Here is a 56,116-nt window from a genome sequence, read left to right as displayed (position 1 = left end):
TCCTCCGGGGTGACCGGGACGATGCCGACGCGACGGCCACCGTTCCAGTACTCGAGCGCCTCCCCGGCGACGTCATCGGGTCCTCGCGGCACCAGGTGGCGCATGCAGCCGTCCTCGAGATCGCGCACGACGAGATCGAGGCCGAGTGCGCGTCTTACCGCGGAGTAGACCCCATCTGCGCCCACGACGAGGTCTGCCTTCAACGCCTCGCCCGTCTCGAGTAGTAGTTCCCCGTCGGGGGTGGCGCCCGCCACGGACGAGCCGGTCACGATATCGACGCCGGCGCGGCGAGCTGCTTGGGCAAGGGCCTGGTGCAACTCCGTCCGCTTGACGGTGACGAGCCGCGTGGACCCGTCCTTCATCCAGTCGTTCTGGATCGGGCGGCCGCGCTCGTCGAACAGACGCCAACTGTCGATTCGATCCCCGAGGCCGGCTGCTTCCTCGAAGGCGCCGATCTGCTCCAGCACACGAAGCGCGTTCTCCCAGAGAAAGATCCCGGCACCGATCTCGCGCAGCTGACTTCCACGTTCGTGCAGGCGCACCGACCAGCCTTGCTGGGCAAGAGACGTAGCAACGGTCAAGCCGGCCAGACCGCCCCCAGCGACCTCGGCATGGCGGATTGAAGACACAGGACCTCCTAGAGAAAACGAAGTGGTTCCGGATCCGAGATCACCGGCCCAAGATGACTTGAGAAGACTATTCAGGCGCAGATCACACCTGTCAAGGGTCTATTTCGTCGCGAGGTCGAGATCAATGGACAGATATCGTCATTGCGTCCTTGGTTTCCTGCGACTACCGTGACGTGCCATCACCCCCGAGATTCGAGGAGAACGTGCGTATGTCCAGTCAAGATGCGGCCGACCTGGTCCTTCTCTCCGACAAGGTCCTGTGGTTGAAGGAGGGCGCCCCGGGTGGACCAGGTTTCGTCGCCGTCCGGGACGGACTGATCTGCGGGGCGGGAACCCGCGAGGAGGCCGCGCGGTTCATCGGAGGCGCCACCATGGTTCGGGATCTGGGGCCCCGTCCGCTGGCCCCCGGCTTCGTAGACGTGCACGCGCACATGGAGGTTGCCTCGCGGATGCGCTATCAGACCGTCGACTGCCGTGCGCCCCGGTGCGGCACGATCCAGCAGGTGCTGGCGGAGCTGCGGGCGCACCTGGATGACGCCGTCGGCGGCTGGCTGGTCGGGCAGGCCAACCTGTTCTTCGACCAGAAGTTGGCCGAGAAGCGCCTGCCTACGCGCCAGGAGCTGGACAGCGTGAGCACCGAGGTTGCGATCGTCCTGCGAGCGGGCGGCCACATCAGTGTGCTCAACAGCCGCGCGCTCGAGCTCTCCGGGATCGACTCCAACTACCAAGCCGTCGATCACAGCATCACGGGTCTGCCCGCGGTCATCAGGGACGACAACGGCGAGCCGACCGGCGTGATCAAGGAGATGGACAACCTTCTGCCCTTGCCTCAGCTGGCTCGGGAGGACCTGCAGTCGGCGATCCGCGACGGCGTCCGTGACCAGTTCAGCCGGTTCGGGGTCACCACCATCGGTGAGATCTCCGAGAGTCTCGAGGGTCTCGCCGCGATGGACCGGCTTCACTTGCAGGGGGACCTGGCGACGCGGATCCGCCTCTACATGTGGGTGCCGGGCACCACGACCTTGGACTCGGCTTGCGCCATGGCTGCCGAGCCACCCTTGTCATCGCCGCTGGCGCTGCTCAAGATCCACGGCGTCAAGATGTTCGCCGACGGCGGCTACTCTGCCGCGAGCGCCGCGGTCAAGCGGCCCTACGTCCATGAGCACGGCTCATGCGGTGACGTAGCGCTGACCCCGGAGCAGATTGCCGAGGCGCTGCAGCGGACCGCCGCAGCAGGTCTACAGCTCGCCGTCCACGCCAATGGCGACCGGGCGCAGGAGGCGGTGTGCGAGGCGATCATTGCCGCCGGCGGGGTCCCCGACGGAGCCCCGACCCCCCGCATCGAGCATGCCGGCAACTTCCTACCGGAACCGGACGTGACCACGAAGTTGTGGGCAGATGCCGGGATCCACCCGGTCCCGCAGCCGGTCTTCCTGTACACGTTCGGCGACTTCTTCCCCACCTATCTCGGGGACTACGGTGCGCACGGCCGGTTCCCCTTCCGGGACCTCCTGGACCAGGGTTGGCCGCTGACGGGGAGCTCCGACGTGTGGATCGGGTCGGAGCAACAGGCCACGAACCCGTTCTTCAGCATCTGGTGCACCTTGGCGCGCCGCACCTTCTTCGGCGAGCTGATCGACGCTGACCAAGCCATCACGCTGACCGAGGCCCTGCGGATGCATACCCTCAACGGGGCACAGATTCTTGGCGAGTCACACCTGTATGGTTCGCTCGAGGTGGGCAAGCATGCGGACATGATCATCCTCGATCGTGATCCGTACGCCGTTGCAGTCGACGAGCTGCTCGACATCTCCGTGGACGAGGTGTTCCTCGCCGGCAGGAGCGTGTACTCGCGTGCAGGCTCCGCCGCTCGCGACGAAAGTTGAGGGACCTGTGGGTAGAAACAGCGAGCCGCTGTTCGACGGCATGCGCGGTCCGCACGCCTTCACCTTCCCGCCGACGCTGCCTGCCTTGCACGCGGACCTCGGAGACTCCGGGATCCACCTGTCCGAGCTCGACCGTCGGCTGGTGCAGATCCTCCAGCAGGACGGCCGCAGATCGTTCGCGGCTATCGCCAGAGACCTCGACATTCCCGAGAAGACCGCGCGCAGGCGTGTTCATGATCTGGTTGAGGACGGCGTCATCCACATCACCACGGTCTCCTATCCGAGCCTGCTCGGCTTCGGGATGATCGCCATGGTGGGGATCACCGTGGACCCGACCGCGCAAGTCAAGGACGTGGTGAGCTCTTTCGCCGAACTTCAGGCAGTCGACTACGCGGTGATCACGACCGGCCGCTATCACGCGCTCATCGAGGTCCTCTGCCGCGACCGCGACGAGTTGCTCCGTTTCGTCAACGAAGAGATCCCGCGCAGTGCCGGTGTCCGATCGGCCGAGGTCCTTCCGTACCTGGACCTGTACTACCAAGAGCCCGCCTGGGATGCCGCCCAGGCAAAACCCAAGAGCGCAGCAAGGTCGGAGCCGTGCCCAATGGACGCGGTCGATCACGAGATCATGCGCGCCCTTCACGGCAACGGTCGAGCGCCCTTCGCCCTGGTGGGTCAGCAAGTAGGTCTCTCAGAGTCCCAAGTCCGCAAGCGAGTCGCGCGACTGGTCGACGGGCAGGCGATGCGCATCACCGCGATCGTCAATCCACGCCGACTCAGCTTCGACACCGTGGTGTGGGTCGCCATCAAGGTCAAGAGCGAGCGTGCTCTCTCAGAGCTGGCCGACGAACTCACCCGCATCCCCTCGATCACCTACGTCGCCATCACCGCGGGGAGGTTCGACCTCATGGCCGAAGCGGTGTGCCGGACCACGGCGGACGTCATGCAGCTGCTGGACCAGGAGGTCAGGAACCTGGACGGCATCGCCGACACCGAGGTGATGTTCTGCCTCGACTTGTACTACCAGCCTGTCCATCTGCCCCAACCGCCGACGCCTGGCCCCGAAGCCCGCGACTGAATCCGAATCGATACCTTCTCGGCGGCGTGGCGTGGCTGATGACGAGCGTGGCGCTGTGCTCCCTCCAGCTCGCTTCCACGACTTCCGCCACGTTCACCCGGCCCTGGTCGACGAGAGCACCGACGAGCACGCGACGAAACCGAAGAAGGCCGCTGAAACCACGACCCTGCTAGCAGAAGAGTTAGCACGCGCCTTGGACTGGAGGCTCTATGTGGGCATGAAGAAGGCACCTCACCGGGCTTCTCGCCTGGCCAGGGACCTATCTCTCCCTCACACGTTCTGCGCGCCTGTAGGGATTCGAACCCCAAACCTTCTGATCCCGACGGGCCTTCGCGACCCAACACCCGAAGTTCGTGGAACCTCGGGATCTCTCGACGCAGTATTGGCTGCTGACCTGGCAGGACGCGCAATGATTGCGCTTGGGGCTTACCTCCGGATCATGGACACGCTGATCCATGGTGTCGGACCTGAAGAACCGGGGCGTGGCCGATGTGTGCATCGTGTGCTGTGACGGACTCAAGGGCCTGCCGGACTCGATCCGGGCGATCTGGCCCGACGCGACCGTGCAGACCTGCGTGGTCCACCTGGTCCGCAACAGCCTGCGGCTCTCTTCGCGTAAGGACTGACAGAAGGTGACCACCGGGCTGCGGCGGATCTACACCGCGCCCACCGTCACCGCCGCCGAGGCCGAGTTCGCCGACTTCACCGAACGCTGGGAAGAGCGCTATCCCGCGATGATCAACACGTGGCGCGACGCCTGGGACGAGTTCGCCCCGTTCCTGGAGTTCCCGCCCGAGGTCCGCAAGCTGATCTACACCACCAACGCGATCGAGTCCCTCAACGCAAGGTTCCGAGTCGCGACCAAATGACGTGGACACTTCCCCGACGAACAGTCCGCACTCAAGGTCCTCTACCTCGCGATCCGACACCGCGAGAAGAACAAGGGCAACAACCCCGCCGGCCGAGTCAATGGCTGGCAGCCCATCCTCAACGTACTATCGATGACCTACGGCGACCGTCTAGGTCTGAACTAGCCGATGACCGTTTACACAGAAAATCGGACAGCCCCGCGTCAGGACCTCACGATCCTGCGGGGCGCCGTGGGGACGCCGTTCTCGTTTGCACACCTGGCCAACCTTCCGCTCATCAGCCGCCGGCGCTACGCGTCGAACTGGCGAACGTCCAGCCCGACGCCTCGACACTCACACCCGCCCCCGAGAGGCCGCGCCGCCACCGCCAGATCGGCCGTCACGAGAGCGCCGTGCCGGTCGGGACCCGGAGAGCCCCGCGGCCCTAGATGTGTACAAATTTCCAACCTGGAGCCCCGCGACCCTTGACGTCCGGCCATATTGCATACAATCTGGTGTGAATCCCATCACACCAGGAGGAACCTGTGCGTAGACGAACCACTGCCAGCAGCGCGGTCATCGCAATCGCCGCAGCCACCGTCTTCGCCGGGTGCGGCGGCTCTGCCTCGCCAGGCTCCGGCGAAGGTGGCATCGAGATCTCGGTGACGCACCCCGAGGACCTCTATGGGGTCCCGTGGCTCGTTGGCCGCGAGCGCGGCTTCTTCGAGGACGCGGGCGTCACCATCTCCAAGATCGTCCCCGCCGAGGGCGGCGGCACGACGCTCCAGAACGTCGTCGCCGGCAGGCTGCCTTTCGGCGAGGTCGCCACCGGAGCCGTGGTCAACGGCTTCGAAGAGGGTGCGCCGATCCAGGTGATCGGCGGAGGTGTCCAGTCGGTCTCGGACGTCCTCTGGGTCGCCGAGACTTCCAGCAACCTCAAGGACGCCAAGGACACGGCCGGCACCACATGGGGCTACACCAACCCCGGCTCGGTGACCGAGGCGATGAGCCTGATGGTGCCGCAGGCCGCCGGGATCAAGGACGTCGAGACCAAGTCCACCGGCGGCATCGGCGCCGGCATCGCGCTCCTGGAGGCCGGCGACATCGACCTGGCCTACGCCCCGCCGCGCGTGGTCGCCGAACAGGGCGGCGCCCTGGGCGAAGTCGTGCGGAGCTCCGACTACGTCCCCGTCTACCAGCAGACCGTCATCGTGACCGGCCGCGACTACGCCGACGAGCACCCCGAGGAGGCCCGCGCACTTCTCGAGGGGTACGGCGATGCGGTCGACTGGATCACCGCGAACCCGGCCGAGGCAGCGCAGATGTGGGCCGCGGATAGGGAGATCGACCCGACCGTCGCCGAGCAGCTCGTCCAGGCCGCCGTGGAGGCGGATCACTGGAGCCCGGCCTTCAACGCCGACGCACTCCAGGCCGCCGAGGACGGCCTCGCCCTGACCGACGACATCGAGAGCGTGAACTGGTCGGAGATGGCCACGGACGAGTTCCTCTCCGAGGACAAGAGGGGGCAGCTCCCGTGAACGCCAGCACCAGCACGAAAGCTGGGGCTGAGGTCACCGTGCGGGGCGCCGGACGGCGCTTCGGCGACCTGGAGGCCCTGTCCCCGACGGACTTGACCGTCGAGGCCGGCTCCTTCACCGCACTGGTGGGTCCCTCCGGCTGCGGCAAGTCGACGCTGCTGGACATCATCGGTGGTCTGCAGACGCCCTCGACCGGTGAGCTCCGCATCGACGGTGTTCCCCAGCGTGGACCGCGCCGACAGTCCGGCATCATCTTCCAGGAGGCTGCGGTGCTGCCCTGGCGGACGGTGCTCGACAATGCCGCCTTCGCGCTCGAGACCCAGAGGGTGGCCAAGGCCGAGCGCCGCCGGATCGCCTTCGACACGCTGCGGCGGGTCGGCCTGTCCAATTTCGCCGGCCACTACCCCCACCAGCTCTCCGGCGGCATGCGTCAGCGGACGGCCATCGCCCGTGTGCTGTCGACCGAGCCTGACCTGATCCTGGCCGACGAGCCGTTCGGCGCGCTCGACGAGCAGACCCGCACCGTTCTCGGGTTGGAGCTCCTACGCGTGGTCCGGGAGGCCGGCACGACGGTGCTCTTCGTGACCCACTCGATCTCCGAGGCGGTGCTGCTGGCAGACCGGATCCTGGTCATGAGCGCGCGTCCAGGCACCCTGATCGACGACATGACCGTGGACCTGCCCGCAGAGCGGTCCCCGGACCTCCTCGGAGCCCCCGAGGCGGCGCAGCTGATCGAGCGGATCTGGCACCGGATCCGGGGCGAGGCCGAACGGGCGCTCGCAGAGCAGGGGGCGCGATGACCACCGCAGTCGTCGAGCGCCGCGCCGGCCTGTCTGTCCGGGGCTGGACCGTCGTACTCGGGGTCGCGGTCGCGGCCCTCCTGGAGCTTGCGCCGCGGGTCGGGATCGTCGACCCGTTCTCCGTCGTGCCGATCAGCGAGATGGCCATCGAGTTGACCGCGCTACTGCAGACGAGTGAGTTCTGGGCCTCCGCCCTGGCGCCCTCGCTGAGCGCTGTCGCGCTCTCGTTCGGGTTCGCCGTGGTGCTCGGCGTGGCGACCGGCATCGCCCTGTGGGAGATCCCCGCCGCGCGACGGGTGGTGGAGCCGTGGTTGACCGTCTACTACGCGATCCCGACCTTCGCCCTCTACCCGCTCGTGGTCGCCGTCATGGGCGTCGGCCTGGGGCCGATCGTGCTGCTGGGCACGATGTTCGCCATCGTCGCCGTGATCACATCCACTCTTGCGGGTCTCGATGCCGTCCCAGCCACCGTGATCCGGCTCGCCGACTCGCTCCAGCTGAGCACCTACCAGCGGGCCACCAAGGTGCTGGTGCCGGCCGCGCGGCCGTACATCATCACCGGGTCGCGGCTCGCCCTCTCCTATGCCCTCATCGGCGTGCTGGCCAGTGAGTTCGTGCTGTCCACCACCGGGTTGGGGCATTTCATCTCGCGCGCCTACAACGACTTCGCCTTCGCTGACATGTACGCCGGCGTGCTGCTGGTCCTGCTCCTGGCAGGCGCCGTCAACGCGTTGTTCGCCACGTTGGGCAGCGGAGAAGCCGGAGTGACACGATGACCGTCACCACCTCCCTCAACACGCACGCCCAGCGCGGCGCACCCAGCGGGAGGATCGGCCGGGTCCTGGGCGGTTTCGGCACACTCCTCGTGGTTCCCGCGATCATCCTCGTGCTGTGGGCCGTCGTCGCGGCCTCGCTGCAGAGCCTGGTGTTTCCCGGACCGGTCGAGTCCGCGCGCGGACTGTTGGCCGACCTGGAGCGCCCGGAGTTCCTGGCCGGCGTCGGAACGTCGGTCCGGCTGCTGGTGGTCGCCTGGCTCGGGGCGGCGGTGATGGGCGGCCTCCTCGGCTTCGTGCTCGGCCAGTCCCCGTTCTGGTCGCAGGTGTTCCAGACCCCCCTGTTCGCGTTCTACAGCATCCCGAAGGTGACCCTCTACCCCGTCTTCCTGCTCCTGATCGGACTCGGCGAGCCGAGCCGGATCGCCTTCGCGTTCTTCCACGGTGTCTTCCCGATGGCACTGCTGGTGATGGGGGCGACCGCTGGTCTCGACCGCCGGCTGGTACGGCTCGCCGACGCGCTGCAGCTCAGCCGGACGCAGCGCGTGCGCATGGTCATCCTGCCCGCGCTCCTGCCCACCGTGCTGATGGCGCTGCGCATCAGCTTCGGTCTGACCTTCCTCGGCCTCGTGCTCGCCGAGATGTTCAGCGCGAACGTCGGTCTGGGCCGGGAGCTGGTCAACAACGTCGCCCAGGTCCGGGTCGACCGCATCGCAGGGCAGATCGTCCTCATCGCGCTGATCGCGCTGGGACCGGTCCTGACGATGCTCGCCATCGAACGACGTATTCGTGCCCGGATGGGCATCCGATGAGCCCGGCCGAGGCCGCGCCCGATCTCGAGGAGAACTCCATGACCGACCGATCCACGTCCACCGGGCCCCTGGCCGGCCTGCGCGCGCTCGAGATGGGCCAGCTCATCGCCGGCCCGTTCTGCGGCCAGCTGCTCGGCGACCTCGGCGCTGACGTGATCAAGCTCGAGGACCCCACCAGCGGCGACCCGATGCGGCAGTGGGGCCGCGAGCGCCCACAGGGTCAGTCGCTGTGGTGGTCGGTGGTCGGCCGCAACAAGCGGTCGGTCACCTGCAATCTTCGCACCCGCGAAGGCCAGGACATCGCCCGGCGCCTTGCCGAGCGCGCTGACATCCTGATCGAGAACTTCCGGCCCGGAACACTCGAGCGCTGGGGCCTCGGCTACGACGACCTGGCGGCCGTCAACCCGCGACTCATCATGGTTCGCGTGTCCGGTTACGGGCAGACCGGTCCGTACTCCCAGCGTGCGGGGTACGGCTCCATCGGCGAGGCCATGGGCGGCCTGCGCTACGTCGTCGGCGACCCCTCGACCCCGCCGAGCCGCACCGGCATTTCGATCGGCGATTCGCTCGCCGCGACCTTCGGTGCGCTCGGCGCGCTGGCGGCACTCCAGGAGCGGCAGCGCACCGGCCGTGGACAGGTGGTCGACTCCGCGATCTACGAGGCGGTCCTCGCGCTGATGGAGTCGACCGTGCCGGAATACCAGCAGACCGGCTACGTGCGGGAGCGCACCGGCCCGATCCTGCCCAACGTCGCGCCCAGCAACGTCTACCCGACGGCCGACGGGGGCTGGATCCTGATCGCCGCCAACCAGGACACCGTCTTCCGACGCCTGGCCCGGGCCATGGGTTCACCGGAGCTCGGGGAAGACGAGCGGTTCGCCACGCACACCGCACGCGGCGAGCGGCAGGCCGAGCTCGACGACCTGGTGGCCCAGTGGACGGCGACCATCGACACGGCCGAGCTGGAGAAGATCCTCGAGGGCCACGCCGTGCCGGTCGGCAAGATCTTCCGGGCGCCGGACATGCTCGCCGATGAGCACTACCGCGAGCGCGACGCGATCGTGGAGGTGCCGCACGCCAAGCTCGGCACCGTGGCCATGCAAAACACCTTCCCGCGGTTCAGCCAGACTCCCGGCTCTGTGCGATGGCCCGGACCGGAACTCGGTCAGCACACGGTCGAGGTGCTCCGCCAGGAGCTCGGCCTCACGCTCGACGAGATCACTCGCCTGCAGCAGGAGGGTGCGGCATGAGCAGGCTGCCTCCGCCGCCTGCCAGCATCCGGGTCGTGGAGGTCGGCCTGCGTGACGGACTGCAGGCGGTCCTCGACCCCGTCCTGAGCACCACGGACAAGGTGGAGGTCGTCCGCCTCCTCATCGACGCCGGCGTCCGGGAGATCGAGGCGGTCTCCTTCGCCCACCCCAAGGTGCTGCCGCAGCTCGCCGACGCGGAGGCGCTGATGGCCGCGGTCCCCCGCGTGCCCGGCGTCCGCTACCGCGGACTCGTCCCCAACGAGATCGGAGCCCGCCGGGCCGTCGAGACCGGCCTCGACGAGATCGTCCTCGTCGTCTCTGCCGACGATGAGGTGAGCGTGCGCAACCAGGGCCGCACGGTCTCCGACATGCTGGTCGAGCTCGAGGGTGTCAGCCGCCTCGTCGAGCACAGCGAGTCTGACCTGCTGGTCGGCGTGGCCTGCGCCTTCTTCGCCCCGGCCCGGGGACCGGTTCCGTGGGCAGAGACGCTGCGCGTGGTCGACGCAGCCGTCGACGTGGGCGCAGCCGGCCTCTACCTCGCGGCCACCTCGGGCATGGAACACCCCTACGAGCTCGCCGAGGGGCTGGTCCGGGTCCGCGAGCGGCATCCACACCTGCGGCTCGGCAGCCATCTCCACAACCGCAACGGCTTCGCGATGGCCAACGCGCTGGCGGCGATGAGCGCGGGCGTCGACTGGCTCGAGACGTCCTTCGGCGGCCTCGGCGGTGACATGTGGTTCCCCGGTCACCCCGATGTGCTGGGCAACGCGCCGACCGAGGACCTTGTGCACCTGTGCGACACGGTCGGGGTCGACACCGGCATCGACCTGGCTCGCTATCGTGAGGTGGTGGACTTCGTAGCACGACTCACCGGGCGTCCTTCGGTCTCCTTCGTATGTCGAGGCGGCACTCGCGACGAGCTCGCGTCGGCCGCCTGGCCGGAGCAGTCATGACCCTCAACGGCGCAAGGCGGTCCGACGCCACGGGACAGGCCTACAGCCAGCTCTCAGAGCTGATCGCCGGGGGCGAGTTCGAGCCTGGTGCCCGGCTCAAGGAATCGGCGCTCGCCGACCTGCTCGGCGTGAGCCGGACTCCGGTTCGGGAGGCCCTCCGGCGGCTCGCCGCCGACGGGCTGGTGGAGATGCACCCGAACCGCGGCGCCCAACTGGTGTCGTACACGCCGCAGGAGATCGCGGACATGTTCTCGGTCCGCGTCACCCTCGAGCCCCAAGCATCCGCCCTGGCCGTTCCACGGCTGGATGCCGATGGCCTCGCCGAACTCACCGAGCTTGCCGACCGGATGGCGGCGCTGGTCCGCGGCGAGCGCGACCTGCAGAGCGTCGGCGAGCTCAACCGCGCGTTCCACGAGCGGTTGCTCGAGGCCAGCGGCAATCGGGCGCTGATCGCCGCAGTGCGCGCCGTTGTACGTCCGGCCGTCGTACACCGCACCTTCCACCAGTACTCCCCCGAGGCACTCGCCCGCAGCATGGCTCACCACCAGGAGATCGTCGCAGCCGCCCGAGAGGGCGATCCCGAGTGGGCCAAGTCCGTCATGCGCACCCACCTCATCGCCGCTCGGCACACCGCTACCGGTGGGGCGTCCTGACCCACGTTCACGAACCGAGCCGGCCTCTCGCGCGCGGTCTGAGACGGCCGTGAGCCCACTCTTCGTCTCCGCCTGTCCGGCGACTCACCGGCCGGAAGCACCGACAGTCATGCGGGACATCGCCACGTACTGCGCGGCAAGCTCGGGAGGCGAGAGAGCCCCGCCGGGGTGATACCACTGGGCGACACCCGTGCACATGGTCACCACGGCGCGACTCGACTTTCGCGGGAACGGCGTCGTGAACACGTGCTGTTCGGCACCGGCGAGGATGATGTCGTCCATCAGGCGTTGCTGACGATCTCGTGCGGCGATGTGCGCGGCGCAGGCCTCCGGTTGCACGGCCCTGAGACCGCAGGTCGTACAGCGTCTGCGCAGGAACCCCCAGGTAGTGGGCCAACTGCGACAGCGTCAGCACCTCCGTAGGAGAGTGCAAGAAATGAGTGATTCGAGCGTGGTTCGTATCCATGCACCTCAGGTGCACGAGCCCCGCCGAGGGCCTCCGAGATGCAAAGCCAGCCCGAGTGGTGATCCGAACTGGCTAGTTTGTGGTCAGCCTGCATGTCCGTCTCCTCCGAGAGGATCTGGCGCATCCTGCCTGACCTGCATGTTCTGCGCGCCTGTAGGGATTCGAACCCCAAACCTTCTGATCCGTAGGCACTTGAGCCCCGTCCGCCGGGGTCCGGTCCACGCTCAGCGCCACTCCCTGGCGGGCTCGATTTTCCGGAATCGTCCGGGATCATCCGGGGACCCTGTTAGCAGAAGCGTTAGCAACCTCCCCCACACGCTGGGAGTCTGTGTCGCGGGGGCGGAGCGTCACCCGTTCCGGCACCTGGCCCCCTTGGCGGGGGTCTGGGGGCTTGCCCCCACGCTGCCCAACATCACAGATCCTAGAAGCGTCGCGGGGAGTGTTCCTGCCGGTCAGCAGCGCCCCCTCCCCTCGTCATCAGCCAAACAACTGGCTCCGTATGGGTGGTGAGTGGCATCTGCTACTCGATCGCGAAGCTAAGGAAGCTGATGGCACCGACGGCCAGGTACGCGCCGATGGCGAGCACGACTGATCCGAGCAGGATGATGCCGACCCATCGCCACGGTCCGGTTGCCTCGTGGAGCAGCGTGCGTATCCGTCGGATGCACCAGCGCATGACGAGGACGAGGACGAGAACCAGGACGACGGCGGTGACGGTCAGAAGCACGGGCGGCACGGTAGCTGTGGCACGTGGCGGATGGGACGGGTTCGGCTGATCCGTTGAGCTGCTGTGGCTGGAGAGTGAGCGCTTGGTCTACGGACTGGGCGCTCTTCTTCATTTGCGCGGCACGTAGGGGGACCGGCCGCCAGGCCGCACGCCCCCGGAGGCCGCGCACGCGGCCGAAGGCCGCCTTGAGTCAGTAGAGAAAGTTCTCACGAGTCCTGAATTGACGCAGCCTCCCGGACAGACGCTGGGACGGCTGCGAGTCCACGTGCCGCGAAGTGCTTCAGGCGTACGGTCCCGCATCTTGGGTACGTCAGTCGGGATCGCCACCACGTGATACCGGGCATCGACTTCGATGGCGGGCTTGAGTGGCGTCGGGAGGATGCACTCACGGACCCACGAATGGACGGAGGTCTGATGCACCTGAAGAGCATCCACTTTAAGGGGTTCAAGCGATTCACCGACCTGGCAATCTCGGAACTGCCTGAGGCTGCCAAGCTGATCGTGATCGCTGGCCCGAATGGCTCGGGCAAGTCCTCCATCTTCGATGGGCTCAAGACTTGGCACTGGGTCAATGGCGGGGCTGGCAACAGCTGGGATGAGACGTACGGAGCCAAGGTGGGATCCGAGTCCATTGGGTGGCCCGCACGCGTTCAGGTCGAGTTTCACGAACCCGTCCCCGCTGGTGAGATCGAGCGAAAGAAACTTGTATACATCCGCAGCGCCTTCCGAAACGAGGCGGACTTTAACGTATCGGGTATTTCGAGGCTTAAGTCACCCTTGGACACCCCGCGCGTTTCTCGACTAATCGACGCAGACATGAGCGTGTCCGACAATTATCAGCGTCTCATTCTCCAGACTCTAGACGGCGTCTACAGCGATGAGTTGCCCGCGGATATGACGCGCCTGGAACTGCGAGATCGGATCATCGGACGGGCCCGTGAATCGTTGGCCAGGATATTCACCGACCTGCAACTCGACGGCGTCGGCGGGGTAACTGCCGGCTCAGATGCCGTCGGAACCTTCTACTTTTCGAAGGGCTCATCCAAAGGCTTCCTGTACAAGAATTTGTCCGCTGGAGAAAAGGCATGCTTCGACCTAATACTCGACGCCGTAGTAAAGAGTGAGTACTTCGACAACTCGATCTGGTGCATTGACGAGCCAGAGACTCACCTGAATACGCGAATTCAGAGCGCACTTCTGGAAACATTGGTTTCACTCATTCCCGAGAACTCTCAACTCTTGCTCGCCAGCCACAGCATCGGGTTCATGCGAAAGGCATGGGAATTGGCCAAGGAAAGCCCTGGCGAGGTCTGCTTTGTTGACATGCAGGGAAAGGATTTTGATCAGCCTGCATCAATTCGGCCAGTTAAGCCGTCGCGTGACTTCTGGTCGAAGACCTTGGAGGTCGCCCTTGGCGACCTAGCACACCTTATGGCACCAGAGCGAGTCGTTCTGTGTGAGGGTCGCGTGCCTCACGGGAACGACACCGGAAATAGTGAGTTCGACGCATTCTGCTATCGCCAGATATTCGCCGAAGAGTTTCCCGACACAGACTTCCTGTCAGCAGGCAACAGCAAGGACGTCTCACAAGACCGCCTTGAAGCAGGACGGGCAATTCAAACGATCATGGCTGGGACGACGCTAATTCGAGTGATTGATCGGGACTTGCTCAGCGAGGAGGAGGTCACCGAACTGAAGGCGGCCGGAATCAGAGTTCTTAGTTACCGAAACATTGAGTCATATCTGCTAGCGGACGACGTGCTGAAGAAGCTGTGCGAAGAGCTGGAAGAGCTCGACAGGGTAGACGACGTCATCAAGTGGCGGGACGACCTTATAGACAAATCCGTCGCGCGCGGACATGATCGAGATGACTTCAAGCAGATTCTCGGCGAATTCTACAACAAAGCTCGGAAAGAGTTCTCGATTGTTAACCCCGGAAGCAACGGGCGAGCATTCGCGAAGTCGGTACTCGTTCCGCTGATTTCGCCCGGCATGGCAACATATGACCAACTCAAGGACGATATATTCGGTTCGTGAATTGGAGCGCCCATGGAAAGTCAGACGGGCGCATCGCTCCGCATACTTGCGATCATGAGCGTCTTATCGTCATGACGCTTTGCGCGCGGCAGCTGGCGCCCATGGGGGTCAGTCGATTCCCAGTCTTGACAGCGCTGAAGGACGCTTTCCAGTTCCCGAGAGTCCGCTGTCGCGATCGTCGGCCAATTGTCGATTCTTAAGTGCTCCATCGGGCGGTACGCCCCGTCAGTTGCGAGCACGCACCAGAGATTCGGGTCCTGCATGACTCGGCAAGTGATGGCATGCTCCGCCGCGATCGGGTCTGCTTCGGCGATCCAGTATCCGCCTGGGCGATTGCGGTGCCGCAACTGCTCGTCCTGGAGGGCGGCGAGGAGCCGTCGGTGTTCGTCGTCATACCCGTATCCAGCCTCCAGTCGCGCACGGTAGGCGACACGTACATCGTTGGCAATGACGCCGAGTCGATCGTCCCGGATGACTCGGCCGGGAATGGCGATCTGGCTGTCGCCGAGCACCAGCAAATCAAGCGACGCGTCATGGCGGCGGCGGGCGATGGCTACCGTGCTCGACGGTGCGCGGCCGCCGGGAGTAATGCCAAGGGCAGTCACGGTCTCCGAGATCGCCTCGGCCAAGAGGTGCGGAAGTGGCTCGTCGCTGCCTTCGATGAGCCGAGCCAGCGCCGCGCCCAGTTGATCGGCGTACGTCGACGCGGGAACGTCTCGTTCGGAGAACGCGGAGGCTCCATCGAGCACGATGACAGCGTTTGAGGTGACGAAGGCGCGGTCATCGCCGCTGGGTGGTTCGGGGTGTTGGGCAAGCGTGACGTGCATGGCCGGCTACCAGATGAACGGACCGGCGAGGAGGGTGCTGTCGGTGACTTCGACGTTTGCGAGGTCGTAGTCGCACCGGATGACACATGAGAACTCTTGGTCCTTGGTCTTCGCGTAGAGGTCGCCAAGGTGGTTCGTCAGGTAGTGGACCGCGCCGAGGGATCCCATCGTGTGGATGCCTGCAATGTGAACGACGGTGCGGCTTCCGATCCGGTGGCGGGCGAGGTAGGCGATGTCTGACTTGGTCGGCTGGTCGTCATCGCTGGGTGAGCCATGGCGTACGCCTCCGGTCTCCTCGATGTACCAACGGTTGTCGGGGGCGACGAATGCAAGGCGTGGATCGTCGGCCAGGTAGGTGGAGGCGATCGGGGACGAGATCGGGCCGCAGATCAGAACAACGTCACCCTCGGGCAGTGCCTCGGTCTCAGGTCCAACCTGGAAGGTGGAGACGGTGAAGCCGAGGTCCGCCAGAAGCTTGCCCATCAGGTCGCCGGACTTCGCATCCTCGGCGGCGATGAGCGGTCGCTCTCGATCGGTCGTCTGCCAACGCCACGGCACACCCACAGCGACAGGTCCGACGCCGAAGAAGCCCCGCTCGGCGCTCGGGGCACTCCCCCGGATCTGAGTGATCCGGCCCTTGGTGATCCCAAGGGCGTTCGCGATCTCGGTGTAGGTCATCTCGCGCTCGCGGTGCGCTTCCTCGATTGCCGCCTTCCGCAGTCGCGCAAGTTCTGTGGAGCGCTGCTGGTAGAGCGTCAGGAGCTCGGTCGCACGCCGCCCACGACGCAACGGGTCGGGGTCTCGGCGTACGGCTTCGAACTCGTCTGAATCTGACTCTGGCACGCCGACGAGTTTAGACCCCTTGACTCGCTCGGGCACATCCCGTACCTTCTTGTTTAGGCCCCTAAACCGAACGGGGACTTTTCTTGGCCCGGACTGTTTAGGGCCCTAAACCGAAGGAGCGAGAGCAATGGCGATTCAGCGGAGGATGAACCTCACCATCGAGCAGGTCTTCCCGGCAGGCGCGTTCATCGTGGGTGCGGTCGAGCCGGTGCAGGACTGGGAGCAGGCACCCCTGCCGGACGGTACCCGGCCGCAGAAGATCGACAAGGAGACCGGCCTCCCGACCTGGACCGTGCCGGTCCTCGACCCCGACCCTGAGGCGGGGAAGAACGAGAAGACGGTCAACGTCAAGATCGTTGCCAAGCACCAGCCGGTGCCCCCGACCAACGACACCGGGCTGCCGTTCGTCCCGGTCGAGTTCACCGGCCTGGTCGGTGTCCCGTGGATCGACGACTCCGGCAACCGCCCCAAGCTGCAGTGGTCCCTGACCGCTACCGGGATGGACGCTCCCTCGGCGCGTAAGCCCGCTACCGGTGGCGCTGCTGCCTCGACGAAGGCCGCGTGATGGAGCGCCTCAACTCGCACGAGGCCTCATGGGTGGCCGAACTGCTGATCCTGCTGCCCGAGGTCGAGATCCTGAGCGTGCGTGTCAGCTATGACCGGATGTACTTCGGGTCCGACACAGTGCCGGTGGTCACGCTCGACGTGCACGCCCGCACGCTGATCGACGCGGAGGCCCTGGCCTCGGCTCTTCACCTGGCGAAGGTCGCCCATGACGACCTCGGCCCGGTCCACGCCAACGACCCTGAGCGGGTCTGGCACACCTGGACCGGCTGGGCCCACGAAGGCTCGCGACAGGCAGCCTGCTGGGTCGAGGTCACCGCAGCCGAGCAGATCCCTGCCGAAGACACGGTGGCGGCGTGAGCCTCTACCTGGTGTGGATCGGCGACGGGTCCGAGCCGGCGCACTACGCCGGACTCAACGCCGACCACACCCTCTGTGGGCAACCCAACGCCGGGACCGCCTGGACCTGGGACTACCCCGATCTCTCAACCCCGGTGTGCTCGATCTGTCGCGGCAAGGCGGCCGAGCAGTGAGCACGCCCCACATTCGCCCGCCGGTCGTCGCGGAAGGGAAGCCGTGGCGGCTGGCGGGTCTCCAACTCACCTCGAAGGAACACACCGAACGGAGCACGTCATGAACGAAACGATCTACGTAAGCATCGGCGGCCTGCTCGCCCTGGCGATAGCGGTCCTGGTCGTGATCAAGCCGACCCGCCCCGCCACCCTGACGGCTCTTGCCTGGCTGGCCTCGATCGCCCGCCGGGTCTGGTGGTGGCTGCGGTTCCGGATCACCTGGAAGGGCGTAGCCCGTGAGGCAGGCCTGTCCAAGCGCCGCACCAAGCGCGTGAAGAAGATGGGCGTCGGGGAGGAGTCCATCGAGAAGTGGCGCGACCCCCGCCTCAAGAGGGTCACGACCTCGGCACACTCGGTCACGCTGCGGGTCAAGACTCGCCGGGGCCAGGCTCTAGCCGACCTGGAAGCCTTCGCCCCCAAACTCGCCGCGACCTACTCCGCTGACGCGTACCGGGTCTACCCGCCCAAGCGCCGTACCGGGTCAACGGTGATGTTCGAGCTGGTGATGCGCGACCTCATCAAGACCCCCACCACGGCCGCGATGCCGGAGCCCCGGATGCAGACCGAATCCGTCCGCCTCGGCCGGCGCCAGTCCGGCAAGCCCTTCGACCTCCAGATCGAGCAACGGCACACCCTCGTCGTCGGTGCCTCCGGCGCGGGCAAGGGCTCCTTCCTGTGGGGCATGGTCGGCTCGCTGGCCCCCGCTATTGCTGTCGACGCGGTCCGTGCCTACGGGATCGACCTCAAAGGCGGCATGGAACTGACCATGGGTGCCCCGCTGTTCACCAAGATCGCCGTCAAAGGCGAGCAGGCCGTAGCGATGCTGGAGGAGTTCGTCTCCATCGCGGATGCACGCACCGAGGAACTGCGGGGTGTCTCACGCAATCACAAGCCCGGCCCCGGTGACCCGCTCTACCTGCTCGTCATCGACGAACTGGCCTCGCTCACCGCATACGCCGACCAGAACGTGAAGAAGGAGGCCGAGCGGCTGCTCAAGCGGCTGCTCTCCATCGGTCGCGCGGTCGGGGTCGTGGTCGTGGCTTTCGTGCAGGACCCCCGTAAAGAGGTCATCGACATGCGCGGCCTGTTCACCCAGACAATCGCGCTGCGGCTGCGCTCGGCCATGGAAACCAACATGGTCCTGGGTGACGGCATGGCCCCGTTCGCCCCGGCACACCGGATCTTGAAAGGTGCGCAGGGCACGGCCTGGATCATCGACGAGGACGGCTCGACCGACCGTGTACGGGCCGATTACTGGTCCGATGAACTGATCCGCCGGATTGCCTCGCTCTACCCCGCGACACCGGATCTGGTGACGATCTCGGATGCCGCTCCTGGGGACCTTCCCGGGATGCAGCTCTCCCTGACCGATGGGGGTGCGCGATGAGTGCTCCCGCCTGGATGGAACACGCCGCGTGCGCGACTCGAGAGACTCGCGGGCTGCCATGGACGACCGACGCTGTCGAGACGCCCTCGGTCTTGGTCGACCTGATGCGCGAGACCTGTGACGGGTGCCCGGTACGGCTCGCTTGCGAGTCCTACGCTCGTTCGTCCAAGGCCACGGGTGGTTGGTGGGCCGGGGTCGACCGTGCCCCTGAGCCGGCCGACCTCCTAGACCTGCTCGACGTTCTCCCCGCGGTTTCCGTGCTGGGTGGTGCGGCATGAAGACCAACACCGTGCCGGTCTGCGTGCTCGACGAGTACGGCTGCCCGCTGATTCTGGCCTGCGGCCACTACTGGCGACGCTGCGCGCCAGGCTGCCCCGGCTGGGGCGGCTTCAACGCCAACATCTACCCCAACATCCACGCTGCTGCCGCAGCCCTCCGAACTGCTCGCCCCGGCCACGCCGCTGCCATAAGGGGTGTTGCCGCGTGACCATCTCGACCATGGATGCACCGGGCATCCACAGTGACGGACCCTCCGCCTCGGGATTCCCGGGGTACGGGGAGGGTGCGCCGCTGGATCTGCCCGGACTCACCCCCGACCAAGCAACCTCGATGCTCGCCCGCTGGCGTGACGGCACCTTCGACGCCTTCGCCGAAACCCTCGCCAGCGTGAACAACTGCGCTCATCCCATCCGGCTAACCGGGTCCTCGGAAACCTACGACCTCGCTAGCGGGGATCTCGTCGGCACCTACGCGTCCGCGAATGCCCCGCTCGGGGTCCTGTTCCGGCCCTGCGGCAACCGCCGCGCCGAGGTCTGCCCCGCCTGCTCGCGGACCTATGCCCGCGACACCTTCGCCATGATCAACGCTGGCCTCGTCGGCGGAAAGACCATCCCCGCCACCGTGGCAGACAACCCGCTGTTGTTCGCCACCTTCACCGCACCCTCGTTCGGACCGGTCCACACCCACTTCAAGAACGGCTCTCGCTGCCATCCGCGTAACCGTGACCGGGGTGCCCGCTGCGAACACGGCCGCCCGATCTCGTGCATGGCACGTCACGCCGAGGACGACTCCATCGTGGGTGCGCCGTTCTGCTCGGAGTGTCACGACACCGATTCCGCGATCATCTGGCAGTGGCACGCCCCCGAATTATGGCGACGCCTGACCATCGAGCTGCGCCGCGCTGTTGCTCGGGCACTCGGTGTCACAGAGTCTGCTTTGAAGAAGCACGCCGCGGTGCAGTTCGCCAAGGTCGCCGAATACCAAGCCCGCGGCCTGGTTCACTTCCACGCCCTGATCCGGCTCGACGGCCCGGACGGCCCCGGCTCACCCGCCCCGCTCGACGGCCACGCCCTGGCCGGCCTCGTCAAGCACGCCGCCGGCGCTGTCACCTACACCGCTCCGCCGGTTGACCATGACGACGTGGCGCGGCTGCTGCGCTGGGGAAAGCAGCTCGATGTTCGGGTGGTCCGTGACGGGCACCGCACTGACGACCCTGACAGTCCCCTGGTGCCTGAGCAGGTCGCGGGCTACCTGGCCAAGTACGCCACCAAAGACGCCAACTCGATCCGCTCCGCCGAGTCGCAACGCCCCCACCTGGCCGCGATGAACGCTCGCTGTCACTCACTCGCGATGCGGGCCATGAAGCACTACGGCATCAAGAACGGTGCCCGGAAGGCCGACGCCAAGAAGTCGGACCCGGTCAACCCGTATGACCTGCTCGGCAAGTGGGCTCACATGCTCGGGTTCCGTGGCCACTTCTCCACCAAGTCACGCCGCTACTCCATCAGCCTCGGACGCCTGCGCCGTGCCCGTGCCCGGTACGCCGAGATCCGCGCTGCTGCCGAGCACAACGAGCAAGCCCGCGCGACCCTGCTCGACCTCGGCGAACTTGAGGCCTGGCTGTTAGCCGACGAGGAAACGACCCTCGTCATCGGCAACTGGACCTTCGACGGCATCGGGTGGCCCTCACCCGGAGACGAAACCCTCGCCCTCGCCGCTGCAGCTCGAGCGCGGGAGTACGACCAATGGCGTGCCCAGACCAACAACACCAACCGATGAGAGGACAAGAGAGATGGAAGGCAAGTTGCTCTACACCGTGACCGAGGCCGCCCAGGCGCTGAGCATGGGTCGCTCCAAGGTCTACGAGATGGTGCGCGATGGGGTGATCCCCTCCGTCAAGATCGACGGCTGCCGCCGGGTGAAGGCGTCGGCTCTCCTGGCGTACGTCGAGGGCATCGGGGAGGCGGCCTAGATGGCTGGCATGAAGGACGGCATCATCAAGCGCGGCAACCTCTGGTACTTCGTCATCCGCGTCAAGGACCCGCTCACGGGCAAGAGCAAGCCCAAGTGGGTCGGTGGCTTCGCAACCAAGGATGAGGCCGAAGAACAACGGGATGAGGCCCGTGTGGCTGCTCGGCGCGGTGAGTTCGTCGACCGCTCGGACATCTCGGTGGCGCTGTACCTGGCGGACTGGCTCGGTGCGCATGCCCTCGAGGTCCGGCCCGCGACTCTGTCGGGATATCGCCAGATGATCGAGAACTACGTCATCCCGAACATCGGCAACATGCGCCTGCAGCAGATCCGGCCGATGACGCTGACGAAGTTGTACGTCGACCTGCTCGACCATGGCGGCAAGGACGGCAAGCCGCTCTCACGCCGGACTGTGAACTACGTTCACGCCACTCTCCGGAAGGCGCTCAACGACGCGGTCCAAGTCGAGGGCATCCTTCCGAGCAACCCCGCGCTGCGAGCCAAGAAGCCCAAGAGCAAGGGCCACAGCCAAGCCCCGGACGTGTGGGATGCGGCGCAGCTCCGGCTGTTCCTCGGCCTGGTCAAGGATCACCAGTGGTTCCCGCTCTACCGGCTGGCGGCGTACTCCGGTGCTCGTCGAGGCGAACTCCTGGCGCTGCGATGGTCTGACGTCGACTGGACGGGCAAGTCCATCCGCATCCGTGCATCTGCCGGTCTTGTGGAGAACCAGCGCCTCGAGGGATCCACCAAGAGCGGCCGGGAGCGCCGAGTGTCGCTCGACGACGTGACCCTTGCCGCTCTCAAGGCTCACCGCAAAGAGCAGATGAAGAACCAGGCTGTTGCCGGGGATGCGTGGGAGGACACGGGGCTCGTCTTCGTCAACGGACTCGGCAAGCCCATCTACCCGACCGCACCGACTCAGCGGCTCGCCAAGACGATCGAGGAGTACACCGAGGCCAACGACGCCAAGCCGAAGGCCACCCGTGGCCCCTCACTCCCCCACATCCGGTTTCACGACCTCCGGCACGTTCATGCGACCTTGCTCCTCAAGGCTGGGGTGCCGGTGCACGTGGTGGCTGCTCGCCTGGGCCACGCTGACCCGTCGGTCACTCTGCGTGTCTACGCCCACGTGATTCCGGAGCAGGCTGCCGAGGTTGCGGACCGCTTCGCCAACCTGGTCGACGAAGACCATGAGGGCGCCGACGAGCATGGCGACGAGACCGAAGAAGGCCGCTGAAACCGTGACCCTGTTAGCAGAAGCGTTAGCAAGCGCCTCGCACTCGGAACCCACGGGGGAAATGAAGAAAGCCCCTCACCATGGCGTTCTGCCTGGTCAGGGGCCAACCTCTCACTTGCGCATGTTCTGCGCGCCTGTAGGGATTCGAACCCCAAACCTTCTGATCCGTAGTCAGATGCTCTATCCGTTGAGCTACAGGCGCAGTGTTACCGAAGCAACGTGTAGAACATTAGCGGAAGATGGTCGGTGACCAGAAATCGCCACGTGTGAGAGGATCTTGCGCCAGCCACAGCATCGGGGAGGTGGAGCGTGAGCAAGCGTCAAACCACGCCGTCCGGCGAGGAGAAGAACGTGACCGACGAAGGACGCACGCCCAGGACGCGTGCACTGCTCGAGGCCAAGGGCATCGAGCTGTTCGAGCTCATCGCGAACCGGGGCGGGATCCCCGTGTCGGACCCACAGATCAGCGAGGACGGGGAGTACGCGGGCGCGTTGGCGGCTCTTGCGGAGCTGGGGCTCGTTCGCAACCCCGACGAAGCACCGGGCACCTGGGTGACCGTCGACCCGGCGACGGTTCAGGCGCAGGTCGTCACACCCATGACTCAGGAGGGGATCAGGCTCCTCCAGGAGTCGGCTGAGTGGGCCAACGACTTCACCGCCCTGCACAGTGCCTGGCGGCGCTCGGCGCCGGCCGACCAACGCGGCGGAATGACCAACATCCACCGGCCGCAGATCCAGCCGTTCATCGACTCCCTGGTTGCGGAATGCGAGTTCGAGGCGCTCACCGCGCAGCCACAGGCGACGCGTGATCCCAGCGTGCTGGCGGAAACCGCCCGTAAGGACGCTGCGCTCCTCAGGCGCGGCGTGAAGATGCGGACGCTCTACCAGCATGCAGCCCGCCGCCACGCTGCGACTCGGGACTACGTAGCCGCGGTCTCACAAGCGGGAGGCGAAGTCCGAACACTGGACGAGTTCTTCAACAAGATCCTCATCTTCGACCGTCGGGTTGCGATCATCCCGGGACCCGAAGGGATCGAGACGGCCCTAGCCGTGCGTGAGCCTGCCATCGTGGCCTACCTGGTCGATGTCTATGAGCGATCCTGGGAACGAGCCCGCCCGTTCTCCGCGGCCGACACATCGACGATGAAGGAAGTGGCTGGTGAGCAGCGGTCCATGACACTGCGGATGCTGATCGAAGGGCATTCAGACCCCGCTGCCTCGAAACGCCTGGGCGTGAGCCCACGGACGTACGCCGGCTACGTATCCGACCTCAAGGACGAGTTCGGAGCGGACACTCGGTTCCAGTTGGGCTACGAGATCGGCCGAAGCGATGCCGAGAACGCCGCACTCGACGGCAACACGCCTCTACCGCGCGACTGACGCCGGTGATCTGTGTGGCCACTGATCACCGGCATCGGGTACTGCACATCACCAACTGGTGTCGTTGTTCGCAGCGATCCAGCTAGTGTCGGCCTTGACGATCCAGCTGGTGTCGGCCTGAGCCGGGGCCGTGGCGAACAAGCTAACGACGACCGTTGCAGCGGAGGCCAGAGCAAGAGCCGCCGCAGAGCGTACGAGCTTCATAGATTTCCCTTCATGGTCTCGAGGCCGCGGTTGTCGCCGAGAGGCCTACGCATCTAAGTATGGTGCCAGCCGCAGGTTACGAACAACCTGTGTTCCGATGTACGAACCTCTGCGCGGCACAAAGATGCAGGTCAGAATGAGTTTGGCCCCCTTACCAAAGGGGGCCAAACTCATAGAAACCAGCGGAGGCGGAGGGATTTGAACCCTCGATGGGGTTTAAGCCCCAAACTCGATTAGCAGTCGAGCGCCATAGACCGGACTAGGCGACGCCTCCATACTGCGCGAACAGGCTACAAGACCAACGCTCCAGGGACCAATCAGGGCCCTTCGGTTGTTCCCGAAGCCGGGTCGAGGGGCTTGATGGTGGCCTTCAGATAGACCTGCAGCTCGCGTACGAACTGCTCGCGGTCGATGCTGAGGATGGTCACCGGGATCGTGGTGGCGCCGCCCTTCTTGAGCCGCAGCTCCAGGCACGGCGTGCCGTGGGGCATGGTCGTCACCGCCTCCTGGATGTCGACCCAGCGAGCCTCGCGGACGCCGGCACCCCGGACGAACGCGATCCGGTAGCCCTGGGCGCTGGCGCGCAGGACGTACGCCTTGTTGCGAAGCCACCAACCGAACCCGACCACTGCGGCGACGCCGACGACGAGCGGGATGAAGAGCCAGGCGAAGTCGATCCGGGCCGCGATCACGACGGCGGTGCCGGCGAAGACCAGGAGTGCCAGGCCGACCACGGCGGCGCCGAGGAGGCGGGCCTGCACAGTGGGAGCGAGGCGGTAGTAGGTGAGCTCAGCAGATGACACGCTCTCCATTGTGGCCGACACGAGGGCCGGAGACCGCATTGGCTTGCTCCTTTACGTGACCTAGGTCACAATCGGCTCATGACAGGTGTGCTTCCCAATATGTCGGATGCTCTTCGGGCCCTGGATACCGCAATCGCCGCTCCCCGTCCTGGGGCCAACGTCGGTCTGTGGCGATGGTCGGTGCGCCAGCGCCTCGCAGGCGTACGTGACGCGTTGCTGGTCCTCGATACCGGTCAGGAGTGGCATGCCCTCACCGATGTCAGCGCGCTCCGCGACCGCGGCACGCTGCTGAGCCGGCTCGCCGTCCTCGCCGACGACGTGCTCGACCGCGCCGACCTCGAGGATCTCCTCCTCGAGCTACGGCGGGTGATGATCGACGTGGACCGGCACCTGCAAGAGGTCTAGCTCTGGCAGAGGGAGCGGGATTCGAACCCGCGGTAGGTCTCCCTACGACCGCTTTCAAGGCGGTTCCGATCGGCCACTCCGGCATCCCTCCATGCGCCCGAGGGCGCTTGGCCGAGTGTAGTGCGCCTGAAGGTCAGGCGCTCAACTCGACGAGGACATCGCCCTCCTGGACGACGTCCCCCGTGGCGACCTTGACGGCCACCACGGTGCCCGGGGCCTCGGCGAGGACCGGGATCTCCATCTTCATCGACTCCAGGAGCATGACGGTGTCACCGACGGCCACCGTGTCCCCGGGCTGCACTCCGATGCTCATGACGTTCGCGACCATCTCGGCAGCGATCGTCGTGGGGGCTCTGCGGCTCATACCCCAGAACCTATGGGTTACCGCTTGGTAGCCCTAGCTGGAGACGGTCTCAGAGCAGCGCGTGGGTGCGGCCGGGCTCGGGGCGTACGGCGCTGGCCTCGTCGGCCTCACGCGCCGCCCTGCGCCCACTGCCGGCGGCCGGCGAGCCGGTCAGCGCGAGGTCGATCCGAATGATGATGAATGCGATCACGAGGCCGATGAGGATGCTGTAGACGATCGAGAGGGCCGCCTCGGCGAGCCCGACATCGGGGTTGAGGAAGGTGCTGGCGACCGGCGCGGTGAGCGCCACACCGAAGAGGCAGACCCACCAGCCCTGGCGGCGCCGGGAGCGCATGTGGGTGCCCCAGACCAGCGCCGGGACCCCGAAGAGTGCCTGGATCGGGTGCGGGTAGCCACCGATGTGGATGCGGCACCAGCGCTGCATGTCGTCGACCGAGTCCAGCAGGCCGGTGCTGCCGTAGCGGCGCAGCATCTCGGCGTAGATGAGGGTGAGCGCGAGCATCAGGCCACCGATGCCGACGATGATCGCGCCGCGCCGGCCCAGGCCGTGCAGGCCGGCACCGAGGCGGTAGACCGCGAAGAAGGCGATCGCGAGCGAGCAGGCCAGCGTGGCGTACTCGAATCGGGAGACCATCACCACCGGCTCGAAGCCGAGCGCTGCGAAGCTTCCCAGCGCAGCGATGCCGACAGCGATGAACGCCTCCCGGATCGTCTTCGGGAAGCGACGCGACGGGACGGTGGCCATCACCGCGAGGACCGCCGCCACCGATGCGACCAGAACCGCCGCCCCCGTACGCAGCGCCTCGTTGTCCACGAGCACCACGACGAGCCCGGCGGCCCCTGCGAGGGAACCGAAGATCAGCGGTCGGCCACCGGTGCGGTGAGCCAGCGCGAAGGTGTACGCCGTGCCGACCACGGCGGCGCCGAGGCCGCCGAAGATCTCCGGGCCCAGGTCGAAGGCACTGACCGCGAGGCCGAGCACACCGACGGCGAGCGCGACCAGCCAGATCGCCCGGATGGTGCCGGCGGTCAGGCTCTCGATGATGCCGAGGCCCGCGCGGGCGGCGCCCGCTCCGGGGACTCGCGGCTGAGCCAGGAACGAGGTCACCTTGGCGGCGGTGTTCGGCCGACCGGACTGCTCGGTGTCGTAGGGCCCGGCGGGATCGTGGACCGGCTCGAGATGGCCGGACTGGTAGGGGTCGGGCTGGTAGCCGGGCTGCTGGACGTGGGCCGGCGTCTGCGGCGCCTGCGCCAGACCGGTCGTCCCGAGGTAGGGAGCCGGTGTGGAGTAGGCCGGCGCCTGCCAGGCGCTCGGCGGCGGAGCGGTCGGCCCGCTCAGGGCCGGTTCGGGCTGCGCCCGGAACTCCGGCGCCGGGTAGCTGCCGTAGGGCGCCTCCTCCGGCGCCTTACGCGCCCGCTTGCCCGTGTAGCCGTTCGGCTCGTCGAACTGCTCGGGCTCGGCGCGGCCGGCGATCCGACGCCCGCCGCCCGTGGAAGGGGGTTCCTGAGGCGGCTGCCGCTCGTCGTACCAAGCCTCGTCGGCCCAGCCGCTCTCGCTCCAGCCCTGGCTGTTGCCCTGCCCTTCGAAGGTCTGGCCGGTGTCCTGATAGCCGGCCCAATCGTCCTCCGCCCACTGGCCATACGCCAGCGCCTCGCTCGAGGTCGGCTCCACGTAAGCGGGTGTGGGCTCGCTGCGACCGGCTGCACGACGGCCACGCTTGCTCTTGTCAGCGCGACGGCGGGGGGCTCGGTCCATAACAGGCGAGGATACCGGGGAAGGGGTGAACCTAACGAGTCATCGATATCCGTTTACCGCTGTGACGGGGAGTTGTTGACCAGGGTCACATTCTGCGGTTGACCAGGGAGGGGTTGGTGCGACGCGCCTCCTCGAGCACGGCTCGATCGATCGTCGCGGAGACGACCTCGTCGCCGTCGCCGGCCTCGACCAGCACGTCCCCGAGAGGGTCGACGATCATCGAATGACCGCAGTAGCGAGGGGCCGACTGGGCGGCCGCCGCGATGAAGACGGTGTTCTCGATCGCGCGGGCGCGCACGAGGGTGCGCCAGTGGTCGACCTTGCGCGGCCCGGCCACCCAGGCCGCGGGCAGCACGATCAGCTCGGCACCCTCGTCGACCAGCCGCCGGGCGAGCTCGGGGAAGCGTAGGTCGTAGCAGGTCATCAGCCCCGTCGGCACCCCATCGCGATGTCCTGAGCTTGTCGAAGGGATGTCGACCACCACCGGCTCGATCGCGCCCGCGACCAGCGCATCCGACTCCTTGTAGCCGAAGGAGTCGTAGAGATGGATCTTCCGGTACGCCGCCTCCGCCCCACCCCGCACGAGCAAGGTGTTGAACGGCCGGCCGTCGGCATCGCCGCTGGTCTCGAGCATCCCGGCCACCAGCGTCGCCCCACGCTCCCCGGCCACCCGGGCCAGCTCGGTCCCGAACGGCCCGTCCTTGCTCTCGGCGTACGGGCCGAGGTCGGACCCGGGCTTGCCGAAGTCGCGCGCGAAGACCTCGGGGAAGACGACCAGGTCGCTGTCGCTCGGGGTCAGCTCGGCCAGGAGCTCCCGGTTGTCGTCGGGCTCGAGACCCGAGGCGTGCTGCACGAGGCTGATCCGGAGGCTGTTCCAGGTGGTCACGTCTCCAGACTAGGGTCTGCCGTGTGACTGCTTGGGACGAATGGGAGCCGTACGCAGCCGTGCTGCTCGCCGGCGGACGTGGCTCGCGACTCGACGGGATCGACAAGTCCGGGATCGAGCTCGGCGGCCGCACGATGCTTGCCTGGGCGCTCGACGCCGTCGTCGACGCGATGGAGGTCGTCGTGGTGGGCGACCCGGTGCACACCGAGCGCCCGGTGACCTTCGTCCGCGAGGACCCCCGCTTCGGTGGCCCGGTCGCCGCGCTGCTGACCGGCGCGGACGCGCTGCTGACCCCACGGGCGTACGTCGGGGTGATCGCCGTCGACATGCCCTTCCTGCGTCCGCGGACGCTCTCCCGGCTCCGCGAGGCGGCGTTCGGTCGCGACGGCGCCGCGCTCGTCGGACCCGACGAGCGCCGCCAGCTGGCTCTGGTGCTCTCCACCGCCCGGCTCGCCGAGGTCCGTCCGGACCACGAGGGTCAGCACAACATGCCCCTACGCAAGCTGCTGGCCGGCCTCGATCTCGTCGAGGTCCCCTCGGAGGGCGACGAGCACCGCGACATCGACACCTGGACCGACCTGAAGTCGCTCTAGGCTCCTAGGGTGGGGGCATGCGAGCCGTCGTAGCCGAGCAGCCCGGAGGACCCGAGGTCCTCACCGTCACCGAGCTTCCCGACCCGGAGCCGGCACCCGGCGAGGTCGTGATCGACGTCGCCGCCGCGGGGCTCAACCGGGCCGACCTGCTGCAGCGCCAGGGCTTCTACCCGCCCCCGAAGGGCGCGAGCGACATCATCGGGATGGAGTGCAGCGGCGTGGTCTCCGCGGTCGGCGAGGGCGTCGAGGAGTGGCAGGTGGGCGACGAGGTGTGCGCGCTCCTGGCCGGCGGCGGGTACGCCACGAAGGTCGCCGTCCCGGCCGGACAGGTGATGCCGGTGCCCGAGGGGGTCGACCTGGTCACCGCCGCGGCGCTCCCCGAGGTCACCACGACGGTCTGGTCCAACGTGTTCATGGTCGGCGGGCTGACCCCCGACGAGACGTTCCTGGTCCACGGCGGTGCCGGCGGGATCGGCACCATGGCGATCCAGCTCGCCAGCCAGATCGGTGCCCGGGTGCTCACCACGGTCGGCTCGGCCGAGAAGGCCGAGCTCGCGAAGTCGCTCGGCGCCGAGGTGGCGATCAACTACAAGGACCAGGACTTCGTCGAGGTCGCCAAGGTCTTCGGCGGCGCCGACGTCATCCTCGACAACATGGGCGCGAAATACCTCGCCCGCAACATCGAGGCCCTCAACCCGGAGGGCCGCCTCGTCATCATCGGCATGCAGGGCGGCACCAAGGCCGAGCTCGACATCAACGCCCTGCTCCGCAAGCGGGCCGCGGTGATCGCCACCAATCTGCGTGGCCGCCCGGTCGAGCAGAAGGCGACGATCTGCGCCGAGGTCGTCGAGCGCATCTGGCCGATGGTGGAGGCCGGCGAGGTGAAGGCGGTCGTCCAGGACGTACTTCCGCTGGCGGAGGCCGCCGAGGCGCACCGGCTCATGGAGTCCGGCACGCACACCGGCAAGATCCTGCTGACCACCGCACCCTAGGTAGGGTTGGGTGCATGACTCAGGAGCAGACCGGGGAAGTCGTGGTCATCGGGCCCGACGGTCAGCCGATCGCGGTGCCCGCCGACGTACTCAAGGACGCCACCGCGCGGGAGACCGACGAGGACGAAGAGCGCGACGTGACCGACCTCGTGGAGCAGCCCGCGAAGGTGATGCGGATCGGATCGATGATCCGCCAGCTGCTCGAGGAGGTGAAGGCCGCCCCGCTCGACGAGGCCTCCCGCAACCGTCTGCGTGAGATCCACCAGGCCTCGATAAAGGAGCTCGAGTCCGGGCTCGCACCCGAGCTGGTCGAGGAGCTGGAGCGCCTCTCGCTGCCCTTCGCCGAGCAGCAGACCCCGTCCGAGGGTGAGCTGAGGATCGCGCAGGCGCAGCTGGTCGGCTGGCTCGAGGGCCTCTTCCACGGCATCCAGACCGCCATCTACGCCCAGCAGGTCGCCGCCCGCGCCCAGTTCGAGCAGATCCGCAAGGGTCTGCCGCCGGGCGTCAGCCTCTCCCCCGAGGGTCAGCCGGCCCCCGGCCAGGGCGGGCCGCAGCAGGGTGGCCAGCACGACCACGGCGACTCCTCCGGCGGGCTCTACCTCTAGGGCAGCGACCCGCCGGCAACGGCGGCTGCACCACGGAGCCGTGGTGATGTGTCCCGATTGTGGATCTTCTGTAGCCCCAACGTGGCGAAAACCTGCGTCATGACCCGGTCACGACCCCGTTTCTCTCACGTGAAGGCCGCCGGTCAACGGACGGCCAGCGCCGTCCGCCGAGAAGAGGAAACGCCATGGCTACCACCACGATCACCGCACGTCACCGCAGTGACCTGACCGCCGTCGAGTCGATCCGCAACAACGTCCTCGACGCCGTTCGCAGCCTCCGCAAGACCGACCCGTCCGAGCACAAGCACCGCGGCGGGATGCCGCCTGCCGTCGGCACCACGATGTTCGGTGTCGCCGCCCTGGCAGCCACCGGCATCGTCGCACTCGGCGCCGTGCGCTGACCTGACCATGCGCCTACATCTTCGGTCCGTCGTACACAGCCTGTTGCTGTGGGTGGACGCTCTGGTCCTGCTGAGGGGGAGGACCAGAGCGCGGTCGGGGGGCCGCACCACGGACTGAGTGTCGCCGCACGAGCGGATCGGGGGATTCACGCTCGAGCGGCCGACACACGCGAGAGATCTCGTCTCATCGAGGGATACGGACAGATCTCGCAAGACCGCAGCCGACCATCGAGGGGGATGGTCGGCTGCGGCACTTCCAGAGCCCGGACGTCAGGCGGGGACCGAGGACTCCTCCACCCATCCGCCATCGGCAGGTGCGGAGACGGCCGCGTCGCGGCGTACGTCGGCGTCCTTCCACAGGTCGAGGAGCGCCGCCGGCCAGATCTCCTCATCGGTCGCCGCGAGTTCCGCCCGCGTCCACCAGCGGTGCTCGGCCATGGTGAGCTGCTCCTCCTCGGTGTGGCCCGCCGTGGAGACCTCGAAGGCGGGCACCCAGCAGGCGTAGAAGACGTCGTCCTGGTCGATGACCACGTCGCTGTAGCCGTGCACCACGGTCCGCCGCATCGTCGGCCCGAGCAGGTCGGCCCCGGTGACCCGGAGACCGGTCTCCTCCTCGAGCTCGCGCACCGCGGCGCCCCGCTCGCTCTCGCCCGGATCGATGCCGCCGCCGGGAGTGATCCACCAACGCGCTCCGGGGATGCCCGGGTCGGAGTCGGCGAAGAGCAGAATCCGGTCGCGGTCGTCGATCAGGAGCACGCGGACCGTGCTACGGGTGCGGCGCGGGCGCTGTTCCGGCGCGACCGGGACGAAGGTGCGTGGGGATTCTTCCGGTGAGGCCATGGCGCCATCCTCACCCACGCGGCGCGTACATGATCATGCCCATCCCGGCCAGGCACAGCGCCGCACCGGCGATGTCCCAGCGGTCGGGCCGGTAACCGTCCATCGCCATCCCCCAGGCGATCGAGCCGACGACGAAGACACCGCCGTACGCAGCCAGGATCCGCCCGAAGTGGGCGTCGGGCTGCAGGGTGGCGATGACGCCGTAGAGGCCGAGCGCGATGAATCCGGCGCCCACCCAGAGCCAGCCGCGATGCTCCCGGAGCCCCTGCCAGACCAACCAGGCGCCACCGATCTCGGCGATCGCGGCGAGCACGAAGAGCAGGAGCGAGCGGAGGATCAAAAGCCGTCGCCGATCAGGTGCGCACCGCCCAGCGGGTCGTTGTTCCAGGAGATCGTCGTCCAGCCCTCCTCCAGGCTGCCCTCGACGACCGCGAGGCCGGTGTTGCGGATCCGGTTGTCGTCGCCGAAGGCGGGTGACTGTGTGGTGCGCAGCCCGGTCCACATCCGGATCGCCGCACCGTGCGAGACGATCGCGACGGTGTCATCGGGCTCGTGCTGCTTGACCACGGCCTGCACCGCGGCGTCGTAGCGCGCCAAGAACTCGTGGCCCGCCTCACCGCCCGGCACCGGGGTCTCGAGCGTGCCGGCGATCCAGTCGCCGAGCGCCTCGAGATAGGCCGTCACGGACTCCGTGTCGGTGGCCATCTCCAGGTGGCCGGCGCTGATCTCCTCGAACCCCTCCTGCACGACGACCGGCAACCCGAGCCGGTTCGCGAGCGGCTCGGCGGTCAGCTGCGTACGCACCAGCCGGGAGGCGTACAGCCCCGCGATCCTCTCCCCGACCAGGGCATCCGGCACCGCCGCGGCCTGGGACAGTCCGAGCTCGGTCAGGCCGGCCCCAGGAAAGGCGGTGTCGAGCGCCCCCGAGACGTTGTTCGGGGTCTGGCCGTGTCTGATCAGCAGGAGTCTCATATGCCGGTAAGGGTACGGGACCCACCCCGCTGGCAGGCACGGACTAATCTGAATCCGGACGAACTACTTCCGGGAGCCGCCACGATGGGACATGACGAGAGCCCGACCGCTCGGGCGCTGCTCACCCTCGAGCTGCTGCAGTCCTCCCCCGGCATCACCGCCGAGCGGCTGGGCGAGCGGCTGCGAGTCACCGAGCGAGCCGCCCGGCGCTATGTCGCGATCCTGCGGGAGGCCGGGATCCCGGTCGAGTCCGAGCGCGGTCCCTACGGCGGCTACCGGCTCGGCCGAGGGATGCGTACGCCGCTCATCTTCACCACCGCGGAGGCGCTCGGCCTGGTGATGGCCCTGCTCGACGGCCACCACGACATCGCCGACGCCACCGGCCCGGTCGGGAGCGCGGTCGGCAAGATCGGCCGAGTGCTACCGGAGTCGCTGTCCCAGACGGTGGCTGCGGTGCGGCGTACGATCTCGGCCGTCCCCGACCAGAGCGCCGTCTCGCCCGACCCGGACATCACCACCAGCCTGGTCCAGGCCTGCGACTCCCGGCGGCGCACCACCATCGCGTACACGACCGAGAACGGCAACGAGCGCAAGATGGTCGTCGATCCCTGGGCGGTGGTCGTGCGTCATGCCCGCTGGTACCTGCTCTGCTGGTCGCACACCGCCGACGCGCGGCGGGTTCTCCGGGTCGACCGGATGGGCGCCGTCGACATCGAGGAGACCAGCTTCGTACGTCCCGAGATCGACCCCGTCACCGAGGTCGAGGAACACCTCGGCGAGGGCTGGGCCTATTCGGTCGAGGTCGTCTTCGACGCCCCGTTCGCGCAGGTCGACCGCTACCTTCCGCGCGTCCTGGGCCGCCTGGAGCCCGTCGACGACGGCCACTGCCGTCTCGTCGGAAGCACCAACAGCCCGGAGTGGTACGCCCAGGAGCTCGCCCGCCGCGCCGTCCCCTTCCGGGTCGTCGAAGGCGATGAGGTACGCCGCTGCGTAGCCGTCCTCGGTCAGCGACTCCTCGACGCCGCCCAGCGCCGCTGACCCTTGCTGGTCGAGCCGCGAGGCCGCCTGCGACCGAGCGCCTAGTGGCTCCGGCCGCTCGACCGGTAGGGGTCAGTTGAGGCGGGCGGGGAGGTGTGAATAGCCGCGGAGGATGCGGGTGGGGTGGCGCTCGCGGTCGTCGCTGAGCTTCAGGTCCGGGAAGCGCTCGAAGAGGAGCCGGAGGCCGATCTCTCCCTCCATCCGGGCCAGGGCGGCGCCGAGGCAGAAGTGGCGGCCGCTGGAGAAGGAGAGGTGGTCGCGGGCGTTCTCCCGGGTGACGTCGAAGGTGTGCGGGTCGGTGAAGACGGCGGGGTCGCGGTTGGCGGCGGCCAGCACGGTGTTGATGATCGTGCCGCGCGGGATCGCCTGGCCGGCGATGGTGGAGTCACGCCGGGCGACCCGGCCGGTGAGCAGCACCGGCGGATCGAGCCTCAGGATCTCGTCGGAGGCGTTCGACCACAGGTCGGGCCGTTCCTCGAGCACCTCGAGCTGAGCGGGGTTGTCGTGGAGCAGCGCGATGCCGTTGCCGATCAGGTTCACGGTGGTCTCGAAGCCCGCCGCGAAGACCAGCCCGGCGATGGCACGCAGCTCCCGTTCGCTGAGCCGGTCACCGTCGTCGCGGAGGGCGACGAGCTGGCTGAGCAGGTCGTCACCGGGGTGCTCGGCGAGATACTCCAGGTGGCCGCGGAGCCAGGTGTCGAACTCCTCCAGGGAGGCCTCCATGTCCCGGAACGTGCGCCAGCCCAGCCCGATGTCGAGGCTCAGCGCGGCGCCCTTGCCCAGCTCGAGCATGCGTTCGCGCAGATCGACGGGGACACCGAGCACCTCGGAGATGACTGTGATCGGCAGCAGCCCGCAGTAGCGGGTGACGAGGTCGACGTCGGCACCTGAGGAGGCTTCCTTCTCCAGGTCGTCGAGCAGCTCTCGGGCGATCTCCTCGGTGCGAGCACGCAGCTTCTCGACCGCACGCACCGTGAAGACACGAGTGACCAGCTTGCGGTAGCGGGTGTGCTCCGGCGGCTCGGTCGCCAGCAGCGACGGCGGCTGGAGCGGGGCGAAGACGTCGCTCGCCGACCAGCTCGCCGCCCTCGCCAGCAGACCGGTGCCCGACTCGTCGGGCGCGAAGAACCCGGTGATGAAGTCGTTGCTGGTCAGCACCTCCTTGATGACCTCGTGGTCGACCGCGAGGTGGCTGAATCCGCCCTGGTACAGCGGCCCACGCGCACGGAACTCCTCGAACAGGTCGACCAGGTCGAAGGTGTGCGACCCGGGCCCGCTCAGGATCAGGTCGCCCTGAAGGTCACCCTTCCGGGCGGACCGGACGATGGCCGTACGCGGCAACCCGTGCCCCAGCGCCCAGCGCACGCCCTGCTTGGCGGTGTGCTCCACCGTCCCCAACGTCCGGCCCAGCGTTCGACCCGCAATCGTGCGGGTGCCGGCGGGCGGCGTGATCTTGAGCGGCATGCGAGACCTCCGAGGCGCAGGAACACGTTCCCATGCAGCGTACGCCGGACGGGAGTCCCACACATCCGACCGTGGTAGCAATTCAGTCCTGTATCGAACCGCCTAGGCCCGGAAATCAGCGCTTGACGAACTCGCGATCGCCCTTGGGCCACGAGTGCGTGTAACCGGTGACCTTCGCGGCGCCGTCGACCCGGACGCTCCACTTCGCGTGCCCGGAGGCGACCGGCTTGACCACGACGAGCTGGTCGGGCTCGGTGATCGTGACCGTACGCGTGAACCGCTCCGGCGCACCCCACGGATCCATCGCGATCGTGGCCGTCACCGGCAGCCTGCTGGTGTCGATCCGCAGACCGATGGCCTCGGTCATCGCGATCGCCTTCACCGACAGCGTCCTGGTCGGCTCGGGCGCAGGCTTCTTGGTCGGCTTGGGCTTCGGCGTCGGAGTGGGCGTCGGAGTGGGCGTCGGGTCGACGCGCACCGAGGACGCCGATGCGCTCGGTGACGGCGACTCGGTGACCTCGTCGCTGGCCCTCGCACTCGGCGCCGACTGCCGGCCCTGCGGCTCGTTCTTGTCGGCGGAGCCCGGGTCCGAACCGGCCACGACGCCGCGTACGACCACGTAGATCAGGAGCAGCAGGAGGACGGCGAGGACGACCAGGACCACCCAGCCGCGACGCGTCATCCGCGTCCGCCGGTAGGGGCCCGACTCCAGGTGGTGCAGCGGCACCAACGGCCCGGCGACGGCCCGCCGGGCGGGGGGTCCACGCTCCGGTTCGGGCTCTGGGTCGGGTGCCGCTTCCGGCTCGGGTTCCGGCTCAGGCACCGGCGCAGGTGCTGGAGGCGGCGCAGGTGGTGGAGGCGGCGCAGGTGCCGGCGGCGGTGCAGGTTCGGGTTCGGGTTCCGGCTCAGGTTCCGGCTCGGGCTCAGCAACCGGCTCAGCAACCGGCTCCGGTGGCTCGACAGCAGGCGCCGGAACGGCCAGAACCGGCGGCACGTACGGCTCCGGCTCAGGCTCGGGGTCCGGCTCGACGATGCCCTGGACGACCACCGGCCCGGCACCGGCAGGGAGCCAGGCCGCGCCGGGAACGTCATCGGGCGAGCCGTAGCTCCCGAAGACCTCGAGGGTCTCGACGTCGGTGACGTGTCCGTCGGGATGGACGACCATCCGGACACGAGCCTCGTCGTCGGTTGCGACGACCTGGACGGGCTTGCGACTCGGGCCGGCGAGCTGTTCCCGCACGGCACGGATACCCGCCTGGTGCGGGTCCTCTCCCCACGGACGATCCACCACCAGGCCGTTGAGCGTCGTGACCCCGCGGGTGACGGAGAGGATGGCTGTCTGCTTCCGGGCCATCAGCGGCCTCCGGAAGGGTCAATGCACACGTGTGGGGGTCCTCGCGGTGGGGAAGCGGGCAACGGGCTCGGAAAGTTTGTCGTTCAAGCCTCAACGGGGCAACTCACACGCGCAAGCCCTACCCACCAGTTACCGTCTTGTCAGCCTGCCTTGTCAGGCGAGCTCGCGGACCCTGTCCTCGAGGAAGTCGTCGAGCATGTCGACGGCGACCGCGTTCGCGGCTTGGATCTTGTCCTGGCCGACCCCGCAGATCCGTAGGCACGAGGAGGCGATCGCCCACGCCTCCGGGCACGAGATTCTCCGGACCTCGCCTTCGGTGAGCATCTCGGTGCGCATGTTGATGACGCCTTCGACCTGCTGGATGAGCATGTTGCCCAGCTGCTTCAGGCTGACGCCCTCCAGCACCTTCTCCGAGGCCACCTTGCTGGCGAGATCGGCGTAGGCGGCTGCCAGCTCGTCGTGTTCCTTACGGAACTCGTCGTAGACCTCGCCGTTGGTCACATCCGGCAGCATGTAGAGCATGCCGACGTTATGCGGCACATCGGCAAGCGTTCGTACGTCGACGAGAACCAGCAGATAAAGAGCGGTCTCATAATCGAGCGGCGGCACCTGGTTGCGGATCTTGTCGACCTTGTCCGTGGTCGGTCGAACCGACTTACGGAGCAGTTCGACAAGGATCTCGTCCTTGCCTGCGAAGTGGTAGTAGAGGGAGGCCTGACGGATGCCGACCTGGTCGGCGATCTCGCGGGTGGACGTCGCCGCGAAACCCTGGGAGACGAAGAGTCGCGCAGCAGCATCGAGGATCTGGTCACGTGGTGAGGCGGTACCCGAATCGGGCACATGCCTGGGGCGGCCGGGCCGAGAACGCCTAGTTGTCATGTACGCCATCTAAGCGGCCTCCCGAGTTTCGGGGAAGATTCGAAAGAGTCTTCTTCCCCTAAAGAACAGAGTCGAAAGTCCCACGGGAGGGTTGAATTCCCTGTCAACAAAGTGTATGACACGACGAACCGATAGACGTGGCACAGCATCCTCCCGGGGCGATAATGCTGGCGGATTCTGCCCAGTGTGACTGGGGGTCAGGCCCCTGAACAGAGGCGTGTGCCACCTGGAGGAATGACCCCGGTCCCGTAACCGATATCCATGCTGAACGTTAAAGGCCCTGCTCAGATCGGTAACGGCGCCAACCTCCGTGCGTCGAGATATCGACGGCCTCTTCGACGGCACACGGCTCGACGAGAAATCCCGAAACCGAGGAGCCGTCCCCCAACGTGACCTTTCCGATGACCATCGGAGCAGGTACGCCACCCACGAACGTCCCGAAGCCCGCGGCCGGGACGCGCCACAGCTCGCCCTCGATCCGCGCCCCGTCCCCGGAGCCACCCGCCCGGACGAGCCCGGGCTTGGGCGGCACCGTCTCCAGCGCGAACAACCGGTAGTCGGCCGAGGTCGACACCGGGCGCAGCAGGGTCGCCCCGGCCTCGACCAGCTGGTGGTTGAGCGGCTGCCGGGACAGGTGCGCGCCCACCACGAAGAGATCGATACAGGGACTGAGCAGCGCGTGGCCGAGCGCGGCCAGGGTGCGGTCGCTGCCGGCCGCCCCGGTCAGCATCACCCCGAAGGGCAGCCCACCGACCTGGCCGGCCGGGAGCGCGAGCGAGGCCATGTCGAGCAGGTTCGCGAAGTTGGTGTAGCGCCCCAGACGCGCGTTCGCGCCGACCGGATCCGCGGCCACCTCGGCCAGCGTCGGATGCCATGTCGTCGTCGGCGTCAGCAACGCCGCGCAACCCGCGAGGGCCTCTCGTCCCTCGGCCCCCAGGCGCGCGAGAAGAGCGACGTCGCGCGCCCAGTCGGCTGCGCTGGCCGACGCCCCCGCGAGCACGATCGCGGCGACCGTCGGGTCCAGCTCGGTGCCGATGAGGTCCCGGTTGGCTTCGAGGTGGGCGCCCACCGCGGCGTACCTCTCGGCGACGAAGGCCCCGTCGTAGAGCAGCCGGGCGGCCTCGAGCAGCGGCGAGATGTCGGCCTAGACGATCTCGGTCCCGGCGGCGGCCAGCCGCGCGACCACGGCCCGGAAGGCGGCAGCCCACCCCGGGGCGAGCCCGTCGAGGTGCTCGCCGGTCGGCACCGCCACCCGCGGAACCGGTGGCAGCCCGGCGTCCGCCGGCAACGTACGCGACAGCGGATCCGAGGCGTCAGGGCCGGCCATCAGCTCCGCGGCCGCCCGCGCGGACGCCAGATCCCGGGCGAAGACGGTGACGCAGTCGAGCGTGTAGCAGGCGGGCACCACACCGGTGACGGGAACCAGCCCACGTGACGGCTTGACCCCGACGATGCCGTTGAGCGCCGCCGGCACCCGTCCGGAGCCCGCGGTGTCGGTCCCCAGCGCGAGGTCGACCAGGCCTAGGGCGACGGCGACCGCCGAGCCCGACGAGGAGCCGCCCGAGATCCGGCTCGGATCCCAGGCGTTGCGGACCGCTCCGTACGGGCTGCGGGTGCCGACCAGGCCGGTCGCGAACTGGTCCAGGTTGGTCTTTCCGACGACCAGCGCCCCGGCCGCCCGCAGCCGGGCGACGGCAGTGGCGTCGGCGGAAGGCTGGTGCGCGAACGAGGGCGCGCCCGCGGTCGTCGGCAGGCCACGTACGTCGATGTTGTCCTTGACCGCCAGCAGGCGCCCGGCCAGTGGCAGCACTTCGCCGCCGGCCACCTTCGCGTCGATCGCGGCCGCCTCCTCGAGCAGGTCGGCACGCGTACGCAGCGAGATCCAGATCTCCGGCCGGTCCGATGCGTCGATCCGGTCGAGGGCCTCGGTGGCACGGGCGAGCGCGCCACCGGGAAGCGCGTGGATCAAGACGACGCCCCGTCGACCGGCCGCACCGCGGCGATGACCTGCCCCGGGACGATCTGCTCGCCCGGCTTCACGTAGATCTCGACGACCTCGCCGGCGACCGGATTGGGGACGCTCGCCTCCATCTTCATCGCCTCGACGACCATCAGCGGCGCGTCCAGGGCCAGCTTCGACCCACGGCTCGCGACGACCTTCCAGACGGTCGAGGTGAACGGCGCGGTCACCTGCACGCACCCCTCCGGCACCTCGATCTCCGACGGTTCGCCGCGCGCGTCGATGCGATCGCAGATGTCGAACTCCCCCGCCTCCTTCCAGCGCTCGCGCTCCTCGTCGAAGGCGGTGGACTGCTGGTCACGGAAGGCCGCGATCGAGTCCGCGTTGGCGCTCAGGAAGCGGTCGTACTCCATGATCGAGAAGGTGCCCTCCTCTGTCTCGAACTCGCCGCGTCCGGCATCGACCTCCGCCCGCAGCTCCAGGAGCTCGTCGGCGGAGACCGGGTACCACTCGATCCGGTCGAAGAATCGCAGCGCCCAGGGGTCGTCATGGAAGAGTCCCCCGGCAGAGGTGGAGCGCCGAAAGCGGTTGAACACTTGCGTCGTCCGGCCGACCAGCTGGTAGCCGCCCGGCCCCTCCATGCCGTAGATGCACATGTACGCCCCGCCGATCCCGACAGAGTTCTCCGCCGTCCAGGTGCGCGCCGGGTTGTACTTCGTCGTCACCAGCCGGTGCCGCGGGTCCAGCGGCGTCGCGACCGGCGCCCCCAGATAGACGTCCCCCAGGCCGAGCACCAGGTACGTCGCGTCGAAGACGGTCCGATGGACCTCCTCGACCGAGGCGAGCCCGTTGATCCGGCGGATGAACTCGATGTTCCACGGCGCCCACGGTGCGTCGTCGCGTACGCCTGCGGTGTAGCGCTCGATCGCCTCCCGGGTCGCCGGGTCGTCCCAGGACAGCGGCAGCCGCACCCGCCGCGAGGGCACGGTCAGCTCCGAGGTGGCCGGGAGATCCTCCTCCAGCTCACGCAGGAGCCCCGCGACCTGGCCGGCGCGCAGGACCGAGGAGTCGGTGTGCACCTGGAGCGACCGGATCCCCGGCGTGACGTCGATGATCCCGGCGGGCGCGTGCTCGGCCAGGGCCGACTGCAGCGCATGCACCCGCATCCGAAGTCCCAGGTCGAGCGTCATCGGCCCGTACTCCACCAGCAGGGAGTTGTCCCCGCTGCGGCGGTAGGTGACCTCCGGCCGCGCCGGTGTCTCCGGCAGCCGGCCGAGGACGCCGTCGTCTCCGTCACCACCCGTCGACTCCACCGTGAAGGAGGAACGATGGTTGACCAGGCCGGCCGCCTTGCCCTCCCACACCGGCACGAACCGCACCGTGTCGCCGGGGCGCAACTGGCCGATCTTCCACAGCTCGCCGCTGGCGACCACCGCCGGGCACACGAAGCCGCCCAGCGACGGGCCGTCGGGGCCGAGGATGATCGGGGTGTCGCCTGTGAAGTCGAGCGATCCCACCGTGTACGGGGTGTCGTGGATGTTCGAGGGATGCAGCCCGGCCTCGCCACCGTCGGCACGGGCCCAGGTCGGCTTGGGACCGATCAGGCGTACGCCGGTGCGAGCCGAGTTGTGGTGCACCCGGTAGCTCGCGGAGTAGAGCTGGTCCAGGTCCGCACGCGTGAAGAACTCCGGGGCGCCGTGCGGGCCCTCGGTGACGCCGATCTCCCAGGTGTTGGTCAGCGCCGGCCGCCGCGACACCGGGGTCGCCGCCGGCTGCGCCTGCGGGTCGACCGCGGTTCCGGGACGGAGCACGTCGCCGCGCTGGAGCGTACGCCCGGCGTGCCCGCCGAACCCGCCCAGCGTGAACGTCGAGGCACTGCCCAGATACTCAGGTACGTCCAGGCCACCCCGGACCGCGATGTAGGTCCGCAGCCCGGGCCCGTCGGTGCGACCCAGCGTCAACGTCGACCCCGCGGGGAGCTCGATCGGCTCCCACTGCGGGGCAGGGACGCCGTCGACGCTGACCGGCATGGGGGCACCGGTCACGCAGACGACGGCGGGATCGGAGAAGACCAGCGTCGGTCCGTTGGCCGTCGCGCGGCCCGTCGCCAGCGGCACCGTGACCTCGAGACCCGGGGCACCCCGGTGGTTGCCGACGGCCAGGTTGGCCTCGGCGAAGGAGACCGGGTCGAACGGACCTGAGGGAGGCACGCCGACCTGCCAGTAGCCCACCCGGCCGGGGAGGTCCTGGACGGTGGTGAGCACGCCCGGGTCGAGCACGTCGATCCGCGGATCGGGGTCCCCACCGCGGCCCTCCTTGGCACATTCGGCCAGCGTCGAGGTCGAGTGCGTGGCCGAGCGGAGCTCGGCGTACGTCGTCATCGCGCGCAGCGCCGAGACGTTGGTGACGATCCCGTCGATCCGAGTCTGCGCGAGCGCGTCGCCCAGCCTGTCCAGCGCCTCGTCGCGGGTCGCGCCGGTGGCGATCACCTTGGCGAGGAGCGGGTCGTAGTGGGGCGAGACCTCGAGCCCGGTCTCGATCCAGGAGTCCACCCTGACGCCGTCGCTCGGCTCCGGCAGGAGAGCCCGCGTGACCAGGCCGGACGACGGCATCGAGTCCTTGGCCGGGTCTTCGGCGTAGACCCGTGCCTCCACGGCGTACGCCTGGGGTGCTGGGCACTTGCGGAAGAGCTCGTCGGGCAGGGCGGTGACGCCGTCGCGAGCCAGGCGCAGCATGAGCTCGACGATGTCGATGCCCATCACCTGCTCGGTGACCGCGTGCTCGACCTGGAGGCGGGTGTTCATCTCCAGGAAGGAGATCTGCTCCCGGCCCGGGTCGTAGACGAACTCCACGGTCCCCGCCGAGCGGTAGGAGACCGACTTGGCGAGCTGGCGTGCGGAGTCGTGCAGGACCGTTCGTACGTGCTCAGGAAGGGAAGGCGCGGGCGCCTCCTCGATCACCTTCTGGTTGCGGCGCTGCAGCGAGCAGTCGCGGTCACCGAGGACAGCGACCTGGCCCTCGCCGTCACCGAAGATCTGCACCTCGACGTGGCGGGCCGGCCGCACCAGGCGCTCCAGGAACACCCCGGCGGTCCCGAAGCTGGTCTGGGCGAGCCGCGCGACACGCTCGAACGCAACCCTCACGTCGGATTCCGAGCTGCATGCGGTCATCCCGATGCCGCCACCGCCGCCGGTCGCCTTGACCATCACCGGCAGCCCGATCCGGGCGGCCTCCTCGGCCGCCTCGTCCGGACCGGAGAGCAATCCCGTGCCTGCCAGCATCGGCACCCCGGCGTTCTCGGCGAGCCGCCGGGCCGAGTGCTTCTCGCCGAAGGCGCTGATCTGCTCGGGCGTCGGGCCGACGAACCGCAACCCCGCCGCTTCCACCTCACGGGCGAACGCGGCGCTCTCGGACAGGAAGCCGTAGCCGGGATGGAGCAGCCCCGCGCCGGTGCGCAGGGCTGCTGCGATGATCAGGTCGCCACGGAGGTAGGAGTCCCGTGCGGGCGCGGAGCCCAGACAGACGGCCTCGTCGGCCTCCCGCACGTGTGGTGCCGCCCGGTCGGCCTCGGAGAAGACCGCGACCGTACGCATGCCGAGCTCGCGCGCGGTGCGCATCACCCGGCGGGCGATCTCCCCTCGGTTGGCGACCAGAACGGTGTCGACGGATGGCCCACCGCTCACTGGCCGACCTCGTAGTCGACGTCGGGCTCGGTGACGATCATCCGCAGCGGAGTCGGGTTGAAGTCGTTGCAGGGGTTGTTCATCTGCGGGCAGTTGGAGATCAGCACGAGCGTGTCGATCTCCGCGCGCAGCGCGACCCTCTTCCCCGGCGCCGACATGCCGTCGACGATGCCGAGGGAGCCGTCCTCCTCCACGGGCACGTTCATGAACCAGTTGATGTTGGAGACGATGTCGCGCATGCCGAGCCCGTGCTTGGCACCCTCGGTCAGGAAGTTCTCCCGACAGCCGTGGTGATACATCACGTGGTGGCCGTAGCGCAGCGTGTTGGACTCGCGCGAGCAGGCGCCGCCGATGGTGTCCTGGCGGTCGATCTCGTTGTCGACGACGGTCATCAGGGCACGACCGAGGTTGCTGCGCAGCACGGTCCCGGTGCGGATGTAGGCGTTGTCCTGCCACGCGAGCGTGTCCGGAGCGCTGTAACGCTCGTCGGTGTGGTGCGCGTTGTAGAGCAGGCAGTCACCCGACTGGTTGCCGCCGACATCGACGATCGTCAACACCTGCCCGGCACGTACGACACCCGACCACGAGGCCCGCGGAGCCACCTGCTCGTCCAGCACGACGGCACCCGGCACCAGCGGATCACCCCACTCCAGGTGAGTGCCGTCGGCGTACGACGCCCCGACCGGGACGCTGGAGACCAGCTGCCCGTCGGGCGTCAGATAGGTGGTCACAGGGACGGGAATGGTCGTCACAGGCCTCATCACCGGGTTGTCGATCGTGGTTGTCACAGTCCCCGAGCCTCCGCATAGTCGATCGTGTTCAGATAAGCCCGCCGAACCTCGGGAGAGGCGTCGAAACGCTCGTCCGCCGGGGTGGTGGGAGTGCTTTCCGGCGTACGCCAGGCGTGCACGCGCAGCGGCCCGACGACGTAGCCCGGACGGGGGTCGCGCGGGTGCGGCACGTTGGCGATCAGCACGATCAGGGGCAGCTCGGCCACGAGCTCGACCGACGTCCCGGCACCTGACGAGCCGAACCACTCGAAGCTCCCGTCCGAGGCGACCCGGACTCCTTGGAAGAACGAGACCGAGGGAGGTACGTCGGCCGGCCCGAGTCCGTGCTTGGCGGCCGCCTTCACGAACAGATCACGGCCCGCGGGCGCAGGCCCCTCGGGCAGCGCGGTGCCGTAACGCAGCACGTTCCACGCGGCGGTGCTCGTGCCGCAGAACGCGTCGTGCCGGCCCGAGGTGTCGGCGACGATCGTGGCGAGCACCCGGCCGTCACCGGAGAGCAGCGGGTGGCCGGCACCGAGGTAGGCCTGCCACGGGATCTTCTGGGTGTCCGCGACGTTGAGCCGCTCGGTCGGCTCGAGCGCGTTGTAGACGAGGGTGTGGGCACAGGCCTCGCCCGTCGGGTCCTCGAGCCGGAACCGCGTGCCTCGCGCGAGCACCTTGTGGGTGTATCCGCCGGGGGCGACCGTCTCGGCCCAGGTCAGAGCGTCCGGGTCGACGTCCTCCGGACAGAACGGGCTCGCCGACGCCGGTAGGTACGGCATCCAGTCGCTGACCTGCCCCCCTTGCGCGCGAGCGTCTGCCCGTGCGTTCAGCACCGTGTCCGTGCTGTGGTCTGCAGCTAGCGCCACCCGGGTCCTCCTTGAAGCATGATTAACCTGTCGACTGACAGGTAAGCATGTAGGTCAAGGGCGTCGGGGGCAAACCAAGACTGTTGGAAACCTGAGTCCGAAATGTGGGGTCGGAGTCGGAAAAATTCTTCCCTGTCGGTCGATCGATTCTTACCGTTTTCAGTCGGCACTGGCTAGGGGGGCGGAGCATTTGCTGCCGATTTCCCGCGTGCGGTGCCGCCTGATGGAGCGAACTCCTCGAAGAGGTGACCAGCCCTACGGACGAGAAAACTGTCAAACGACAGGTAACAGGCCCGGTGTGATTTCAGACACCGTTCCGATGGCACTCCGGCGCCGTGCCGAGGAGCGGACCGAATTGCGGGGCGGATCGCTGGTTCGGCTGACATCGACCCCCAGGAGTGGGACCCTGACCCACAACGGACAGTCACCTCGAGACGCTCGACAGGCCGGTGCCGGGCTCAGCCCGAGATCAGCGGGACGATCTCTTCGAACCCCACGGCACCACATTGCCGGAGACGAACGTCCGCGATTCGGACCCTTCGCGCGGCATCGGGATCCCGATCATCCCGACGAGCTCGTTCAGGTCGCTGATCGTCGGTCCGCTCCACTCGGGATCCGGGGCGAAGGCGACGTCATCTCGACAAGCTCGATACACCGCCTCGTCGAGTTCCTCGAGCGCGCCAGCACGGAACCGCACCGTCCGCATCCCGACCGCCTCGGCCCCGCTGAGCTCGTGGTCGGCGCCGGCGCCGACGTAGACGCACTCATCGGTATGCACCTCCAGAGCCGCCGCGGCGACGAGGTAGGCGCCCGAGTCCGGCTTGCGTACGCCGGTCTGGCAGGAGAACGAGACAGCGTCCAGGTGGGCCGCGAGCGGGCTCTGCTGCCAAATCGCGACCGTCTCGGCCCCACAGTCGGCGACGAGGCCGAGCTTGAACCCTCGCCTGCGCAGCGACTCGAGCGCAGGCAGGGCCCAGGTCGCGGCATGCAGGGAGAGCGCGTAGTTCAGTCGCCGCGAGATCGCGCGCTCCACCTGGGACTCGGTCGGCGACCCGCCGACCCGTCGGGCGAGGTAGCGCACGGTGTGGTGTACATCGGCCATCAGACCGCGTACGCGCTCGTCGAAGGTGTCCGCGACCGCGGCCGCGAACGCATCGGGGTCGACGCAGAGATCCGCGCCCATCCCCCTGGCCACCGCGTCGCGCTCGGCGGGATGACCGCTCGGGACGAGGGTGTCGTGCAAACCGAAGAGGACCGCGCGCACCCCGGCCTCGTCCATGAATTCAGCCTAACCACGATCGGATCTCGACTGCGGGAATTCAGCCAAGGGACCGCCGACCCACCCGAGTGGGGCCGCGTGAGGTCTCTGGCCTAGACTGGAGCCACGAAGGGGAGTAGTCCTCAACAGTCGCGTCGACATACTGGCCTCAGAGCCCGGCGCGATCGGCCACGAAAGTGGCGGACGAGACCTTCGACCAAGCACCCGTGTATCTACGTGACGGTGCTGGTCGAAGGATCTCCACCCCACGTGCGGATGCCTCCGGCCGGCGCCGGAGAGGAACCCTGTGTACGCCTTCCTGCTTTCCACCGCGGTCATCTTCGTCGCCGAGCTCGGCGACAAGAGCCAGCTCATGGCGATGACCTTCGCCACCCGCTACCGGGCTCGAGACGTGATCATCGGGATCACCGCCGCCACCGCGATCGTCCACCTGGCTTCGGTCGGCATCGGCGCCCTCATCGGTGACGCCTTCGCCGAGCACCAGCACTACATCACCATCGTCGCCGGGATCGCCTTCCTGTTCTTCGCGGGATGGACCCTGCGGGGCGACGAGCTCACCGAGGACGAGGCCAAGAAGGCCCGCAACAGCCGGGGCATGGCGATCATCGCCGTCGGGATCGCGTTCTTCCTGGCCGAGCTCGGTGACAAGACGATGCTCGCGACGATCACCCTGGCCACCCAGGAGGGCTGGCTCGGCACCTGGATCGGCTCCACCGTCGGGATGGTCGCGGCCGACGCGCTCGCCATCGGGGTGGGCGCGCTCCTGGGCCGCAAGCTCCCCGAGAACGTGATCAAGTACGGCGCCGCCGCGCTGTTCGCGATCTTCGGGATCATCCTCGTCATCGATGGCGTCGTGAATCTCTAATGGCGCGCTAGGCCTCAGGACTGGTCGAGCGACTTGATCCGGCGGTTCAGGTAGCGCTGCTCCGGCACGCTCTGCGTCAGCCGGGCCGCCAGCACGTAGTGCTCCCGGGCAGTCGCGACGTCGCCGGACTGCTCGAGCAGGTGCGCCAGCACGGCATGGGCGCGATGGTGTCGCTGCATCGCCGGGTGCTCCAGCAGGTCGCGTACGATCTCGATCCCGTGCTCGGGGCCGAGACTCATCGCCACGGCGACGGCCCGGTTGAGCGTGACCGCCGGCGAGGGCGCGACCTGCGCGAGCATCCCGTAGAGCAGGTTGATCTGGAGCCAGTCGGTGGCCTCGTACGACTCTGCCTCGGCATGGACCGCGGCGATCGCGGCCTGGAGCTGGTAGCGGCCCACCGGCCCTTCAGGGAGTACGTCCTCCAGCAGCTCGACACCCTCACGGATCAGCTCCTGGTCCCACTGCGAGCGGTCCTGGTCCTTGAGCGGGATCAGGTCGCCGAGGTGGTCGACGCGACCGCACGAGCGGGCCTGGGTCAGCAGCATCAGCGCGAGCAGGCCGGTGGCCTCGTCGTGCTCCGGGAGCACGCCGCGCACGATCCGGGTCAACCGGATCGCTTCGTCGGTGAGCTCGATGCCCTGCAGCTCAGGGCCACTGGTGCGGGTGTGGCCCTCGTTGAAGATCAGGTGGCAGACGTCGAGAACGCACGCGATCCGCTCGGGCAACTCGTCGGGCGCCGGCGAGCAGAACTTCTCGTCCTTCAGCGTCGCCCGCGCCCGGCTGAGCCGCTGCCCCATGGTCGCATCCGGAACCAGGTACGCAGCCGCGATCTCCGACGTCGTCAGACCGCCCACACACCGCAGCGTGATCGCCACCTGGGAGGGGCGGCGCAGCGCGGGATGGGCGCACATCATCATCAGCCGCAGGGAGTCGTCGTAGGCCGAGCCGATCTCCACGGCCGCGGGGTCCGGGTCGTCGAGCCGCCGGGCGATCCCGTCGGCGACCTCTCGCCGGGTCCGCGCCGTGTCCGCGCGCAGCTGGTCGATCAGGCGTCGATGAGCCACCCGGATCAGCCACGCCCGCGGGTCGACCGGCAGGCCGTCGCGCGGCCATCTCTGGCTGGCGGCGATCAGCGCCTCCTGGGCCGCGTCCTCGCAGTCGGGGAGGTCGGGATGGACCCGCAGCAGGGCGCCGAGGACGTGGGCGGACTCCTGCCGCCACACGTCCTCGACTCCCGTGACCGTCATGTCAGTAGGTTGCCACCGGCCGCAGCTCGACGGTCTCACCGGGGCCGCTGAAGCTGCGTACGACCTCTTCGGCTCTCTCCTGAGACTCCACGTCGATCAGGAAGAAGCCGGCCAGATGCTCCTTGGCCTCCGAGTAGGGACCGTCGGTGGCGATCGGCTCGCCAGCCTCCCACCGGTAGAGCTTGGCCGAGGCCGGATCCGCGAGCGGCTGCCCGCCGAGGAGCTCACCGTTGGCCGAGAGCTCCTCCATGATCCCCTCGAAGGCCGCGTTGAGCTTTTCCCTGGCCGCCTGCGGCAGCGACTGGAGCTCGGGGATGAAGTCACCGGTCGGGTGGCCCCACGGCTGCGGGTTGGAATGGATCAGGATGACGTACTTCATGCTCTTCCCTTTCGTCGGCGCCTTCCGTAGGCGTGCTTACGGGGATACGTCGGAGCCGATCGGCGTAGTTCTACATGGTCCCAGAAGCGAGCCGTCGACGTGTGCGAATAGGGGTGCGGCGCCACGACCTGCCCATCGCAACTTCCGTGCCGCGGAGCGGGCTCCTGAGGCGGAACAGCCTGCAGCGACCGTCACCGATGTGGAAGGGTGACCGGTTGTGAATCCGGGAACGTTCGAAGCCATCGACGAACGTCTTGTCTCCACCCTCGACGACCTGCTCGACCAGCCGACGCTGGAGCCCGGGATCGTCGTCAACGCGCTCTTCAACCGGTTGGTGACCGCCGTGCTGAGCGTGCCCGAGTCGGAGGCCGAGACCGTGCTGGCCGCGCTGCCGCCCTCGCGGTCACCGGCCGTCTTCCGATCGGTCGCGTCCGCGGGCGAGCACGCGCTCGAGCGGGTCTGGGCCGACCGGATCGCGCACTCCCCCGACCCCGCCGCGGCGTTCGCCCACTTCCCCTACCGCGAGAACTATCGGCTCCTCGTGGAGATGGAGCTGGAGGCCGTACGCCGCCAGGGCACCGTCCCGCGGCACGTCCTGCTCCTCGGCTCGGGGCCGCTCCCCCTCACCGCGCTCTGCCTGGCCGAGCAGGGCGTCGCGGTGCACTGCGTCGACCACGACGCCGAGGCGATCCGGCTCTCCTCCGCCGCGTTCGGCCGCCTGGGGGCCGTCGGTGTGACGTTCGAGCACGCCGAAGCCGCCGCCGCCACGCCACCGCGCCCCGCCGACGTCGTACTTCTCGCCGGCCTGGTCGGCTCCGACGATGCTGCGAAGGCCGCGGTGCTCGACAAGGCAGTCACCGCTCTCGCCCCGGGCGGCCTCGTCCTGGCGCGGAGCGCCCGCGGGCTGCGTACGCTGCTCTACCCGAAGGTCGGTCCGCAGGCTCTGGCCGGCCTGGACGTGGTCGCCGAGGCCGACCCCGAGGTCGACGCCCCGGGAACCGACGTGATCAACAGCGCGATCCTCGCGCGCCCCTAGAGCACGGGGTCGAGGACCTCGGCCTTCAGCTGTGCCGCCCGCTCGATCCGCTCGGCACCGGTCTCGCCGAGATTCCAGGTCGGCAGGATGAACTCGTCGAACCCCGCCGCGACATAGCGGCCGATCAGGTCCTGCAGCTCACCGGCCGAACCGGTCTGCGTTCTGGCGAAGCCCGGATTCGCACCGTCGAGGTCGAGCATGAAGTTGGTGGTCGTCTTGATCGTCGCGGGGTCGCGACCCACCTGCTCGCACGCCTCCAGGAGCTTGGCCCGCACCGCGCCGGCACTCTCGGGGGTGCCCCAGGTGTTCCACTCGTCGGCGTGCCGGGCGACGACGCGCAGCATCCGCGGGCCCTTGGCGCCGACCAGGATCGGCAGGGGCGAGGCCACCGGCTTCGGCTCGCACGGAGCGTCGGTGAGCTGGAAGTGTGTCCCCTCGAAGGTCGTACGCGGCTTGTCGAGCAGCGACCGGGTGACCTCGATCGCCTCCTCGAACCGGTCGACCAGCACCTTCGCGCCCGGCAGGTCGATGCCGTACACCTTGTGCTCGTTGATCTGCCAGCCGGCACCCATGCCGAGCACGAACCGCCCGCCGGCGATGTGGTCGATCGTCGCGGACCTGTTCGCGAGCAGCGCCGGATGATGGATCGTCGTCGGGGAGACGAGGGGACCGATGCGTACGTTCTCGGTGGTCGCGGCCAGCGCCGGGAGAACCCCCCACACCTCGTGCATCGGCCCGTCGTCGATGGCCTCGGAGCCGGTGTTGGGCATGTAGTGGTCGGCGAACCAGACGCCGTACCACCCTGCCTGGTCAGCCGCCTGCGCCTCGGCAAGGATGTCAGCAGTGGGAACGGCAGGACTGGGCCACAGCGAGATCTTCACGACCCCAACCTACCCACGAGCGAAACTCCCCTTCGCCAAAATATTCGAGCGGGATTCTTGGCAGGGTTGTCGATCCCGCGTAGACCTCGTTCGACCAAGGGATGAACGGGCCGGCAAGACGGCCCCACCGACACAGGAGAATCCGAGATGCCGAAGTACATGCTGATCTGGCGCACCATCGACGAGGACAAGCAGAACGCCGCGATGGCCGCCATCCCCTTCGAGCAGATGCTCGAGAAGATGGGGAAGCTCAACGACGAGCTCATCAAGTCGGGCGTGCTGCTCGCGATGGAGGGGCTGGACCCGGAGGAGCACACCGTCGTCACCTACACCGACGCCGAGGAGGCACCGGTGGTCACCGACGGTCCCTACGGCGAGACCAAGGAGCTCTTCGGGGGCTTCTACCTGATCTCGGTCGGTTCGAAGGAGGAGGCGGTCGAGTGGGCCAAGCGGGTCGGTGGCTTCCCCGGTTCCGCCGTCGAGGTCCGCCGGGTGCCCACGATCGACGAGTTTCCGCAGGACAACCCGTGGATCCAGAAGGAGCTCGACTGGCGGACCAAGAACGGGCAGCTCTGACGGCCGAGACTGCCGGAGAAGACACCGATGAGTGACGCGACGCGTGCCGTCGAGGCGATCTGGCGCATCGAGTCCGCCCGCATCGTCGGCGCGCTCGCGCGCTACACCGGCGACTTCGCCCTCGCCGAGGACGCGGCCCAGGAGGCCCTCGCCGAGGCGCTGGTCTCCTGGCCACGCGACGGCCAGCCGGCCAACCCGGTCGGCTGGCTGATGACCACCGCCAAGCGGCGGGCGATCGACACGATCAGGCGCGCCGGGGTCCAGCGCGAGAAGTACGAGGCGATCGCCCATGACCAGGACGAGGCGTACGCCGACGACCTGGACGTCGAGCGGATCGACGACGACGTCCTCGCGCTGATGTTCGTCTCCTGCCACCCGGTGCTGTCCAAGGAGGCCCGGGTGGCGCTCACGCTCCGGGTCGTCGGCGGCCTCAGCAGCGAGGAGATCGCCCGGGCGTTCCTGGTCCCGGTGCCGACGATCCAGGCTCGGATCACCCGCGCGAAGAAGACGATCGCGGCCGCGAAGGTCCCCTTCGAGGTGCCCTCGCCAGACGAGCGCCGCCAGCGGCTCGCCGGCGTGCTCAACGTCCTCTACCTGATCTTCACCGAGGGCTCCACCGCCACGTCCGGCGAGGACCTGATCCGCACCGACCTCGCCCGCGAGGCGCGGAGACTGACCCGGGTGCTGATCGGCGTACTGCCTGACGAGCCGGAGGCGTACGGCCTGCTTGCGCTCATGGAGCTGACCGCCTCCCGCTTCCCCGCCCGCACCGATGCCGACGGTGACCCGGTCCTCCTCGAGGACCAGGACCGAACCCGGTGGGACCAAGGAGCCGTACGCCGCGGCCTGGCCGCCCTCGAGCAGGCGACCCCACGAGGGCTCGGTCCCTATGGCCTCCAGGGCGCGATCGCGGCCACCCACGCGGCCGCCGACTCGGTAGAGACCACCGACTGGGAGCGGATCATCCTCCTCTACGAGGCCCTCGGCCGGATCGCGCCCAACCCGATCGTCGACCTCAACCGCGCCGTGGCGGTCGCGATGGCCCACGGACCGCTGCGGGGCCTGGAGATCGTCGACCGGCTCGCCGACCCGATCACAGGGGCAGGGTGGCTCGACCACACCCATCTCCTTCCGACCGTACGCGGAGAGCTGCTGCGCCGACTGGGCCGAACCGTCGAGGCGCGCGAGGAGCTGGAGCGTGCGGCAGGGATGTGTACGAACGAGCGAGAGCGTGCGGTCCTGCAGCAGAAAGTCGCTGATCTTACCTAAAACGGGGTATACCTGACGCTCATGTCACAAGCAGCGAGGACCGAGACGTCCGAAACCCCGCGCTGGCGGATCCTGGGGCCCGGTCTCGTGGTGGCCGCCACCGGTGTCGGCGCCGCCGACCTGGTCGCCACCCTGATCGCCGGCAGCAAGTACGGCTACGCCCTGCTCTGGGCCGTGATCGTCGGCTGTGTCCTGAAGGTGGTCCTGGTCGAGGGCGCCGGGCGCTACAGCCTGGCCACCGGCGAGACGATCTTCCAGGGATGGCGCCGCCTGGGCATCTGGACGACGATCTACTTCGGCCCCTACATCGTGATCTGGGGCTTCATCTACGGCGCCGCGGCCATGGCCGGCACCGGCCTCTCGCTGGCGGCGCTGTTCTCGTTCGCCTCGGTGAAGTTCTGGGGCATCCTCTCCGGCCTGATCGGTCTCGCCATCGTGTGGGCGGGCCGATACGGCCTCTTCGAGAAGTTCCTCGCGGTCCTCGTGGGGATCATGTTCGTGACCATGGTCGGCGCCGCTCTGGTGACCCTGCCCAACCTTCCCGAGCTCCTCACCGGCCTGGCCCCCACCATCCCGGAGGGCTCGCTGGTCAACATCCTCTCGGTCGCCGGCGGTGTCGGCGGCACGATCACCCTGGCCGCCTACGGCTACTGGCTGCGGGAGAAGGGCTGGAGCACCCCGCAGTTCATGCGCGTGATGCGGATCGACAACACCACGGCGTACGTCGTGACCGGCATCTTCGTCGTCGCGACCCTCATCGTCGGCGCCGAGCTGCTCTACTCGGCCAACATCGCCATCGGCACCGGTGACCAGGGCATGCTCGACCTGTCCCGGGTGCTCTCCGACCGCTACGGCAACTGGTTCGGCAAGCTCTTCCTGATCGGCTTCTGGGCCGCGGCGATGTCGTCCCTGGTCGGCGTCTGGAACGGCGTCAGCCTGATGTTCGCGGACTTCATGGGCACCATCCGCGGACGTGCGGACGAGCCCGAGGCCAAGAGTGGCGGCCTCTGGTACCGCTCCTACATCCTGTGGCTCACCTTCCCGCCGATGATCTGGCTCCTGCTGGCCGACGAGCCGACCTGGCTGATCCTCATCTACGGAGTCCTCGGCGCGTTCTTCATGCCGTTCCTCGCCGTCACCCTGCTCTGGCTCCTCAACACCGGCCACACCCCGGCGGAGTGGCGCAACAAGTGGGTCTCCAACATCGGCCTCATCATCTGCGCCCTGCTCTTCGCCTGGCTCGCCTTCGACCAGATCCGCACGACCATCACCGACCTGCTCGGCTGACGCCGAGTCGGCTCGAACTGACCGAAAACCCCGCCGAGTCGGCTCGTCATGACGAGCCGACTCGGCGCCTTTTCTTGTCAGGATGAGCCGACTCGGCTTCTGGACGGTTACGCCTGCGCCTTGCCGATCCGCCAGTAGCCGACGAACGTGATCCGCGACTTGGGCACGCCGAGCGACACCAGATGGCGCCTGCCCTCGGCCGGGATCGTCCGCTCACCGACGAGGTAGGCCGAGAGCGTGGCCGGCGCCTCGGGGATGTACGCCTTCACCTCGGCGATCGCCAGCGTCCCAGGCTGCTCGGTGGAATCAGCTCGAGCGAGCCAGCGCACCTCGACCCCCTCAGGCCCGGAGACGTCCTGGACGTCGGCCATGTCCGGAATCTCGATGATCGCCAGGCCGCGCGCGTCGCGGGGCATGTCTCGGAGGATCCCGACGATCGCCGGAAGCGCGGACTCGTCCCCGACGAGCAGATGGAACGATGCGTCCGGAGCGAAGTCGAAGCCCGTGCCCTGGTCCATGAGCACGACCCGTTCGCCGGCCTGTGCGGTACGCGCCCACGGGCCCGCGATCCCGAGATCCCCGTGCACGACGAAGTCGACGTCGATCTCACCCAGCTCGGGCCGGTGCTCACGCACGGTGTAGTTGCGCAGCGGCGGCCGGTCGCCATGCCTCATGTACTTGAAGTAGTCGATCGTCCCAAGCTTCTCGGGCACCACATCGAAGTTGGTGGACTCCCCACCGGGCCGCGGCAGGAAGAGCCGGAACCACTGGTCGAAGCCGCGCTGCGGGAAGCGTCTCAGGTCATCACCTCCCAGAGTGAGCCGCACCATGTGCGGCGTGACCTGCTTGTTGTGCAGCACCTCGGCCGCGTACACGCCCTTCAGCTTTCGGCCGTCGTCGAATCCCATGCCAGCTCCATCCTCTTAAGTAAGGCTTACCTTACCTACGCTGCCAAGCGGGTCCGCGAGACCAAAGTCGGTTGACGCGTTCAGCGTCCAGGTCAAGGCTGTTCGGCATGCCCGCCGTCGAGCTTTCCGGCTGGAAACGCAACGCAGCGATCTTCCTCGCCGGCCAAACTGTCTCCCTGCTCGGCTCGATGCTGGTGATGTACGCCGTGATGTGGCATCTCACCATCGAGACCCGCTCCGGGTCGGTGCTGATGCTGAGCCTCGTCTTCGGGATGCTCCCGCAGGCGTTCATGTCGATCTTCGGCGGCGTCTGGGCCGACCGGCATCACCGCAAGTTCCTCATCATGGGCTCCGACGCCACGATCGCGGTCGCCACGCTGATCCTGGCCGGCCTGATGGCCAGCGGGATCGACGACCTGTGGATCATCTATCTCGCGCTGGCCATCCGTTCGATCTTCGCCGGGATCCAGATGCCTGCGGTCACCGCGATGATCCCGCAGATCGCGCCGGAGTCCCAACTGCTCCGGATCAATGGAGCGTTCCAGACCATCCAGTCCGCGATGGCGCTCCTCGCCCCGGCACTCGCCGCGGTCATCTACGCCAGCATGGACATCGTCGCCGTCTTCTTCATCGATGCCATCACGGCCCTCATCGGCGTCGGTCTGCTGGCCCTCGTCCCGGTCGCCCGTCTCGTACGCCCCGATCAGGGCAAGGTCTCCTACTTCGGTGACCTCCGCGCCGGCCTGAAGTACGTCTCCACCCACGCGCACGTGCGTTGGATCCTCGTCCTGTTCACGCTGGTCATGGTGATGGTCGGAGCCCCTTCGTACCTCACCCCGCTCATGGTCACGCGCACCTTCGGCGACGAGGTCTGGAAGCTCACCGCGAACGAGCTGTTCTGGGGCTTCGGCATGCTGGCCGGCGGTGCGGCCATGGCCACCTTCGGGCCCAAGATCATCCACCGCATGCGCTTGATGGTCGGTTCTGTCGTCCTCATCGGACTGTTCGTCGTCGGCCTCGGAGTCTCCACGAACATGTGGGTCTTCTTCGTCTTCGGTCTGCTCATCGGGTTCGCCTTCTCAGCGCTGAGCGCTCCCGCGATGACGATCCTCCAAGAGCGCGTCGAGCCGGAGATGCAGGGACGGGTCTTCGGCATCGTCGGCATCGTCATGTCGGTTGCCATGCCACTCTCGATGGTGGTCTTCGGTCCGCTCGCAGATCAGTTCTCGGTCGAGTCGCTGCTCGTGCTCGCCGGCCTGCTGCTCTTCCTCATGGTCGCCGGCATCCTCGCCATCCCTGGCGCTCGCCGGTCATTGACCGAGGTCGACGTCCCCAAGGAACAGCCCGTCGTTCCTGCTGCCTCGATCACGCCGGACGAGGAACCCTCTCAGGGCACCAAATGACAGCTGCCCGGCACCTCGAGGGCACCGGGCAGCTGGAGAAGCTCTGGATCAGCGGCTGGTGACCAGCTTGATGGCCACGCCGAGACCCACGGCAACGACGGCGGCGATGAGCAGCTTCTTGACCATGGGAACTCCTAATTCGAGAGGTTTGGTACGGACTGCAACTATGACATTGGACCTCGCGAGGCTGCCTACGTCAACCGGGCGTGGCGCGAAGTGACCGCCACAATCATCTCGACAAGCTCGATACAACGCATCTCGACAAGCTCGAAAACGGGTACAAATGGCAGCAGGGCCACCTCCGAAGAGGTGGCCCTGCGCAAAGTTATGTCCGGCGGCGTCCTACTCTCCCACAGCCTCTCGGTTGCAGTACCATCGGCGCTGAAGGGCTTGACTTCCGGGTTCGGGATGGGACCGGGTATTTCCCCTTCGCTATGGCCGCCGTAACTCTAGAGATCACGCTTCCCCATCCGGGGAGGTGACCAAACCTGTGTTACAACAGTTGGTTGTGGACGCGAGACTTGACGGTCTTCGTTTGTTGTCTTTGTTGAGGGTTTATGAAAGATAAGCCCTCGGCCTATTAGTACCGGTCGGCTGGGCATCACTGCTGTACACCTCCGGCCTATCAACCCCATAGT

General features: G+C 67.9%; 55 protein-coding genes, 3 tRNA genes, 1 rRNA gene and 2 pseudogenes (1 of these 61 cut by a window edge). 33 read left to right on the top strand and 28 right to left on the bottom strand.

Translation table 11 applies throughout. From position 1 onward, the window contains the following. On the bottom strand, window positions 1-629 hold the 5' portion of the coding sequence (locus tag ABZ796_RS20690; RefSeq protein ID WP_357339392.1) for an NAD(P)/FAD-dependent oxidoreductase. 517 nt of this gene lie to the left of the window's left edge; the window shows 629 of its 1,146 coding nt (coding positions 1-629); the start codon lies at window positions 627-629; the stop codon falls past the left edge of the window. Between the two features lie 209 nt (window positions 630-838). On the opposite strand from ABZ796_RS20690, the gene ABZ796_RS20685 reads away from it, so the two are divergent. The 10 genes and pseudogenes from ABZ796_RS20685 (at window position 839) to ABZ796_RS20640 (ending at window position 11,220) form a co-directional block, all read left to right on the top strand. Next, window positions 839-2,515 (top strand): amidohydrolase, encoded by a 1,677-nt coding sequence (locus ABZ796_RS20685; RefSeq protein ID WP_357339391.1) that lies wholly within the window; start codon window positions 839-841, stop codon window positions 2,513-2,515. Further along, on the top strand, window positions 2,484-3,593 hold the full coding sequence (locus ABZ796_RS20680; RefSeq protein WP_357339390.1) for an Lrp/AsnC family transcriptional regulator: 1,110 nt from the start codon (window positions 2,484-2,486) through the stop codon (window positions 3,591-3,593). Before ABZ796_RS20685 ends, ABZ796_RS20680 begins: the two co-directional genes overlap by 32 nt. A gap of 455 nt (window positions 3,594-4,048) precedes the next feature. Further along, a pseudogene (locus ABZ796_RS20675) lies at window positions 4,049-4,462 on the top strand (transposase). A gap of 524 nt (window positions 4,463-4,986) precedes the next feature. After that, window positions 4,987-5,979, top strand: coding sequence for an ABC transporter substrate-binding protein (locus ABZ796_RS20670; protein WP_357339389.1), 993 nt, complete (start codon window positions 4,987-4,989; stop codon window positions 5,977-5,979). After that, window positions 5,976-6,779, top strand: a complete 804-nt coding sequence (locus ABZ796_RS20665; protein WP_357339388.1) for an ABC transporter ATP-binding protein — start codon at window positions 5,976-5,978, stop codon at window positions 6,777-6,779. The genes ABZ796_RS20670 and ABZ796_RS20665 overlap by 4 nt, the downstream gene beginning before the upstream one ends. After that, complete coding sequence (locus ABZ796_RS20660) at window positions 6,776-7,555, top strand: ABC transporter permease subunit (RefSeq protein WP_357339387.1); 780 nt, start codon at window positions 6,776-6,778, stop codon at window positions 7,553-7,555. Before ABZ796_RS20665 ends, ABZ796_RS20660 begins: the two co-directional genes overlap by 4 nt. After that, window positions 7,552-8,364, top strand: coding sequence for an ABC transporter permease subunit (locus ABZ796_RS20655; protein ID WP_357339386.1), 813 nt, complete (start codon window positions 7,552-7,554; stop codon window positions 8,362-8,364). The genes ABZ796_RS20660 and ABZ796_RS20655 overlap by 4 nt, the downstream gene beginning before the upstream one ends. A 38-nt stretch (window positions 8,365-8,402) precedes the next feature. Continuing rightward, the gene (locus tag ABZ796_RS20650; protein WP_357339385.1) at window positions 8,403-9,614 is read left to right on the top strand and encodes a CaiB/BaiF CoA-transferase family protein; all 1,212 of its coding nucleotides are present in this window, start codon (window positions 8,403-8,405) and stop codon (window positions 9,612-9,614) included. Further along, complete coding sequence (locus tag ABZ796_RS20645) at window positions 9,611-10,567, top strand: hydroxymethylglutaryl-CoA lyase (RefSeq protein WP_357339384.1); 957 nt, start codon at window positions 9,611-9,613, stop codon at window positions 10,565-10,567. The genes ABZ796_RS20650 and ABZ796_RS20645 overlap by 4 nt, the downstream gene beginning before the upstream one ends. Beyond that, entirely contained in the window at window positions 10,564-11,220 is a 657-nt protein-coding gene (locus ABZ796_RS20640; RefSeq protein WP_357339383.1) for a GntR family transcriptional regulator, read from the top strand. Before ABZ796_RS20645 ends, ABZ796_RS20640 begins: the two co-directional genes overlap by 4 nt. An 84-nt stretch (window positions 11,221-11,304) precedes the next feature. On the opposite strand, the gene ABZ796_RS20635 is transcribed toward ABZ796_RS20640, so the two are convergent. Next, entirely contained in the window at window positions 11,305-11,559 is a 255-nt protein-coding gene (locus ABZ796_RS20635) for a hypothetical protein (RefSeq protein ID WP_357339382.1), read from the bottom strand. A gap of 647 nt (window positions 11,560-12,206) precedes the next feature. Then, complete coding sequence (locus ABZ796_RS20630) at window positions 12,207-12,413, bottom strand: hypothetical protein (RefSeq protein ID WP_357339381.1); 207 nt, start codon at window positions 12,411-12,413, stop codon at window positions 12,207-12,209. Between the two features lie 414 nt (window positions 12,414-12,827). Here ABZ796_RS20630 and ABZ796_RS20625 point away from each other — a divergent pair, with 414 nt between their 5' ends. Further along, a complete protein-coding gene (locus ABZ796_RS20625) occupies window positions 12,828-14,450 on the top strand; it encodes an AAA family ATPase (RefSeq protein ID WP_357339380.1) in 1,623 nt (540 codons plus the stop codon). A gap of 20 nt (window positions 14,451-14,470) precedes the next feature. On the opposite strand, the gene ABZ796_RS20620 is transcribed toward ABZ796_RS20625, so the two are convergent. Both ABZ796_RS20620 and ABZ796_RS20615 read right to left on the bottom strand, forming a co-directional pair. Further along, window positions 14,471-15,277, bottom strand: a complete 807-nt coding sequence (locus tag ABZ796_RS20620) for a hypothetical protein (protein WP_357339379.1) — start codon at window positions 15,275-15,277, stop codon at window positions 14,471-14,473. Between the two features lie 6 nt (window positions 15,278-15,283). After that, window positions 15,284-16,120: a hypothetical protein gene (locus ABZ796_RS20615; RefSeq protein ID WP_357339378.1), complete on the bottom strand. Its 837-nt coding sequence runs from the start codon at window positions 16,118-16,120 to the stop codon at window positions 15,284-15,286. A gap of 127 nt (window positions 16,121-16,247) precedes the next feature. Between ABZ796_RS20615 and ABZ796_RS20610 the strand changes: the two genes are divergently transcribed. The 9 genes from ABZ796_RS20610 to ABZ796_RS20570 all read left to right on the top strand — a co-directional run bounded on the left by ABZ796_RS20610 (window position 16,248) and on the right by ABZ796_RS20570 (window position 22,130). After that, on the top strand, window positions 16,248-16,685 hold the full coding sequence (locus tag ABZ796_RS20610) for a plasmid replication, integration and excision activator (protein WP_357339377.1): 438 nt from the start codon (window positions 16,248-16,250) through the stop codon (window positions 16,683-16,685). Further along, window positions 16,685-17,044 (top strand): hypothetical protein, encoded by a 360-nt coding sequence (locus tag ABZ796_RS20605; protein ID WP_357339376.1) that lies wholly within the window; start codon window positions 16,685-16,687, stop codon window positions 17,042-17,044. The genes ABZ796_RS20610 and ABZ796_RS20605 overlap by 1 nt, the downstream gene beginning before the upstream one ends. Beyond that, window positions 17,041-17,217, top strand: a complete 177-nt coding sequence (locus ABZ796_RS20600; RefSeq protein ID WP_357339375.1) for a hypothetical protein — start codon at window positions 17,041-17,043, stop codon at window positions 17,215-17,217. Before ABZ796_RS20605 ends, ABZ796_RS20600 begins: the two co-directional genes overlap by 4 nt. Window positions 17,218-17,317: 100 nt before the next feature. Then, window positions 17,318-18,643 (top strand): FtsK/SpoIIIE domain-containing protein, encoded by a 1,326-nt coding sequence (locus ABZ796_RS20595; RefSeq protein ID WP_357339374.1) that lies wholly within the window; start codon window positions 17,318-17,320, stop codon window positions 18,641-18,643. Then, a complete protein-coding gene (locus ABZ796_RS20590) occupies window positions 18,640-18,921 on the top strand; it encodes a WhiB family transcriptional regulator (RefSeq protein WP_357339373.1) in 282 nt (93 codons plus the stop codon). Before ABZ796_RS20595 ends, ABZ796_RS20590 begins: the two co-directional genes overlap by 4 nt. Beyond that, window positions 18,918-19,130: a hypothetical protein gene (locus ABZ796_RS20585; protein WP_357339372.1), complete on the top strand. Its 213-nt coding sequence runs from the start codon at window positions 18,918-18,920 to the stop codon at window positions 19,128-19,130. The genes ABZ796_RS20590 and ABZ796_RS20585 overlap by 4 nt, the downstream gene beginning before the upstream one ends. After that, window positions 19,127-20,701: a replication initiator gene (locus tag ABZ796_RS20580; protein WP_357339371.1), complete on the top strand. Its 1,575-nt coding sequence runs from the start codon at window positions 19,127-19,129 to the stop codon at window positions 20,699-20,701. Before ABZ796_RS20585 ends, ABZ796_RS20580 begins: the two co-directional genes overlap by 4 nt. Before the next feature lie 13 nt (window positions 20,702-20,714). Continuing rightward, complete coding sequence (locus tag ABZ796_RS20575) at window positions 20,715-20,894, top strand: helix-turn-helix domain-containing protein (RefSeq protein WP_357339370.1); 180 nt, start codon at window positions 20,715-20,717, stop codon at window positions 20,892-20,894. Continuing rightward, entirely contained in the window at window positions 20,895-22,130 is a 1,236-nt protein-coding gene (locus ABZ796_RS20570; RefSeq protein WP_357339369.1) for a site-specific integrase, read from the top strand. It abuts the gene before it with no gap. A gap of 129 nt (window positions 22,131-22,259) precedes the next feature. Here the strand turns inward: ABZ796_RS20570 and ABZ796_RS20565 are convergent. Further along, window positions 22,260-22,332, bottom strand: a tRNA-Arg gene (locus ABZ796_RS20565). A 107-nt stretch (window positions 22,333-22,439) separates the two neighbouring features. On the opposite strand from ABZ796_RS20565, the gene ABZ796_RS20560 reads away from it, so the two are divergent. Next, on the top strand, window positions 22,440-23,510 hold the full coding sequence (locus ABZ796_RS20560; RefSeq protein ID WP_357339368.1) for a LuxR family transcriptional regulator: 1,071 nt from the start codon (window positions 22,440-22,442) through the stop codon (window positions 23,508-23,510). A 387-nt stretch (window positions 23,511-23,897) separates the two neighbouring features. On the opposite strand, the gene ABZ796_RS20555 is transcribed toward ABZ796_RS20560, so the two are convergent. Together ABZ796_RS20555 and ABZ796_RS20550 are read right to left on the bottom strand one after the other, a co-directional pair. Next, window positions 23,898-23,988: transfer RNA gene (locus ABZ796_RS20555), tRNA-Ser, on the bottom strand. Window positions 23,989-24,031: 43 nt separating this feature from the next. Further along, window positions 24,032-24,526 carry a hypothetical protein gene (locus ABZ796_RS20550; protein ID WP_357339367.1) on the bottom strand — a complete coding sequence of 165 codons (495 nt, stop codon included), beginning with the start codon at window positions 24,524-24,526 and terminating at the stop codon, window positions 24,032-24,034. 171 nt (window positions 24,527-24,697) lie between these two features. Between ABZ796_RS20550 and ABZ796_RS20545 the strand changes: the two genes are divergently transcribed. Next, on the top strand, window positions 24,698-24,922 hold the full coding sequence (locus ABZ796_RS20545; protein WP_357339366.1) for a hypothetical protein: 225 nt from the start codon (window positions 24,698-24,700) through the stop codon (window positions 24,920-24,922). A gap of 3 nt (window positions 24,923-24,925) precedes the next feature. Here the strand turns inward: ABZ796_RS20545 and ABZ796_RS20540 are convergent. The 4 genes from ABZ796_RS20540 to ABZ796_RS20525 all read right to left on the bottom strand — a co-directional run bounded on the left by ABZ796_RS20540 (window position 24,926) and on the right by ABZ796_RS20525 (window position 27,928). Then, window positions 24,926-25,013 (bottom strand) — tRNA-Ser (locus ABZ796_RS20540). A gap of 42 nt (window positions 25,014-25,055) precedes the next feature. Then, window positions 25,056-25,286 (bottom strand): biotin/lipoyl-binding carrier protein, encoded by a 231-nt coding sequence (locus ABZ796_RS20535; protein ID WP_357339365.1) that lies wholly within the window; start codon window positions 25,284-25,286, stop codon window positions 25,056-25,058. 49 nt (window positions 25,287-25,335) lie between these two features. Then, window positions 25,336-26,958 (bottom strand): hypothetical protein, encoded by a 1,623-nt coding sequence (locus tag ABZ796_RS20530; RefSeq protein ID WP_357339364.1) that lies wholly within the window; start codon window positions 26,956-26,958, stop codon window positions 25,336-25,338. A 169-nt stretch (window positions 26,959-27,127) separates the two neighbouring features. Next, window positions 27,128-27,928, bottom strand: coding sequence for a carbon-nitrogen hydrolase family protein (locus tag ABZ796_RS20525; RefSeq protein WP_357339362.1), 801 nt, complete (start codon window positions 27,926-27,928; stop codon window positions 27,128-27,130). A 23-nt stretch (window positions 27,929-27,951) separates the two neighbouring features. Between ABZ796_RS20525 and ABZ796_RS20520 the strand changes: the two genes are divergently transcribed. The 4 genes from ABZ796_RS20520 (at window position 27,952) to ABZ796_RS20505 (ending at window position 30,519) form a co-directional block, all read left to right on the top strand. Next, the gene (locus tag ABZ796_RS20520; protein WP_357339361.1) at window positions 27,952-28,521 is read left to right on the top strand and encodes an NTP transferase domain-containing protein; all 570 of its coding nucleotides are present in this window, start codon (window positions 27,952-27,954) and stop codon (window positions 28,519-28,521) included. A 17-nt stretch (window positions 28,522-28,538) separates the two neighbouring features. Further along, entirely contained in the window at window positions 28,539-29,513 is a 975-nt protein-coding gene (locus ABZ796_RS20515; protein WP_357339360.1) for an NAD(P)H-quinone oxidoreductase, read from the top strand. A gap of 14 nt (window positions 29,514-29,527) precedes the next feature. Next, window positions 29,528-30,118 carry a bacterial proteasome activator family protein gene (locus ABZ796_RS20510; RefSeq protein WP_357339359.1) on the top strand — a complete coding sequence of 197 codons (591 nt, stop codon included), beginning with the start codon at window positions 29,528-29,530 and terminating at the stop codon, window positions 30,116-30,118. A 185-nt stretch (window positions 30,119-30,303) separates the two neighbouring features. Further along, entirely contained in the window at window positions 30,304-30,519 is a 216-nt protein-coding gene (locus tag ABZ796_RS20505; RefSeq protein WP_357339358.1) for a hypothetical protein, read from the top strand. Window positions 30,520-30,789: 270 nt separating this feature from the next. Here ABZ796_RS20505 and ABZ796_RS20500 read toward each other — a convergent pair whose 3' ends face one another. From ABZ796_RS20500 to ABZ796_RS20490, 3 genes are read right to left on the bottom strand one after another with little or no spacing between them, the layout of a single operon-like run. Beyond that, window positions 30,790-31,359 carry an NUDIX domain-containing protein gene (locus ABZ796_RS20500; RefSeq protein ID WP_357339357.1) on the bottom strand — a complete coding sequence of 190 codons (570 nt, stop codon included), beginning with the start codon at window positions 31,357-31,359 and terminating at the stop codon, window positions 30,790-30,792. 10 nt (window positions 31,360-31,369) lie between these two features. Beyond that, window positions 31,370-31,699: a YnfA family protein gene (locus ABZ796_RS20495; RefSeq protein WP_357339356.1), complete on the bottom strand. Its 330-nt coding sequence runs from the start codon at window positions 31,697-31,699 to the stop codon at window positions 31,370-31,372. Next, entirely contained in the window at window positions 31,696-32,331 is a 636-nt protein-coding gene (locus tag ABZ796_RS20490; RefSeq protein ID WP_357339354.1) for a histidine phosphatase family protein, read from the bottom strand. Before ABZ796_RS20490 ends, ABZ796_RS20495 begins: the two co-directional genes overlap by 4 nt. A gap of 84 nt (window positions 32,332-32,415) precedes the next feature. Here ABZ796_RS20490 and ABZ796_RS20485 point away from each other — a divergent pair, with 84 nt between their 5' ends. Further along, window positions 32,416-33,369 (top strand): WYL domain-containing protein, encoded by a 954-nt coding sequence (locus ABZ796_RS20485; protein WP_357339353.1) that lies wholly within the window; start codon window positions 32,416-32,418, stop codon window positions 33,367-33,369. A gap of 72 nt (window positions 33,370-33,441) precedes the next feature. Here the strand turns inward: ABZ796_RS20485 and ABZ796_RS20480 are convergent, their stop codons facing one another. The 8 genes and pseudogenes from ABZ796_RS20480 to ABZ796_RS20445 form a co-directional block, all read right to left on the bottom strand. Next, window positions 33,442-34,833: a cytochrome P450 gene (locus ABZ796_RS20480; protein WP_357339352.1), complete on the bottom strand. Its 1,392-nt coding sequence runs from the start codon at window positions 34,831-34,833 to the stop codon at window positions 33,442-33,444. Window positions 34,834-34,948: 115 nt separating this feature from the next. After that, complete coding sequence (locus ABZ796_RS20475) at window positions 34,949-36,187, bottom strand: hypothetical protein (protein ID WP_357339351.1); 1,239 nt, start codon at window positions 36,185-36,187, stop codon at window positions 34,949-34,951. Between the two features lie 153 nt (window positions 36,188-36,340). After that, window positions 36,341-37,027 carry a helix-turn-helix domain-containing protein gene (locus tag ABZ796_RS20470; protein ID WP_357339349.1) on the bottom strand — a complete coding sequence of 229 codons (687 nt, stop codon included), beginning with the start codon at window positions 37,025-37,027 and terminating at the stop codon, window positions 36,341-36,343. A gap of 310 nt (window positions 37,028-37,337) precedes the next feature. After that, a pseudogene (locus tag ABZ796_RS20465) lies at window positions 37,338-39,035 on the bottom strand (allophanate hydrolase). Next, entirely contained in the window at window positions 39,032-42,709 is a 3,678-nt protein-coding gene (gene uca, locus ABZ796_RS20460; RefSeq protein ID WP_357339347.1) for an urea carboxylase, read from the bottom strand. Before uca ends, ABZ796_RS20465 begins: the two are co-directional and overlap by 4 nt. Beyond that, window positions 42,706-43,440 carry an urea amidolyase associated protein UAAP2 gene (locus ABZ796_RS20455; RefSeq protein WP_357339345.1) on the bottom strand — a complete coding sequence of 245 codons (735 nt, stop codon included), beginning with the start codon at window positions 43,438-43,440 and terminating at the stop codon, window positions 42,706-42,708. The genes uca and ABZ796_RS20455 overlap by 4 nt, the downstream gene beginning before the upstream one ends. Before the next feature lie 53 nt (window positions 43,441-43,493). After that, entirely contained in the window at window positions 43,494-44,261 is a 768-nt protein-coding gene (locus tag ABZ796_RS20450) for an urea amidolyase associated protein UAAP1 (RefSeq protein WP_357339344.1), read from the bottom strand. Window positions 44,262-44,817: 556 nt separating this feature from the next. Beyond that, window positions 44,818-45,627, bottom strand: coding sequence for an HAD family hydrolase (locus ABZ796_RS20445; RefSeq protein WP_357339343.1), 810 nt, complete (start codon window positions 45,625-45,627; stop codon window positions 44,818-44,820). 286 nt (window positions 45,628-45,913) lie between these two features. Here ABZ796_RS20445 and ABZ796_RS20440 point away from each other — a divergent pair, with 286 nt between their 5' ends. Next, complete coding sequence (locus ABZ796_RS20440; protein ID WP_357339341.1) at window positions 45,914-46,492, top strand: TMEM165/GDT1 family protein; 579 nt, start codon at window positions 45,914-45,916, stop codon at window positions 46,490-46,492. A 14-nt stretch (window positions 46,493-46,506) separates the two neighbouring features. Here ABZ796_RS20440 and ABZ796_RS20435 read toward each other — a convergent pair whose 3' ends face one another. Continuing rightward, window positions 46,507-47,739 (bottom strand): sigma-70 family RNA polymerase sigma factor, encoded by a 1,233-nt coding sequence (locus ABZ796_RS20435; protein ID WP_357339340.1) that lies wholly within the window; start codon window positions 47,737-47,739, stop codon window positions 46,507-46,509. A 1-nt stretch (window position 47,740) separates the two neighbouring features. After that, entirely contained in the window at window positions 47,741-48,118 is a 378-nt protein-coding gene (locus tag ABZ796_RS20430; protein WP_357339339.1) for a YciI family protein, read from the bottom strand. Between the two features lie 217 nt (window positions 48,119-48,335). Here ABZ796_RS20430 and ABZ796_RS20425 point away from each other — a divergent pair, with 217 nt between their 5' ends. After that, window positions 48,336-49,154 (top strand): nicotianamine synthase family protein, encoded by an 819-nt coding sequence (locus ABZ796_RS20425; protein ID WP_357339338.1) that lies wholly within the window; start codon window positions 48,336-48,338, stop codon window positions 49,152-49,154. Here ABZ796_RS20425 and ABZ796_RS20420 read toward each other — a convergent pair. Beyond that, window positions 49,151-50,035 (bottom strand): LLM class flavin-dependent oxidoreductase, encoded by an 885-nt coding sequence (locus ABZ796_RS20420; protein WP_357339337.1) that lies wholly within the window; start codon window positions 50,033-50,035, stop codon window positions 49,151-49,153. The genes ABZ796_RS20425 and ABZ796_RS20420 overlap by 4 nt on opposite strands. Window positions 50,036-50,182: 147 nt before the next feature. Here ABZ796_RS20420 and ABZ796_RS20415 point away from each other — a divergent pair, with 147 nt between their 5' ends. The 3 genes from ABZ796_RS20415 to ABZ796_RS20405 are packed head-to-tail and all read left to right on the top strand — an operon-like array spanning window position 50,183 to window position 53,167. After that, on the top strand, window positions 50,183-50,611 hold the full coding sequence (locus tag ABZ796_RS20415) for a YciI family protein (protein ID WP_357339336.1): 429 nt from the start codon (window positions 50,183-50,185) through the stop codon (window positions 50,609-50,611). A gap of 27 nt (window positions 50,612-50,638) precedes the next feature. Beyond that, entirely contained in the window at window positions 50,639-51,880 is a 1,242-nt protein-coding gene (locus ABZ796_RS20410) for a sigma-70 family RNA polymerase sigma factor (RefSeq protein WP_357339335.1), read from the top strand. 21 nt (window positions 51,881-51,901) lie between these two features. Next, window positions 51,902-53,167 (top strand): Nramp family divalent metal transporter, encoded by a 1,266-nt coding sequence (locus ABZ796_RS20405; protein ID WP_357339334.1) that lies wholly within the window; start codon window positions 51,902-51,904, stop codon window positions 53,165-53,167. 107 nt (window positions 53,168-53,274) lie between these two features. Here ABZ796_RS20405 and ABZ796_RS20400 read toward each other — a convergent pair whose 3' ends face one another. Further along, window positions 53,275-54,075, bottom strand: coding sequence for a siderophore-interacting protein (locus tag ABZ796_RS20400; protein ID WP_357339333.1), 801 nt, complete (start codon window positions 54,073-54,075; stop codon window positions 53,275-53,277). Window positions 54,076-54,182: 107 nt separating this feature from the next. Between ABZ796_RS20400 and ABZ796_RS20395 the strand changes: the two genes are divergently transcribed. Beyond that, complete coding sequence (locus tag ABZ796_RS20395) at window positions 54,183-55,478, top strand: MFS transporter (protein WP_357339331.1); 1,296 nt, start codon at window positions 54,183-54,185, stop codon at window positions 55,476-55,478. A gap of 329 nt (window positions 55,479-55,807) precedes the next feature. On the opposite strand, the gene rrf is transcribed toward ABZ796_RS20395, so the two are convergent. Continuing rightward, window positions 55,808-55,924 (bottom strand): 5S ribosomal RNA (gene rrf / locus ABZ796_RS20390). Between the last annotated feature and the right edge of the window lie 192 nt (window positions 55,925-56,116).

Source organism: Nocardioides sp. NPDC047086, assembly GCF_040643685.1.
GTDB lineage: Bacteria > Actinomycetota > Actinomycetes > Propionibacteriales > Nocardioidaceae > Nocardioides.
The sequence above is the reverse complement of the archived record's forward strand: the minus strand, read 5'-3'. Positions and strand labels throughout refer to the sequence as shown.

Excerpts from the sequence above, each read along its gene's own strand:
- ABZ796_RS20620 (WP_357339379.1), bottom strand. The coding sequence starts at position 15,277 with ATGCACGTCACGCTTGCCCAACACCCCGAACCACCCAGCGGCGATGAC.
- ABZ796_RS20435 (WP_357339340.1), bottom strand. The coding sequence starts at position 47,739 with ATGACGGTCACGGGAGTCGAGGACGTGTGGCGGCAGGAGTCCGCCCAC.
- ABZ796_RS20640 (WP_357339383.1), top strand. The coding sequence starts at position 10,564 with ATGACCCTCAACGGCGCAAGGCGGTCCGACGCCACGGGACAGGCCTAC.
- ABZ796_RS20655 (WP_357339386.1), top strand. The coding sequence starts at position 7,552 with ATGACCGTCACCACCTCCCTCAACACGCACGCCCAGCGCGGCGCACCC.
- ABZ796_RS20405 (WP_357339334.1), top strand. The coding sequence starts at position 51,902 with ATGTCACAAGCAGCGAGGACCGAGACGTCCGAAACCCCGCGCTGGCGG.
- ABZ796_RS20450 (WP_357339344.1), bottom strand. The coding sequence starts at position 44,261 with ATGCCGTACCTACCGGCGTCGGCGAGCCCGTTCTGTCCGGAGGACGTC.
- ABZ796_RS20500 (WP_357339357.1), bottom strand. The coding sequence starts at position 31,359 with ATGGCCTCACCGGAAGAATCCCCACGCACCTTCGTCCCGGTCGCGCCG.
- ABZ796_RS20490 (WP_357339354.1), bottom strand. The coding sequence starts at position 32,331 with ATGAGACTCCTGCTGATCAGACACGGCCAGACCCCGAACAACGTCTCG.
- ABZ796_RS20595 (WP_357339374.1), top strand. The coding sequence starts at position 17,318 with ATGAACGAAACGATCTACGTAAGCATCGGCGGCCTGCTCGCCCTGGCG.
- ABZ796_RS20485 (WP_357339353.1), top strand. The coding sequence starts at position 32,416 with ATGGGACATGACGAGAGCCCGACCGCTCGGGCGCTGCTCACCCTCGAG.
- ABZ796_RS20610 (WP_357339377.1), top strand. The coding sequence starts at position 16,248 with ATGGCGATTCAGCGGAGGATGAACCTCACCATCGAGCAGGTCTTCCCG.
- ABZ796_RS20550 (WP_357339367.1), bottom strand. The coding sequence starts at position 24,526 with ATGGAGAGCGTGTCATCTGCTGAGCTCACCTACTACCGCCTCGCTCCC.
- ABZ796_RS20575 (WP_357339370.1), top strand. The coding sequence starts at position 20,715 with ATGGAAGGCAAGTTGCTCTACACCGTGACCGAGGCCGCCCAGGCGCTG.
- ABZ796_RS20590 (WP_357339373.1), top strand. The coding sequence starts at position 18,640 with ATGAGTGCTCCCGCCTGGATGGAACACGCCGCGTGCGCGACTCGAGAG.
- ABZ796_RS20625 (WP_357339380.1), top strand. The coding sequence starts at position 12,828 with ATGCACCTGAAGAGCATCCACTTTAAGGGGTTCAAGCGATTCACCGAC.
- ABZ796_RS20400 (WP_357339333.1), bottom strand. The coding sequence starts at position 54,075 with ATGGGATTCGACGACGGCCGAAAGCTGAAGGGCGTGTACGCGGCCGAG.
- ABZ796_RS20475 (WP_357339351.1), bottom strand. The coding sequence starts at position 36,187 with ATGGCCCGGAAGCAGACAGCCATCCTCTCCGTCACCCGCGGGGTCACG.
- ABZ796_RS20510 (WP_357339359.1), top strand. The coding sequence starts at position 29,528 with ATGACTCAGGAGCAGACCGGGGAAGTCGTGGTCATCGGGCCCGACGGT.
- ABZ796_RS20585 (WP_357339372.1), top strand. The coding sequence starts at position 18,918 with ATGAAGACCAACACCGTGCCGGTCTGCGTGCTCGACGAGTACGGCTGC.
- ABZ796_RS20410 (WP_357339335.1), top strand. The coding sequence starts at position 50,639 with ATGAGTGACGCGACGCGTGCCGTCGAGGCGATCTGGCGCATCGAGTCC.
- ABZ796_RS20480 (WP_357339352.1), bottom strand. The coding sequence starts at position 34,833 with ATGCCGCTCAAGATCACGCCGCCCGCCGGCACCCGCACGATTGCGGGT.
- ABZ796_RS20645 (WP_357339384.1), top strand. The coding sequence starts at position 9,611 with ATGAGCAGGCTGCCTCCGCCGCCTGCCAGCATCCGGGTCGTGGAGGTC.
- ABZ796_RS20570 (WP_357339369.1), top strand. The coding sequence starts at position 20,895 with ATGGCTGGCATGAAGGACGGCATCATCAAGCGCGGCAACCTCTGGTAC.
- ABZ796_RS20535 (WP_357339365.1), bottom strand. The coding sequence starts at position 25,286 with ATGAGCCGCAGAGCCCCCACGACGATCGCTGCCGAGATGGTCGCGAAC.
- ABZ796_RS20395 (WP_357339331.1), top strand. The coding sequence starts at position 54,183 with ATGCCCGCCGTCGAGCTTTCCGGCTGGAAACGCAACGCAGCGATCTTC.
- ABZ796_RS20605 (WP_357339376.1), top strand. The coding sequence starts at position 16,685 with ATGGAGCGCCTCAACTCGCACGAGGCCTCATGGGTGGCCGAACTGCTG.
- ABZ796_RS20445 (WP_357339343.1), bottom strand. The coding sequence starts at position 45,627 with ATGGACGAGGCCGGGGTGCGCGCGGTCCTCTTCGGTTTGCACGACACC.
- ABZ796_RS20430 (WP_357339339.1), bottom strand. The coding sequence starts at position 48,118 with ATGAAGTACGTCATCCTGATCCATTCCAACCCGCAGCCGTGGGGCCAC.
- ABZ796_RS20685 (WP_357339391.1), top strand. The coding sequence starts at position 839 with ATGTCCAGTCAAGATGCGGCCGACCTGGTCCTTCTCTCCGACAAGGTC.
- ABZ796_RS20660 (WP_357339387.1), top strand. The coding sequence starts at position 6,776 with ATGACCACCGCAGTCGTCGAGCGCCGCGCCGGCCTGTCTGTCCGGGGC.
- ABZ796_RS20515 (WP_357339360.1), top strand. The coding sequence starts at position 28,539 with ATGCGAGCCGTCGTAGCCGAGCAGCCCGGAGGACCCGAGGTCCTCACC.
- ABZ796_RS20415 (WP_357339336.1), top strand. The coding sequence starts at position 50,183 with ATGCCGAAGTACATGCTGATCTGGCGCACCATCGACGAGGACAAGCAG.
- ABZ796_RS20505 (WP_357339358.1), top strand. The coding sequence starts at position 30,304 with ATGGCTACCACCACGATCACCGCACGTCACCGCAGTGACCTGACCGCC.
- ABZ796_RS20650 (WP_357339385.1), top strand. The coding sequence starts at position 8,403 with ATGACCGACCGATCCACGTCCACCGGGCCCCTGGCCGGCCTGCGCGCG.